This is a genomic window from Corynebacterium sp. SA-MJD20WY100 (assembly GCF_039822565.1).
GTDB lineage: Bacteria > Actinomycetota > Actinomycetes > Mycobacteriales > Mycobacteriaceae > Corynebacterium > Corynebacterium phoceense_A.
Genome location: NZ_JBCJKS010000016.1, coordinates 1 through 56,413, shown reverse-complemented (window position 1 = coordinate 56,413; position 56,413 = coordinate 1). Strand labels below are relative to the sequence as shown.

50 protein-coding genes and 1 pseudogene (1 of these 51 cut by a window edge) are annotated in these 56,413 nt (G+C 65.7%); 22 read left to right on the top strand and 29 right to left on the bottom strand.

All coding sequences use genetic code 11. The features are described from left to right. Positions 1-3,362, bottom strand: the 5' portion of a protein-coding gene (locus ABJ196_RS09480) for a DNA-directed RNA polymerase subunit beta (RefSeq protein ID WP_347306533.1). It extends 136 nt beyond the left edge of the window; 3,362 of the gene's 3,498 nt are visible here — the first part of the coding sequence; it begins with the start codon at positions 3,360-3,362; its stop codon lies beyond the left edge, outside the window. A 419-nt stretch (positions 3,363-3,781) separates the two neighbouring features. Between ABJ196_RS09480 and ABJ196_RS09475 the strand changes: the two genes are divergently transcribed. Continuing rightward, positions 3,782-4,756, top strand: a complete 975-nt coding sequence (locus ABJ196_RS09475; RefSeq protein ID WP_347306531.1) for a DUF3068 domain-containing protein — start codon at positions 3,782-3,784, stop codon at positions 4,754-4,756. A 76-nt stretch (positions 4,757-4,832) separates the two neighbouring features. On the opposite strand, the gene ABJ196_RS09470 is transcribed toward ABJ196_RS09475, so the two are convergent. From ABJ196_RS09470 to dacB, 12 genes are all read right to left on the bottom strand, one after another. Further along, complete coding sequence (locus ABJ196_RS09470; protein ID WP_347306529.1) at positions 4,833-5,690, bottom strand: pantoate--beta-alanine ligase; 858 nt, start codon at positions 5,688-5,690, stop codon at positions 4,833-4,835. Continuing rightward, complete coding sequence (locus ABJ196_RS09465; protein WP_347306527.1) at positions 5,687-6,355, bottom strand: hypothetical protein; 669 nt, start codon at positions 6,353-6,355, stop codon at positions 5,687-5,689. Before ABJ196_RS09465 ends, ABJ196_RS09470 begins: the two co-directional genes overlap by 4 nt. Then, positions 6,356-7,474 (bottom strand): DUF6779 domain-containing protein, encoded by a 1,119-nt coding sequence (locus tag ABJ196_RS09460; protein ID WP_347306525.1) that lies wholly within the window; start codon positions 7,472-7,474, stop codon positions 6,356-6,358. A 275-nt stretch (positions 7,475-7,749) separates the two neighbouring features. Continuing rightward, on the bottom strand, positions 7,750-8,217 hold the full coding sequence (locus ABJ196_RS09455; protein WP_347306523.1) for a DUF3180 domain-containing protein: 468 nt from the start codon (positions 8,215-8,217) through the stop codon (positions 7,750-7,752). After that, on the bottom strand, positions 8,218-8,703 hold the full coding sequence (gene folK, locus ABJ196_RS09450) for a 2-amino-4-hydroxy-6-hydroxymethyldihydropteridine diphosphokinase (RefSeq protein ID WP_347306521.1): 486 nt from the start codon (positions 8,701-8,703) through the stop codon (positions 8,218-8,220). Between the two features lie 3 nt (positions 8,704-8,706). Further along, positions 8,707-9,078: a dihydroneopterin aldolase gene (folB, locus tag ABJ196_RS09445; protein ID WP_347306519.1), complete on the bottom strand. Its 372-nt coding sequence runs from the start codon at positions 9,076-9,078 to the stop codon at positions 8,707-8,709. After that, positions 9,078-10,022: a dihydropteroate synthase gene (folP, locus tag ABJ196_RS09440; protein WP_347306517.1), complete on the bottom strand. Its 945-nt coding sequence runs from the start codon at positions 10,020-10,022 to the stop codon at positions 9,078-9,080. The genes folB and folP overlap by 1 nt, the downstream gene beginning before the upstream one ends. A 94-nt stretch (positions 10,023-10,116) precedes the next feature. Beyond that, positions 10,117-10,767 (bottom strand): GTP cyclohydrolase I FolE, encoded by a 651-nt coding sequence (gene folE, locus ABJ196_RS09435; RefSeq protein ID WP_347306515.1) that lies wholly within the window; start codon positions 10,765-10,767, stop codon positions 10,117-10,119. After that, a complete protein-coding gene (gene ftsH, locus ABJ196_RS09430; protein ID WP_347306513.1) occupies positions 10,760-13,246 on the bottom strand; it encodes an ATP-dependent zinc metalloprotease FtsH in 2,487 nt (828 codons plus the stop codon). Before ftsH ends, folE begins: the two co-directional genes overlap by 8 nt. Before the next feature lie 12 nt (positions 13,247-13,258). Further along, positions 13,259-13,843 carry a hypoxanthine phosphoribosyltransferase gene (hpt, locus tag ABJ196_RS09425; protein WP_347306511.1) on the bottom strand — a complete coding sequence of 195 codons (585 nt, stop codon included), beginning with the start codon at positions 13,841-13,843 and terminating at the stop codon, positions 13,259-13,261. Positions 13,844-13,865: 22 nt separating this feature from the next. Next, on the bottom strand, positions 13,866-14,765 hold the full coding sequence (gene tilS, locus ABJ196_RS09420; protein ID WP_347306509.1) for a tRNA lysidine(34) synthetase TilS: 900 nt from the start codon (positions 14,763-14,765) through the stop codon (positions 13,866-13,868). Next, positions 14,765-16,051, bottom strand: a complete 1,287-nt coding sequence (gene dacB / locus ABJ196_RS09415) for a D-alanyl-D-alanine carboxypeptidase/D-alanyl-D-alanine-endopeptidase (protein ID WP_347306507.1) — start codon at positions 16,049-16,051, stop codon at positions 14,765-14,767. Before dacB ends, tilS begins: the two co-directional genes overlap by 1 nt. A gap of 66 nt (positions 16,052-16,117) precedes the next feature. Between dacB and ABJ196_RS09410 the strand changes: the two genes are divergently transcribed. After that, positions 16,118-16,591 (top strand): inorganic diphosphatase, encoded by a 474-nt coding sequence (locus ABJ196_RS09410; RefSeq protein WP_066492918.1) that lies wholly within the window; start codon positions 16,118-16,120, stop codon positions 16,589-16,591. Between the two features lie 43 nt (positions 16,592-16,634). On the opposite strand, the gene ABJ196_RS09405 is transcribed toward ABJ196_RS09410, so the two are convergent. After that, entirely contained in the window at positions 16,635-17,432 is a 798-nt protein-coding gene (locus ABJ196_RS09405; RefSeq protein WP_347306505.1) for a DUF559 domain-containing protein, read from the bottom strand. On the opposite strand from ABJ196_RS09405, the gene ABJ196_RS09400 reads away from it, so the two are divergent. From ABJ196_RS09400 to ABJ196_RS09380, 5 genes are all read left to right on the top strand, one after another. Next, the gene (locus tag ABJ196_RS09400; protein ID WP_347306503.1) at positions 17,431-17,652 is read left to right on the top strand and encodes a hypothetical protein; all 222 of its coding nucleotides are present in this window, start codon (positions 17,431-17,433) and stop codon (positions 17,650-17,652) included. The two genes, ABJ196_RS09405 and ABJ196_RS09400, sit on opposite strands and share 2 nt — an antisense overlap. 486 nt (positions 17,653-18,138) lie before the next feature. Beyond that, positions 18,139-18,429 carry a rhodanese-like domain-containing protein gene (locus tag ABJ196_RS09395; RefSeq protein WP_066492914.1) on the top strand — a complete coding sequence of 97 codons (291 nt, stop codon included), beginning with the start codon at positions 18,139-18,141 and terminating at the stop codon, positions 18,427-18,429. Between the two features lie 50 nt (positions 18,430-18,479). Then, positions 18,480-18,938, top strand: a complete 459-nt coding sequence (locus ABJ196_RS09390) for a MarR family winged helix-turn-helix transcriptional regulator (protein ID WP_066512420.1) — start codon at positions 18,480-18,482, stop codon at positions 18,936-18,938. After that, positions 18,939-22,853 (top strand): Pls/PosA family non-ribosomal peptide synthetase, encoded by a 3,915-nt coding sequence (locus ABJ196_RS09385; protein WP_347306500.1) that lies wholly within the window; start codon positions 18,939-18,941, stop codon positions 22,851-22,853. A gap of 76 nt (positions 22,854-22,929) precedes the next feature. Continuing rightward, positions 22,930-23,946, top strand: a complete 1,017-nt coding sequence (locus ABJ196_RS09380; protein ID WP_347306498.1) for a CaiB/BaiF CoA-transferase family protein — start codon at positions 22,930-22,932, stop codon at positions 23,944-23,946. A 64-nt stretch (positions 23,947-24,010) separates the two neighbouring features. Here ABJ196_RS09380 and ABJ196_RS09375 read toward each other — a convergent pair whose 3' ends face one another. The 5 genes from ABJ196_RS09375 to ABJ196_RS09355 form a co-directional block, all read right to left on the bottom strand. Continuing rightward, positions 24,011-24,292: a hypothetical protein gene (locus ABJ196_RS09375; RefSeq protein ID WP_347306496.1), complete on the bottom strand. Its 282-nt coding sequence runs from the start codon at positions 24,290-24,292 to the stop codon at positions 24,011-24,013. Positions 24,293-24,550: 258 nt separating this feature from the next. Further along, positions 24,551-25,450, bottom strand: coding sequence for a polyphosphate kinase 2 (ppk2, locus tag ABJ196_RS09370; protein ID WP_257035967.1), 900 nt, complete (start codon positions 25,448-25,450; stop codon positions 24,551-24,553). A 394-nt stretch (positions 25,451-25,844) separates the two neighbouring features. Next, positions 25,845-26,048 carry a PorH family porin gene (locus ABJ196_RS09365; protein ID WP_347306494.1) on the bottom strand — a complete coding sequence of 68 codons (204 nt, stop codon included), beginning with the start codon at positions 26,046-26,048 and terminating at the stop codon, positions 25,845-25,847. A 666-nt stretch (positions 26,049-26,714) separates the two neighbouring features. Next, positions 26,715-28,355 carry a chaperonin GroEL gene (gene groL, locus ABJ196_RS09360; RefSeq protein WP_347306492.1) on the bottom strand — a complete coding sequence of 547 codons (1,641 nt, stop codon included), beginning with the start codon at positions 28,353-28,355 and terminating at the stop codon, positions 26,715-26,717. Between the two features lie 280 nt (positions 28,356-28,635). Next, the gene (locus ABJ196_RS09355) at positions 28,636-30,624 is read right to left on the bottom strand and encodes an oligopeptide transporter, OPT family (RefSeq protein ID WP_347306490.1); all 1,989 of its coding nucleotides are present in this window, start codon (positions 30,622-30,624) and stop codon (positions 28,636-28,638) included. An 85-nt stretch (positions 30,625-30,709) separates the two neighbouring features. Here ABJ196_RS09355 and ABJ196_RS09350 point away from each other — a divergent pair, with 85 nt between their 5' ends. The 8 genes from ABJ196_RS09350 (at position 30,710) to ABJ196_RS09315 (ending at position 39,982) form a co-directional block, all read left to right on the top strand. Next, positions 30,710-32,080 carry a dipeptidase gene (locus tag ABJ196_RS09350; RefSeq protein WP_347306488.1) on the top strand — a complete coding sequence of 457 codons (1,371 nt, stop codon included), beginning with the start codon at positions 30,710-30,712 and terminating at the stop codon, positions 32,078-32,080. A 195-nt stretch (positions 32,081-32,275) separates the two neighbouring features. After that, positions 32,276-35,251, top strand: coding sequence for a Na+/H+ antiporter subunit A (locus ABJ196_RS09345; protein ID WP_347306486.1), 2,976 nt, complete (start codon positions 32,276-32,278; stop codon positions 35,249-35,251). After that, positions 35,248-35,790 carry a Na(+)/H(+) antiporter subunit C gene (locus tag ABJ196_RS09340; RefSeq protein ID WP_347306484.1) on the top strand — a complete coding sequence of 181 codons (543 nt, stop codon included), beginning with the start codon at positions 35,248-35,250 and terminating at the stop codon, positions 35,788-35,790. The genes ABJ196_RS09345 and ABJ196_RS09340 overlap by 4 nt, the downstream gene beginning before the upstream one ends. Then, positions 35,783-37,564 (top strand): Na+/H+ antiporter subunit D, encoded by a 1,782-nt coding sequence (locus ABJ196_RS09335; RefSeq protein WP_347306482.1) that lies wholly within the window; start codon positions 35,783-35,785, stop codon positions 37,562-37,564. Before ABJ196_RS09340 ends, ABJ196_RS09335 begins: the two co-directional genes overlap by 8 nt. Beyond that, positions 37,561-38,115, top strand: coding sequence for a Na+/H+ antiporter subunit E (locus tag ABJ196_RS09330; RefSeq protein ID WP_347306480.1), 555 nt, complete (start codon positions 37,561-37,563; stop codon positions 38,113-38,115). The genes ABJ196_RS09335 and ABJ196_RS09330 overlap by 4 nt, the downstream gene beginning before the upstream one ends. Further along, positions 38,116-38,391: a monovalent cation/H+ antiporter complex subunit F gene (locus ABJ196_RS09325; protein WP_347306478.1), complete on the top strand. Its 276-nt coding sequence runs from the start codon at positions 38,116-38,118 to the stop codon at positions 38,389-38,391. Beyond that, the gene (locus tag ABJ196_RS09320; RefSeq protein ID WP_347306476.1) at positions 38,388-38,756 is read left to right on the top strand and encodes a monovalent cation/H(+) antiporter subunit G; all 369 of its coding nucleotides are present in this window, start codon (positions 38,388-38,390) and stop codon (positions 38,754-38,756) included. The genes ABJ196_RS09325 and ABJ196_RS09320 overlap by 4 nt, the downstream gene beginning before the upstream one ends. A gap of 11 nt (positions 38,757-38,767) precedes the next feature. Then, entirely contained in the window at positions 38,768-39,982 is a 1,215-nt protein-coding gene (locus tag ABJ196_RS09315; RefSeq protein WP_347306474.1) for a glycosyltransferase 87 family protein, read from the top strand. A 6-nt stretch (positions 39,983-39,988) separates the two neighbouring features. On the opposite strand, the gene ABJ196_RS09310 is transcribed toward ABJ196_RS09315, so the two are convergent. Genes ABJ196_RS09310 through ABJ196_RS09300 form a run of 3 tightly spaced genes read right to left on the bottom strand, consistent with a single transcriptional unit; the run spans position 39,989 to position 42,083 of the window. Next, positions 39,989-41,128, bottom strand: a complete 1,140-nt coding sequence (locus tag ABJ196_RS09310; protein ID WP_347306472.1) for a glutamate--cysteine ligase — start codon at positions 41,126-41,128, stop codon at positions 39,989-39,991. Between the two features lie 15 nt (positions 41,129-41,143). Further along, on the bottom strand, positions 41,144-41,812 hold the full coding sequence (locus ABJ196_RS09305; protein ID WP_347306470.1) for a LytR C-terminal domain-containing protein: 669 nt from the start codon (positions 41,810-41,812) through the stop codon (positions 41,144-41,146). A 10-nt stretch (positions 41,813-41,822) separates the two neighbouring features. Beyond that, positions 41,823-42,083 (bottom strand): DUF3263 domain-containing protein, encoded by a 261-nt coding sequence (locus ABJ196_RS09300; protein ID WP_066492970.1) that lies wholly within the window; start codon positions 42,081-42,083, stop codon positions 41,823-41,825. A 16-nt stretch (positions 42,084-42,099) separates the two neighbouring features. Here ABJ196_RS09300 and ABJ196_RS09295 point away from each other — a divergent pair, with 16 nt between their 5' ends. Together ABJ196_RS09295 and ABJ196_RS09290 are read left to right on the top strand one after the other, a co-directional pair. After that, entirely contained in the window at positions 42,100-42,714 is a 615-nt protein-coding gene (locus tag ABJ196_RS09295) for a peptide deformylase (protein WP_066512360.1), read from the top strand. A gap of 12 nt (positions 42,715-42,726) precedes the next feature. Continuing rightward, positions 42,727-43,749 carry a GNAT family N-acetyltransferase gene (locus tag ABJ196_RS09290; RefSeq protein WP_347306468.1) on the top strand — a complete coding sequence of 341 codons (1,023 nt, stop codon included), beginning with the start codon at positions 42,727-42,729 and terminating at the stop codon, positions 43,747-43,749. Between the two features lie 139 nt (positions 43,750-43,888). Here the strand turns inward: ABJ196_RS09290 and ABJ196_RS09285 are convergent, their stop codons facing one another. The 3 genes and pseudogenes from ABJ196_RS09285 to ABJ196_RS09275 all read right to left on the bottom strand — a co-directional run bounded on the left by ABJ196_RS09285 (position 43,889) and on the right by ABJ196_RS09275 (position 45,409). Beyond that, the gene (locus ABJ196_RS09285) at positions 43,889-44,281 is read right to left on the bottom strand and encodes an HNH endonuclease signature motif containing protein (RefSeq protein ID WP_347306563.1); all 393 of its coding nucleotides are present in this window, start codon (positions 44,279-44,281) and stop codon (positions 43,889-43,891) included. A gap of 21 nt (positions 44,282-44,302) precedes the next feature. Next, positions 44,303-44,773: pseudogene (locus tag ABJ196_RS09280) on the bottom strand (DUF222 domain-containing protein); the annotation flags it as partial. A gap of 42 nt (positions 44,774-44,815) precedes the next feature. Continuing rightward, entirely contained in the window at positions 44,816-45,409 is a 594-nt protein-coding gene (locus ABJ196_RS09275; RefSeq protein ID WP_347306466.1) for a hypothetical protein, read from the bottom strand. A 144-nt stretch (positions 45,410-45,553) separates the two neighbouring features. Here ABJ196_RS09275 and ABJ196_RS09270 point away from each other — a divergent pair, with 144 nt between their 5' ends. Both ABJ196_RS09270 and ABJ196_RS09265 read left to right on the top strand, forming a co-directional pair. Continuing rightward, positions 45,554-46,345 (top strand): exodeoxyribonuclease III, encoded by a 792-nt coding sequence (locus ABJ196_RS09270; protein ID WP_347306464.1) that lies wholly within the window; start codon positions 45,554-45,556, stop codon positions 46,343-46,345. Then, on the top strand, positions 46,345-47,802 hold the full coding sequence (locus ABJ196_RS09265; RefSeq protein WP_347306462.1) for a phospholipase D-like domain-containing protein: 1,458 nt from the start codon (positions 46,345-46,347) through the stop codon (positions 47,800-47,802). Before ABJ196_RS09270 ends, ABJ196_RS09265 begins: the two co-directional genes overlap by 1 nt. A 13-nt stretch (positions 47,803-47,815) precedes the next feature. Here the strand turns inward: ABJ196_RS09265 and ABJ196_RS09260 are convergent, their stop codons facing one another. From ABJ196_RS09260 to ABJ196_RS09245, 4 genes are all read right to left on the bottom strand, one after another. Further along, positions 47,816-48,997, bottom strand: a complete 1,182-nt coding sequence (locus ABJ196_RS09260) for a multidrug effflux MFS transporter (RefSeq protein WP_347306460.1) — start codon at positions 48,995-48,997, stop codon at positions 47,816-47,818. Next, on the bottom strand, positions 48,994-49,758 hold the full coding sequence (locus tag ABJ196_RS09255; protein WP_347306458.1) for an ABC transporter permease: 765 nt from the start codon (positions 49,756-49,758) through the stop codon (positions 48,994-48,996). The genes ABJ196_RS09260 and ABJ196_RS09255 overlap by 4 nt, the downstream gene beginning before the upstream one ends. After that, a complete protein-coding gene (locus ABJ196_RS09250; RefSeq protein ID WP_347306456.1) occupies positions 49,748-50,695 on the bottom strand; it encodes an ABC transporter ATP-binding protein in 948 nt (315 codons plus the stop codon). Before ABJ196_RS09250 ends, ABJ196_RS09255 begins: the two co-directional genes overlap by 11 nt. Positions 50,696-50,756: 61 nt before the next feature. Then, complete coding sequence (locus ABJ196_RS09245; protein ID WP_347306454.1) at positions 50,757-51,236, bottom strand: NUDIX hydrolase; 480 nt, start codon at positions 51,234-51,236, stop codon at positions 50,757-50,759. Positions 51,237-51,286: 50 nt separating this feature from the next. Here ABJ196_RS09245 and ABJ196_RS09240 point away from each other — a divergent pair, with 50 nt between their 5' ends. Genes ABJ196_RS09240 through ABJ196_RS09230 form a run of 3 tightly spaced genes read left to right on the top strand, consistent with a single transcriptional unit; the run spans position 51,287 to position 56,063 of the window. Further along, the gene (locus tag ABJ196_RS09240) at positions 51,287-52,669 is read left to right on the top strand and encodes a hypothetical protein (RefSeq protein ID WP_347306452.1); all 1,383 of its coding nucleotides are present in this window, start codon (positions 51,287-51,289) and stop codon (positions 52,667-52,669) included. Beyond that, the gene (locus ABJ196_RS09235; protein WP_347306450.1) at positions 52,669-53,679 is read left to right on the top strand and encodes a glutamate ABC transporter substrate-binding protein; all 1,011 of its coding nucleotides are present in this window, start codon (positions 52,669-52,671) and stop codon (positions 53,677-53,679) included. The genes ABJ196_RS09240 and ABJ196_RS09235 overlap by 1 nt, the downstream gene beginning before the upstream one ends. Continuing rightward, positions 53,676-56,063, top strand: a complete 2,388-nt coding sequence (locus tag ABJ196_RS09230) for a tetratricopeptide repeat protein (RefSeq protein WP_347306448.1) — start codon at positions 53,676-53,678, stop codon at positions 56,061-56,063. The genes ABJ196_RS09235 and ABJ196_RS09230 overlap by 4 nt, the downstream gene beginning before the upstream one ends. Positions 56,064-56,413: the final 350 nt, after the last annotated feature.

Sequence of the window (56,413 nt, the reverse complement as noted above, 5' to 3'; positions counted from 1 at the left end):
CACAGCGACTGCAGCTCCTTGAGCAACACCTTGAAGGACTCCGGGATGCCCGGATCCGGGATGTTGTCGCCCTTGACGATGGCTTCGTAGACCTTGACACGGCCGACGACGTCATCCGACTTGATGGTAAGCAGCTCCTGCAGGGTGTAGGCAGCGCCGTAGGCCTGCATTGCCCACACCTCCATCTCGCCGAAGCGCTGGCCACCGAACTGAGCCTTACCACCCAGCGGCTGCTGAGTAATCATGGAGTACGGGCCGGTGGAACGAGCGTGAATCTTCTCGTCGACGAGGTGGTGCAGCTTGAGCATGTACATGTAGCCGACGGAAACCGGGTACTTGTACGGCTCGCCGGAGCGGCCGTCGAAGAGGCGGGCCTTGCCGTGCTCATCAACCATGACGTCGCCGTCACGGTTCGGCTTCGAGGAAGCCAGCAGGCGGGAGATCTCCTCGTTGGAGGCACCGTCGAAGACCGGGGTTGCGGTGAGCGACTCCGGCGGAACGTCGTAAAGCTCCTCCGGCAGCTTCTTCAGCAGGTCAGCGTTAGCCGGATCGTCGACGTCGACCTTCCAGCCAGCGTGTGCCAGCCAGCCGAGATGAACCTCGAGGACCTGGCCGATGTTCATACGACGCGGGACACCGTGGGTGTTGAGGATGATGTCGACCGGGGTGCCATCTTCCATGAACGGCATATCCTCCGGCGGCAGGATCTTGCCCACGACACCCTTGTTGCCGTGGCGGCCGGCGAGCTTATCGCCGTCCTGGACCTTGCGCTTCTGAGCGACGTAGACGCGAATCATCTCGTTCACGCCCGGCGCCAGCTCATCGTCATCCTCGCGGGAGAAGCGAGCAACGCCGATGACCTTGCCTACCTCACCGTGCGGAACCTTCATGGAGGTGTCGCGGACCTCGCGAGCCTTCTCACCGAAGATGGCGCGCAGCAGGCGCTCTTCCGGCGTGAGCTCGGTCTCGCCCTTCGGGGTGACCTTACCGACCAGGATGTCGCCCGGGCGGACGTCCGCACCGATGCGAATGATGCCGCGGTCGTCGAGGTCGCGCAGGACGTCCTCGGAGACGTTCGGGATTTCACGGGTGATTTCCTCGGGACCGAGCTTGGTGTCGCGGGCATCGATCTCGTGCTCCTCGATGTGGATGGAGGTCAGGATGTCCTCTTCCACGACGCGCTGGTTGAGGATGATGGCGTCCTCGTAGTTGTGGCCTTCCCACGGCATAAACGCCACGAGGAGGTTGCGGCCCAGCGACATTTCGCCGTTGTGGGTACCCGGACCATCAGCCAGCACCTGGCCTGCCTCGACGCGGTCGCCGAGGGAGACGAGCGGGGTCTGATTGTAGTTCGTGCCCTGGTTGGTGCGCTCGAACTTGCGCAGGACGTAGGTGTCACGCACACCCTCGTCATCCATGATGGTGATCATGTCTGCGGAGACGTTTTCGACCACGCCGGCCTTCGGGGTGATGATAAGGTCACCCGCGTCGTAGGCCGCGCGCAGCTCCATGCCGGTACCGACGTACGCGGACTCGGAGCGCAGCAGCGGCACAGCCTGACGCTGCATGTTCGCACCCATGAGGGCGCGGTTAGCGTCGTCGTGCTCGAGGAACGGAATCATGGCCGTTGCAACGGAGACCATCTGGCGCGGGGACACGTCCACGTAGTCGACGCCGGACGCGTCGGTCACTCCGATATCGCCGTCCTTGAGGCGGACCTCAATACGGGTTTCAGTGATCGTTCCGTCAGCATCGTGCGCGACCTCGGCCTGCGCAATGGCGTAACGGTCCTCTTCATCAGCGGTGAGGTACTCGACTTGGCCGGTGATCTTGCCGTCAACGACCTTGTTGTACGGGGTCTCGATGAAGCCGAAGGCGTTGACGCGTGCGTACGACGCGAGCGAGCCGATGAGGCCAATGTTCGGACCCTCGGGAGTCTCGATCGGGCACATGCGGCCGTAGTGCGACGGGTGAACGTCGCGGACCTCAATGCCGGCGCGCTCACGCGACAGGCCGCCCGGGCCCAGCGCGGAGAGGCGACGCTTGTGCGTCAGGCCAGACAGAGAGTTGTTGTGGTCCATGAACTGCGACAGCTGGGACGTACCGAAGAACTCGCGGATAGCCGCGGAGACCGGACGGACGTTGATGAGCGAAGTCGGGGTGATGGACTCGGCATCCTGGGTGGTCATGCGCTCGCGCACGACGCGCTCCATGCGGGACAGGCCCACGCGGACCTGGTTCTGGATGAGCTCGCCCACGGTGCGCAGACGACGGTTACCAAAGTGGTCGATGTCGTCCGTGTGGAGCGGGATCATCTCGCCGTTCGGCGCCTTCATCTCGCGCTCGCCCGCGTGTAGGCGCACGAGGTACTCGAGGGTGACAGCGATGTCTTCCTCGGTCAGGGTCATGAGACCGTCGTGGTCGCCGCCCAGGCCCAGCTTGCGGTTGACCTTGTAACGGCCGACCTTAGCGAGGTCATAACGCTTCGCACGGAAGAAGGAGTTCTCCAGCAGGGAGGTCGCAAGGTCGCGGGTGGGCTGCTCGCCCGGGCGCTGCTTGCGGTAGATCTCCAGCAAAGCCTCATCGGTGTTGGACACACCGTCGGACTCGAGGGTGGACATCATAAGCTCGGAGAAGCCGAAGCGCTCGCGGATTTGCTCTTCCGTCCACCCCAGAGCCTTGAGCAGCACCGTCACCGGCTGGCGACGCTTGCGGTCGATACGAACGCCGACGGTGTCGCGCTTGTCCACGTCAAACTCGAGCCATGCACCGCGGGACGGGATGACCTTGACGGCGTGGAGCGGACGCTCCGTGGACTTATCGATGGAGCGGTCGAAGTAGACGCCCGGGGAACGCACCAGCTGGGAGACGATGACACGCTCGGTGCCGTTGACGATGAAGGTGCCCTTCTCCGTCATCATCGGGAAATCGCCGATGAACACCGTCTGGGTCTTGATCTCCTGGGTGTCGTTGTTGATGAACTCTGCCGTCACATAAAGCGGCGCAGAGTAGTTAATGTCCTTTTCCTTGCATTCGTCGACGGTGTATTTCACCGGCTCGAAACGCGGCTCAGACAGGGACAGCGACATATTGCCGGAGTAGTCCTGGATGGGCGAAAGCTCTTCCAGGATGTCTTCCAGGCCGCTGGTCACGCGGGCGTCGGCGCCGCGCTCCTCCTGCTGCTTGGCGCGCCACTCGGGCGTGCCAATGAGCCAGGCGTAGGAATCAATTTGTACGTCGAGGAGGCCCGGAAGCGAAATGGGTTCGCTGATTTTCGCGAACGAGTAACGCTTCGGGGCTCCGGGAATATTAGCCACTGACTTGGTCTGGCGCGAGACTGCCAAGATGGGTCCTTCCAGCACCTCACGCGGAACCGGGATTCAACCACTCCGTTGCTGTGGTTGGCCCGAAACCGCTGGTAGATTTAGCAATTGGTCTGCTGTGGAATCACTGTAAGAAAAGAGCACAAAATCACCTTGTCAAATGGGTTTTTGGACAAGGTGTCGGCGCACATCTGAAAATGATTCCAGCGCAACGAACTAGCATAGTCGAATTTCCGCCTATTGTCCAGCACCACTCATGGGGGGCGACAACGCGGTACTGGACCGCGCGGGGCGGCCATCTCACTTCACGCACGGGGCACAGACTCTCGTCGCGCCGTCTCATGCGGTGTGCACTTGGGAAATATACCACCGCCCCCGGGAACCGATCCAAGACGCGCCGGTCAGGGCCCGCCGTGGCACTTTCAGCCGTGACCGCCCGGCGGCTAGGATGGAACACCATGTTGCCAACCTCCCGCGTCGTCTCCGCCCTCCTACTCGGAGTAGGTGTCGCCGGCCTTTCCGCCGGTCTCGCCGCTCCGTCCTTCATCGAGGCCGAGCCCACTCTGCCGCTCGATCTGGAGCACACGACGTGGACAATGACGGACGAGAACGCCACCACGCGCCTCCTCCAGGACGGCCGCCAGCTCCAGGTACCCGTCACCGCGCAATGGCACATCGCGCTCCAGGAGCCCGCGGATGACGAGCAGGTCACCCTCCGCGTCGGCTCGTCGTGGATGCGCTCGAGCATGCAGGAGGAAAAAGACCGCCTCATCACCGCGCAGGTCTGGTCCTACCCCATCGATCGCCTCACTGGCGACGCGCATGCCGATGCCGCCGTGTCCCACACCATGGCTTCTCCCGTCAGCACCGTTCCGGTCACCGGCCTGTGGTGGAAGTTCCCCGCCGGCGCGGAGAAGACCTCCTACGACGTCTTCGATGAGACGCTGCGCGACTCCGCCCCCGCCGTCTTCGAAGAGGAGATGGAGATGGATGGGCGCACCGTCTATCGCTACCACCAGGACATCGAGCCCACGAACGTGGCGAAGAAGTACAACAACTATCAGACCATGCTCTCCGGCGAGGACGGCACGGAGTATCTCTTCCACTCCGCCCAGCGTGACTTCTACGTAGACAAAATCTCAGGCATGATCGTAGACCTCGACGTGTCCATCAAGGACTTCTACGCCAAGGACGACGGCGTGGAGACCCAGAACGCGCTCACGTTCAACGCCTCCATCTCCGAGGAAGACACCCAAACGTTCCTCGAGCAGACCAAGAAGTTCCACCACACGAACCGCATCCACTGGATCCGCTGGGGCCTCCTCGGTGCCGGCGCGCTCATCACGCTCATCGCACTCCTGGGCATCTTCGGCGTCTTTGGCACGCGCTCACCCAAGCAGCCCAAGCCCGCCGCAGCACCCGCCGCCGAGTAGCGAGGAAACTCAGGACAACGAAGCCGTCAGGTCCGCGTGGATCTGACGGCTTCGTTGTTCTGAAATCCGGCTCTAGCTAGGCCTGGTTTTCTTCGGCGCGTGCGGCCTCGCGCTGCGCTTCCTGCTGCGCCTCGTAATCCTCGAGATTCCGGAAGCCGATGCCCAGCGGAAGCCCTACGTTGTCGATGAGCCGCACGCCGCCCACGGTCGCCGCGACAAGGAGGCGGGCGTCACCCTGCTCCGGCGCGGGCCCCAAGTCACGGCCGCGGACCTCGAGGTACTCGGGCTCCACCCCGGCCGCCCCGAGCACGGAGCGCGCCACGTCGAGGACAGCCTCCGCGCCGTGCTCCGCAGCATGGGCCCCAGCGGTAAGCGCCGCCGAGAGCGCCTCCGCCTGCTCACGAGCGTCCTCGGCCACGCCCGCGTTGCGCAGGCTCATCGCCACGCCGTCCGGCATACGGACCGTGGGCACGCCCTGCAGGCGCACGCCCAGGTGCAGATCGTGGAGCGCCGCGTTGAGCGCGAGCAACTCCTCGTAGTCTTTCTCCCCCGCCACGACGTCCGTCGCGCCCACGGCATTGATAAGTCGCAGCGCGCGCGTGAGCGACGTCGCGAGTTCTGTCGTGTCTTCCAGGCCGTGGTCGACGGGCAGGACAAGCGTGCGCGGCGCGTCCGGGGTATAGACCCACACGACGTCGACGCCTTCGCGCGCGAGCAGCTCCTGGTCGCCCTCGCCCAGCGTTTCCGCCGCAACGATGACGATGCCGCCACGAATGGCCTTGGCCGCGCGGACGAGCGCCACGTGGCCTGCGTGAATTCCGGAACCCAGGGGGACGAGGACAATGGGCTTGCCCAACTTTTTATAGGCCCGCGCAACCAGCGCGACGCGCGACTCGTCGTCGAGGACCGTCGCCGCACCCAATTCGAAGCTCATCTATTTTCCTCCTGTAGTGCCCACATCTCGATATCCTCGGCCTCTTCGACCTCGCCGAAGCGCCGCGCGACCTCCAAGTAGGAGCGCCGCAGACCCGGCTCGTGAATGTAGCCGTAGCCCTCAATGACCTCCGCAGGGTCAATGTCCGCGCCCGGCTGCGTCTCCTCGTCCATGAGGAGCTCGACCTCCCGGCGCGCATTCGCGGTGAGCCGCGCGAGCATCTTCGCATACGCGACCCGGCTGGCCAACGTCGCACGCTCCGCGTCGGTCTTCGCGATGGCGGTCGCGCCCATCTCTCCGAGCAGTAGCCCGGCGATGGTCTCCCCTAGCTCATCGAGCGTCGTCACGGCCCAGCGATTCACGCTCACGGGTGCAGCCGCCACGACCACGGCGCCGCGCGTCTCCAACGGGTCGAGGACCTGCACACCTGCGGCGAGCGCGGTGTGAATAACGATCTGCCCGTTCGCGATGTAGGTCTCCACGGCCTCGACAGCGCGCGGCAGCTGCGTCGCGTGGATAGCGAGGATGAGTGCCTCGACCTCCCCAATATCCGTGAGGGCGTCAATGCGCACGAGCGCGTGCCCAGCCGCAGCCAGCCCGGCCGCTAGCTCCTGACCCGCCGCCGAGTCACCGAAGATCCCAATCCGCATGCGCGGTGCGGGCATCTACTTCCCCTTCTTCATCTGGGCCATAAGCTCCGCCACGGAGACCGCGCCCGCGCGGCCAGCGTCGCTGCGGCGACGGCCACGGCGTCCCTCAGAGGCCGCAGCCTCAGCCTTCTTCGCGTCCTGCGCTGAGTCCAGCCCGGCATCCTGTGCAGCGTCTGCGGCCTTGGCATCCTGCGCTGTGGCCGGCTCGGCCTTCGTCGCCGCGGAATGCGCCGTATGGGAGGCCTTTGGCGTCACGTTCGTATCCACGCCGCCCTGGTCCCAGCGCACGGCCTGGAAGGAACCGGTGCTAAATGTCGATTCGGGGCTGCGCTGCGTGGAAAACGTCGGCGCGTGCGGCGTCTGCTCAGAAGCGGAGGCCTCCGCGGACGCGGCCTGCGGCTTCGACGCAGTGTCCGCCTGAGGCGCGGATGCGGATGAAGCAGCAGTCTCCGGTGCCTCATGTGCGCCGTGGCGGCGGGCCGGAGTATCGGTGCCGGCGGCCTCGCGCTCGCGGATGAGCTCGGAGAGCGGGTTGTCGTGGCGCGAGCTGGCGCTGGGCTGGGTGCCGACGCGGCCCGCGATGGCATCGGCAGACGGCGCACCCGCGGAAGACTGGGTGAAGGCGACCTTGGGTTCCTCCGTCGCGCCGACCTTGTACTCAATCTCCGCAATGCGGCGGGCCTCGGCGTAGAGAGCAGCCGGCTCGTAGGTGAAGTCGCGGCCGGAGAGCTCCTCCAGCTGCGTGCGGATCTGTTGGAGCTCGTTCTTGATATCGGCAAGCAGCTCCGAATCGCCAGGCGTGGTGCCCTCAAGCGCGGACTTCTCGGCGCGGAGTTTATCCAGCTCGGTGGTGTAGAGCTCCTCGCGCAAGGCGAGCTCCTGCTCGCGTTGCGCGGCCTCGCGGCGGTAGCGGGTAACAAGGAAGAAGCCCAGCACGGCGGCCCACAACGCGGCGACGAGCGCGAGCTTCATCGCTGCGGCGGAGCCCGAGATCAGCATCAAGATGGTCGCGACGACGGCAAGGACCACGAGCGCAATGAGCGCCCAGTTCGCGCGGGTGGTCGCGGTTTCGGACTCGGGTGCGGACTGCGCGCCGTCTTTGTCCGGGAATTCCTGCTGCTGTGTGGAAGTCATGGTCACCAACCTACCGTGTGCGTCCTTCGTGCCCGCACGCCCCACCCGCATGGATGGCGAGGCCTACGCGCATGTCCTAAGCCTTAAACCCTACCGCGTTTCCTCCCCCACAGTGCCCTTGGGCCGGGCGTGCCCCACCACGGGGATGTACCCCCATTCACGGATGCTTTGTGGTCGTGCGTCTCACCGACGCAGGTTCCAGGCACACAACCCGGTCCAGCACAAGCCCCTCGCGGTCCTCACCCGCAGCGAGCGCGACATCCTGCGTTCGGTGTCTACGCCGCCGCCCCATCCGCGGGCGGTACCTCGCAGTAGCGTTCGAGGACAACGCCAGCTACCGCCATGGCAGCGCCGCCCAGCAGGCTAGCGAGAACGCCGGGGACGTCCTCGGCCGCAGCCACGAGCTCGTGGGCATGCGGAATGACGTAGACGGCCAGGCCCGCATACGCCGCGCCCACGATGGTGCCGGTCCACGCGGAAGCCTTACCCAGCAGCATGAAGTTGGTAATCGTCATAGGATTGAGCTGCGAGGTATCCAGCCCAATGCCGTGCGTATCGTCCTTCTTTGCTTCGCGCACGCGCCACGCCAGCACCGCGCACACAATGGCCATGAGCCACAGCGTGACGGAGACGGTGAGCGGGATGGTTCCCATGTAGCCGTAGAGGCGCGGGATAACGATGGCGACGGCGGCCGCCACAAACACGGCGGTGCCACCAAGCGCGGGTAAAGACGTACGTTGCATCTAGAGCTCCTCGATGGGCCCCAAGGGACGAATGGCAGCGACCTCTTCTGGGTCAAGATCCGCGATAAGCGTGTCCAGCGGCGTGCCCGCTAGCGTGGCATCAGGATCCGCCGCCAGCCACGGCACGAGCACAAAGGCGCGCTCGCGGGCATACGGGTGTGGCACCACGAGGCGCGGGTCCGTCGACGTAAACGACGAGATGTCCACGATGTCCACGTCCAGCGTGCGCGGACCCCACTTCTGGGTGCGCGTGCGCTCCGCCGCGGCTTCGAGGCGCTGGCCACGACGCAGCAGGCCGAGCGGCGTTTCGTCCACCTCGACGATGAGCACCGCGTTTAAGAACTCGTCTTGGTTCTCCACGCCCCACGGCGGGGTGGCATAGACCGGCGAGGCCGCCACAATCTGGCCGGCGAACTCGTCAAAGACGCTGCGCAGCAGCGCCACGCGATCGTCCATGTTGGACCCGATAGACAGGACTGCACGCATGATTTACTTCCCCTTTCGGGAACGGCGCGCCACGACCGCGACATCGCCAAACGTGCGCGGGATGGGCGCGTTGGGTTTATGAATGGTGACCTCTACAGCATAAAGCTCTTCGAAGCGTCGCATGGCGGCATTGGCCACGTCCGTGGCGACCGTCTCGATGAGGTCCCGTGCAGGTCCCTCCACGACCTCCGCCGCAACCTCTGCGAGCTCCGCGTAATTGATGGTCTTTGTGAGGTCATCGTCCGCCGCCGCCTCCGAAAAGTTGAGCCAGCACGTGATATCCACGATAAACGGCTGTCCCGTGCGCTTCTCCTCTGCAAAGACACCGTGGTAGCCGAAGCACTCCAGGCCGGTGAGTTCAATACGGTCTGCCATTATTTCGCCTTTCCTAGCGCCGTCGTTGCTACTGTCCCGTGGTCCGCACCGTTCGCATAGCTTCCCGATGCCCCCTCTCCTCCCGCGTAGTCCTTCCCCCGCGTCCAGGCTGCCGCCACATCCACGGCATCGCGCGAGGCACCCACCTCGTGGACGCGCACGCCCCACGCGCCGAGATGCGCCGAAATCGCCGTCACCGCTGCCGTTGCCGGGTCTGCAAGCAGCGGATTGGACTCCGCGCCGCGGTCCGCACGCACGGCGGCGAGGAAGCGCTTGCGCGAGGCTCCCACGAGCAGCGGGAACGGTCCGTCCAGGAATTCCGGCAGCGCATGGAGCAGCGCCCAGTTATCCTGTGGGCTCTTCGCAAACCCCAAACCCGGGTCGAGCACAATCGCGTCCTCGCGCACGCCTGCCTTCACCGCGGCCGCGACGAGTTCGTCGAAGACCTGGTGCACATCGCGCACGACATCCCCGCCGTGGTGCGCGGTACCCGCCGCGGAGCCAAACGTCGAAGTCCGCCAGTGCATGAGGCACACCGTGCGGCCGGCATCCGCCATCGCGGCGAACATCTCCGGATCCGCGAGCCCGCCCGAGACGTCGTTGACCATATCCACGCCCGCCGCAGCCGCCGCGGCCGCCGTCGCCGCACGCATGGTGTCCACAGACGTGCGAATTCCCTCCGCATGCAGCGCTTCGATCACCGGCACGACGCGCTCGATCTCGTCGCGCTCCTCCACGCGCACCGCGCCCGGACGCGTGGACTCACCGCCTACGTCGATCATGTCCGCGCCCGCCGCAACGAGCTCGCGCGCGTGCGCAATCGCCGCCTCGTGGTTCAACCATCGCCCGCCATCGGAAAACGAGTCCTCCGTGACGTTGACGATTCCCATGACCAACGTCCTCCCCGGGACACTCAAATCACTCACGCGGGCTGCCGGCTGCATGTTCTTCCTTTCATTCAAAGCTGTTAAAGCATTCACGTCGCACTGCATGTACTTAAAAAAGCGACCGCACGCTCACGCGTCCGGCCGCCTGGGATTAGCTGCGGATAAGGCTCATCACTTCCGCACGTGAGGCGGCGTTCTTCTTAAAGCCGCCGCGCACCGCCGAGGTCGTCGTGGTCGAGCCCGGCTTACGGATGCCGCGCGCCGCCATGCACAAGTGCTCGCACTCGATGACCACGATGGCCGACTGCGCGCCGAGCTTGTCCATGAGCGCGTTCGCAATCTGGCTCGTGAGCCTCTCCTGCACCTGCGGGCGCTTGGCATACATATCCGCCAAACGCGCCAGCTTCGACAGGCCGGTCACGTGGCCGTCCTTGCCCGGGATGTACCCGATGTGCGCCTTGCCGTAGAACGGCAGCAAGTGATGCTCGCACGTCGAATAAATCGGGATATCACGCACGAGCACGAGCTCCTGGTGGCCCTCCGCGAACGTCTTCGCAAGCACCGCCGTCGGGTCCTCATGCAGGCCCGCGAACGTCTCGCGGTACGCCCGCGCCACTCGCGCCGGCGTTTCCTGCAGACCCTCGCGGTCCGGGTCTTCGCCCACCGCAATGAGCAGCTCACGCACCGCGGCCTCCGCGCGCTCCTGGTCGAACGCACGCACCGCCGGGATGTCCGGGGTCGCGCCGCCCTCCGCTGCGTCGGTCAGGGCGTCGTGCCCAGCGGCAGTCTCCGGATTAGTCATTCTTCTCTCCCTTGCTATCCGCGGAGCCATCGGCGTACGGATTCTGCGGCGCGTCCTGGCTGCCCCACGGGCGCGCCCAGTCGCGCGGAATCTCCTTGGTCTCTTCCGGCTGCGCGTCCTCAGCGCTCGGCTTGTGGTGGCGACCCCGCGGCGCGGCGTCGCGCACGACCGGAATCTCCGTCGTCTTATCGGTGCTCGGGCTCGGCTTCACCGGCTCCGGTTCCTGTTCCTGCTCCGGCCCGGCCTCAGTCTCGGCCTCATGCACAGACGCAGTCTGAGACTCAGGCTCCGCCGGCTCATCAGCCTCGGGCGCGGGAGCCTCCGGCGCCGGCGCGGCGGGGGCATCGGCAAGCTCGGCCGGCTCTTCGGTGGACTCGGGCTCGGTGCCCTCGGTGTAATCGTCGACGATATCGCCGGCGTCGCGGCCGAAGTTAAAGCCGTATTCCTCGTCGTCGCCGACGCGCAGAACCTTGCCGGCCAGGCGGCGCTCGCGTGCGGCGCGGGTGGCGTCGAGCAGGGTGCGGCGCTTGGGCAGCTCCTCGCCGCGTTCTTCGGCGAGCTCGACCGGAGTCTTAATGGGCTCGCGGCCGGCCTGCTGCGGGAAGCGCTCGTCTTCGCCCTCGAAGACGTCGAAGGACTCACGCGGCACGATGCCGTCGAAGACGCCCTCGAGGTCCGGGCGGCGCAGCGTCTCCTTTTCAAGGAGCAGCTCCACCAGCTTATCCAGGTAGTCGCGGTGCTCCGCAAGGATGGCGTAGGCTTGTTCGTGCGCACGGTCGAGCAGGTAGTGCATCTGCTCGTCGATGCGCTTGGCGACGTCGTCCGAGTACTCGATGGAGCCGCCGGCCCCACCGTAGGCAAACGGGTCTCCCTGTTCCTGGCCGTACTTCACGGTGCCGAGATCCGGGCTGAAGCCGTACTCGGTGAGCATGGCACGCGCGATCTTCGTAGCGTTCTCGATATCCGAGGACGCACCCGTGGTAGGCGCGCCAAAGACGAGCTCCTCCGCGGCACGGCCGCCCAGGGCGAAGACGAGGCGCGCGAAGAGTTCGTCGCGCGTGTACATGCCCTTGTCGTCTTCCTGGGACGTCATGGCGTGGCCGCCGGTACGACCGCGCGCGAGGATGGTCACCTTATACACGCGCTCGATGTCCTTCATCGCCCACGCGGCGAGCGTGTGGCCGCCCTCGTGGTACGCGGTGACCTTCTTTTCGTGCTCGGAGATGATCTTGGACTGGCGGCGCGGGCCACCCACCACGCGGTCCGTGGCCTCTTCCAGCGCGTCCGCCGTAATGACATTGCCGCCGATGCGCGCCGTGAGCAGCGCCGCCTCGTTGAGGACGTTCGCCAGGTCCGCGCCGGACATACCGGCGGTACGCTTGGCCAGCTGCTTGACGTCGACATCTTTCGCCAAAGGTTTACCTTTGGCGTGGACCTCGAGGATCTTCTCGCGGCCGGCAAGATCCGGGTTGGTCACCGGGATCTGGCGGTCGAAGCGGCCCGGGCGCAGCAGCGCCTGGTCGAGGACGTCCGGGCGGTTGGTCGCCGCGATGAGGATGACGCCCTCGCGGTCGCCGAAGCCGTCCATCTCCACGAGGAGCTGGTTCAAAGTCTGCTCGCGCTCATCGTGGCCGCCGCCGGTACTAGCGCCACCGCGGGAACGACCCACGGCGTCGATCTCGTCAATGAAGACGATGCACGGCGACTGCGCCTTGGCCTGCTTGAACAGGTCGCGCACGCGGGAGGCACCGACACCGACGAACATCTCCACGAAGTCAGAGCCCGAGATGGAGAAGAACGGCACGCCCGCCTCGCCTGCGACGGCGCGCGCGAGCAGTGTCTTACCGGTGCCCGGAGGGCCGTAGAGAAGGACGCCGCGCGGAATCTTCGCGCCGAGCGCGTGGTAGCGTTCCGGGTCCTCGAGGAAGTCCTTGATCTCCATGAGCTCTTCCACGGCCTCGTCCGCACCGGCCACGTCCTCAAACGTGTTGGTGGGCATGTCCTTGGTGAGCTCCTTGGCCTTGGAGCTACCAATGCCGAACAGGCCGCCGGCGCCGCCCTGCATGCGCGACATGAAGAAGAAGAGCAGACCGAAGACGATGAGCATGGGCAGGATGAAGGAAATCATCGAGCCGATGAACGACTCCTGCGTCACCTTGGTCTGGTACTTGTCCGCGCCGGAATCCTTCACGGCGTTGAAGACCTGCTCGGTGGCGCGGGCCGGGTACTTGGCGATAACCTCTTCGACGCCTTCGCGCTCCTCGACCGTGACGGGTTCGCGCAGCTTTAGGCGGACCTGCTGCTCGCGGTCATCGATCTGGGCCTCCGCGACATTCTTGTCCTGCAGTTGGGCCAACGCCACGGAGGTGTCGACCTGCATGTAGGAACGCGAGTCATTAGTAAAGAACGTAAACGCGTACAGCGCGATGAGCACGAGGCCCGCGATCGCGCCGTAGCGGACGATGCTGGAATTTTTCATTAGGAAGAAAGTCTAGTCCGAATATACTTCCGGCTTCAGCGTGCCCACGAACGGCAGGTCGCGGTAGTGCTCCGCGTAGTCGAGGCCGTAGCCCACGACAAACTCGTTGGGGATGTCGAAGCCGACGTCAAACATGTCGATCTCCACCTTGACTACCTCGGGCTTGCGCAGCAGCGTCACCACGTCAAGGTTGCGCGGGCGGCGGCCCTGCAGATTGCGAATGAGCCAGCTGAGCGTGAGGCCAGAGTCGATGATGTCCTCGACGATGAGGACGTCCTTGCCCTCAATATCGCGGTCGAGGTCCTTCAAGATACGCACGACGCCCGAGCTCGACGTCGCGTTGCCGTAGGAGGACACCGCCATGAATTCCTGCTGGGACGGAATGCTGAGCGCACGCGCGAAGTCGGAGAGGAAGAACACCGCGCCCTTGAGCACGCACACGAGGATGAGGTCTTCCTCGTTATCCGCGTACTTCGCGGAGACCTTGTCCGCCATCTCCTGCACGCGGGCTTTGATGGTCGCTTCGTCGAGAAGGACGGCTTCGAGGTCGTCGCCGTACGGGTTGGCCGGGACCTGAAAGTCCTTGGTGTCATGCATGAGGGGGCTGGCTCCTTGGTTTTTACTGCTGATGCAATAGTGCCAGTTTGCCACCAACACGCCTGACTTCCAACCTTGCGCCCACCGCAATGCCACCCTGGCCATGCCAATCCGTACACAGCTTTCCGATGCCCTCAATCCCCCACCCCGTCACCGGCGCTCCCGACGCCTGGAGCCAGGCGGCAATCGCGCGGCGTCGACGCGCCGCGGGCAGGGCTGCGAGCTCGGCGCAATCCTCGGTCGGCGCCGTATCTAACGCCCTGTCGTCGTCCACAGTCTGCGCTGCCGCGCGCGCCAGCGGGGCGACGGCGTCGCCGCCCACGATGTCGCCGAGCAACGGCAGGACCTCGCGGCGAATGCGCACCCGCCGGAAGTCCGCGCGCTCGTTGTGCGGGTCGCGCCACGGCTCGACGCCGAGTTCTCTGCATGCGCCCTCCGTGTCAGCCCGGCGCGCCTCGAGCAGCGGGCGCAGCACCACACAGCCTTCAATCTCGGCGCGCGGTGCCATCCCGCCGGTCTGCCCCCGCAGGGCGGACAGCAGCAGGGTCTCGGCCTGGTCCTCGGCGGTATGCGCGACGCAGACCGGCACGCCCTCGGCCGCGAGCGCTCGGTACCGCGCGACCCGCGCCTCCGCTTCGCCGCGCCCGGCGTCGACGGCGACGACCTGCGCGGCGAGTCCCCACGCGCGTGCCTGGCGCGCCGCCTCCTCCGAGACCGCGCGCGAGCCCTCCTGCAGTTGATGGTCGATGCACACGGCAACGATCTCCCCACGCTTTTCCGCGGCGAGCGCCGCCGCCAGCGCCAGCGAATCCGGCCCGCCCGAAAGTCCCACGGCGAGCCGCGCATGCTCACGCGCGACGGGCCGCACGGCCGCGCGCAGCCGCGCGAAATGCGGCGACTTCCGCGGCCAGAACGGATCCACTAGAACTCCCGCAAAGCCGACGCCAGCTCATCCTGTGCCGCGCGCGCGGCCAGGACGTCGCTGTCGTTGACGAGGAACGCGAACGCAAAGACATGGCCCGACTGCCCCGGCACGATACCCGTTAGCGCCGAGGTCCCCGTGAGCGTGCCCGTCTTTGCGCGCACGTAGCCGCGTCCCGCGAGATCCGTATACCGCGTGTACAGCGTGCCGTCGCCGCCAGCCACCGGCAGGTAGCCGAGCAGCGGGCGCAGCGCGTCCTCCGTCGCCGCTTGGTTCATGATTCCCGCGAGCACGCCCGCCGGAATGCGGTTGACATCGCTCAAGCCCGAGTTGTCCGCGAGAAAGACCTGCGAAGTATCGACGCCGTGCTCGCCAAGCACCTCGAGCGTCGCCTCCGCAGCACCCGCAAACGACGCCTCCTTGCCGCGCGCGACGGCGAGCTCGCGACCGATGGCCTCGGCCATGACGTTATCCGAGTCCTTCCCGGCCTCCTCGGCGCGCACGGACAGCGGCTCGGACTCGATGGTCGCGACGGGTGCGGCGGCATCGGGAGCCTTGCTCATGCCCACCGTCGTCACGCCCAAGCGCTTGGCCAGCAGGTTCGCCACGTCGAGCGCCGGGGTGTGGCTGCGCGGCACGTCGCCCGTCGCCGCGCCCAGACGTCCGCCGAAAACCATGGCCGGCTGCATCGGCGCGACGAAGCCGCCATCAACATTCTCCGGATCCCACCCCTTCGCCTGATCGTCGCCGACCCACGCGCGTGTGTCGATGAACACCCCGCTCACCTCGGGCATGGCTTCCTTAATCTGCGCCGCCGCGGCGTCGAGTTGCGCAAGCGTGAGCCACACGTCGCCGGCGGCCTTGATGATGACCGCGTTATTGTCTCCGCGCACGATCTCCGTCGTAATCCGGTCATCCTCGCCCAGCTCCCACGTCGCCGCCGCGAGCGTGAGCACCTTCGTGCTCGACGCCGGGAGCAGCGCCTTAGCCCCGTCCTGGTCCCACACGACCTCCCCCGTCGCCGTGTCGATGACCTGGCCGCCGAAGTTACCCAAAGCCTCGTTATCGCGCGCAAGCTCGGTGAGGCGGCCTGCGACGTCGCCCAAGGGGGCATCGGCAGGCTGGGCGGGCTGGAGCGGATCCACCGGCGCCGGAGCCTCATAGGCCTGGCCGTGATCCAGGTCCCCGTAGGTGCGCTGGACCGCCACACCGGTCGCCGCTGTCGCCGCCACGGCCACAGCCGCGACGCCGGCTGCGGACCACCACCACACACGCTTTGTACTCATTGCCTTAACCCTAGCGGGTATGATGTGAGCAGCAAACGCTAACCACTACTGACATGGAGGACAACCGTGAACGTTGAAGTCACCGTCGAGATCCCGAAGGGCTCCCGTAACAAGTACGAGGTCGACCACGAGACCGGCAAGGTTTACCTCGACCGCTACCTGTTTACCCCGATGGCCTACCCGGCTGACTACGGCTTCATCGACCAGACCCTCGGCGAAGACGGCGACCCGCTCGACGCCCTCGTCATCCTCCCGGAGCCGGTGTTCCCGGGCGTAATCGTGGAGGCTCGCATCCTCGGCGTCTTCAAGATGACGGACGAGGCTGGCGGCGACGACAAGCTCCTCTGCGTCATCGACGACCCGCGCTGGGAGCGCTACCAGGACATCAATGATGTTGAGCAATCCATCAAGGACGAGATCGAGCACTTCTTCGTCCACTACAAGGACCTGGAACCGAACAAGGAAGTTACCGGCTCCGGCTGGGGCGACAAGGCCGAGGCTGAGAAGATCCTGCAGGAAGCTATCGAGCGCCACAAGTAAATCTTCGCTCTTACCCCGCTCCTGTGAGCGGGGTTTTCGCGTTTTAAAAGTCGCGGATCGGCCCGTCGAAGCCTCGGAATACGACGTGCCACGTGCTCGCGAGCTTATGCGCCCACGCGTTCCAATTCGGTGTGCGAGCCGTGGAGACCTGCTCCACGATCTCGTCGGGGTGGTGCGCGACGCAGCTGCCTGTATACCGCAGCGTCGTCCAGCCGCGCAGGACCGCGTCATTATTCTTCCAGTGGTCACGCACCACGGCTTGGCGGTCTTTGTGGAAGTCGAAGCCGCTGATCTCGATGGCGATCCTTTCCTTGGGCAGCACGAGGTCCCAGAAGTACGGCCCAATCTGGACGTTGCTCTCCACCTCGAGCCCACGCGCTTTAAGGGCGTGCGCCACCGTGATTTCCGCGCCGGAGTCCGTAAACAACGCGGCCGTTTTAAGGAACACGCGGCACTTCTTGGGCAGCGTGCCCACGTAGCTCAGGTGCCGCTCGAGCCGGTCCCGCCCGGTGCGGCCTGCGTACACCTTCTCCAGCAGCGCGTGTGCTTCCGGCTTCTCCATGACGCGCGTGGCGAGCACCGGCGTATGGACTCTGTGGCCAAGGTAATCGTGTGCGTTGAGGACCGTCGTGCGGTGGGCGACATAGTAGTCCGACTTTGCCATCAACCGTGGTGTTGCTACATCGAGCGGAAACGTAAGCGGTTGTTGCGCATAAATCTGCGCAGCGGTTCGGCCTGTGAAAACCGCCGTCGGATATTTCTCGGCAATGGCCTGGGCGACTATAGCCGGAGTGAGTTCGTTGTCGACGTAAAATCCTTTAGCAATACGGTGGCGTTGCATGTATTCCTCCCCCGAGATTTTTCAGTTGCCACTGCACAATAACTGGATTCCGACGGCCTCGCAGCGCAAGTCTTCCAGTTCGTTGCGAAAATTCATTCTAAATGGCAAGCAAATTTCTGATTTTCGCAAGGAACCAGGACGCTCTTTTGAGTTCCTTGCGAAAATCCATTTGCCACAAGAATTTTGGGCGGCGTTTTCGCAAGGAACGGCCCGTGACTAAATGGAGCCCACCCACTCGATGAAGTTGGAGTCGTCATCGTACGGCCTTGGCCCCAGACGGTCTCGAACTCGACGTTGCGGTCCATCATGCCAAGGGCGAGTGCCAGGTTCATCTCGGTCGTCGCCGCGGTGTCGCCTTGTTTGATCCCGGTGTGGATACGCCAGTTGGGCGCTGCCTCGGAGGAGTCGTAGATAGAGGACGTGGGGGCTGCCTGGGAGGCGAGCCCGGCGTGTTCACCGGGATGACGACCTTGTAAGACCAATCCAGGGCGCCATCCTTCCACGCCGCGGCGGGAACGTAGATGCCGCGCGTCTCGATGTCCGCTGCCTGCGGCGAAGAACAGTAGTAGACGTCGTTGTTGTCGTCGCGCTGGCAAGGCAGGTCACGGACAAAAGGAACGGCGGTACATAATTTTTGCTTAAGCCCGATCGGACACTACCCGCAAGTCTGAACCGAGCATTCACAGGAAAAGGTAGGCTGGCTCGCATGAAAGAAGTAGAACCGAAGGACGTGCCGCAAGGCGCGCAGCTTATCGATGTCCGCGAAAACGACGAGTGGAACCAGGTCCATGCCGCGGGTGCCACCCACATTCCGATGGGCGAGGTGCCGCAGCGCTACGCAGAGATCGATCCAGACAAGGACATCTACGTCATTTGCGCGGCGGGCGGTCGCTCGGCGCAGGTGGCGGAGTACCTCGAACAGGCCCTCGGCTGGGACGCAATCAACGTCGCGGGCGGCACGAATGCTTGGGTTAGCCAGGGTCTGCCTACGGAGTAGCGCCGCCGAATAATTGGCTTCAACCCATCATTTGGGCTTAGTATGGTGGTATGTCTTCCACGAAAACCCACCCGATTCCTACCGCTCTGCTGGAGTCCCCGTCGTTTCAGCTCGAGCGCCTTCGCCGCCGCGTCCGCGATATGGTCGAGGCTCAGCTGAACTCGCAAGAGACGACTCTGCGCGAGTTTTGGGTACTCACCTGCCTCGTCGAGGAGTCTGCGGCGAGCCAGTCTCACCTGTCTGACACGCTGGCCATCGACGCCTCGGATATGGTGCGCCTCATCGACGCCCTCGAGCAACGTGGCTGGGCCAAGCGCGAGCGCGACCCCCGCGACCGCCGCCGCCAAATCGTCGCCTCCACGAAGAAGGGCACGAAGGCCCACGGCCAGCTCGCAGAGCTCGTCACGGCTGCCGAGGACGAGGCGCTCGACGCCTCCACGAATAAGCAGCTCAAGCACCTGCGCAAGCTCGCGACCTCCATCATCTCGGCTGGGGAGGACGATTCCTAAATGGAGCCGCGCCACGCGTTGCCCGAAGATCCCCGTGATGAGCACCAGCCCGGAGCGGGGATTATTCATGTGCCCGAGTCCTATCTCCTGCGCGAGGAGGCCGCCCCGCCCCGCACGCTCGTCGACATCGTCCGCACCACGGCTGGGCTCTACCCCGACGCCGCAGCCATTGATGACGGCGAGGTCCTCACCTACGCCGAATTGCTTGCCGATGCCACCGCCTGGGCCGCCGAACTTTCGGCCCAGGGGATTGGGCGCGGCCATCGCATCGGCGTGCGCATGACCTCGGGTAAGAAGGAACTCTACCTCGCGATTTTGGCGACGCTCTTCGCGGGCGCCGCCTACGTGCCTGTCGACGCAGACGATCCGGACGAGCGCGCCGAGATGGTCTTTGGCGAGGCAGCCATTGACGGCATCTTCACCGACGAAGGCTTCCGTCGTTTAACTCCGGACACGCACGCCGCCGGCGAGCCGCGCCCTGAGGATGACGCGTGGATCATCTTCACCTCGGGCTCGACCGGCAAGCCGAAGGGCGTGGCTGTGAGCCACCGCTCCGCCGCCGCGTTCGTGGACGCTGAGGCTTCGATTTTTCTAGCGGACCACCCCGGTGGTCCCCTAGGACCAGATGACCGCGTGCTTGCGGGCCTGTCCGTCGCCTTCGACGCGAGCTGTGAGGAAATGTGGCTCGCGTGGGGCCACGGCGGCTGCCTTGTCCCGGCGCCACGCTCGCTCGTGCGCTCCGGCATGGATCTCGGCCCCTGGCTCATCCGCCGCGACATCACGGTGGTCTCCACCGTCCCGACCCTCGCGGGTCTGTGGCCCGCGGAGGCCCTCGACCACGTGCGCCTGCTCATCGTCGGCGGCGAGGCCTGTTCGCAAGAGCTCGTCGACCGTCTGGCGACCGAGGACCGCGAGATGTGGAATACCTACGGTCCCACGGAGGCCACCGTCGTGTCCTCGGCGGCGAGGCTCCTGCCTGGCCAGCCAGTGGGCATCGGGAAGCCTTTGCGCGGCTGGGACCTGGCGGTCGTGGATACCGAGGGATTTCCGGTACAGATGGGCCAGGTGGGCGAGCTCGTCATCGCCGGTGTGGGTCTCGCGCGCTACCTCGACCCGGTCAAGGACGCCGAAAAGTACGCGCCGCTCGAGTCCATGGCGTGGGAGCGCGCCTACCGCTCGGGCGACCACGTGCGCCTCGAAGAGGACGGCTTGTACTTCGTGGGGCGCGTCGACGACCAGGTGAAGATTGGCGGCCGCCGCATCGAGCTCGGCGAGGTCGAGGCCAACGTCGCGGCCCTGCCGAATGTCTACAACTCGGCCGTCGCGGTGCAGTCCACGGCTGGCGGCGAAAAGGTCCTCGTGGGCTATGTCTCGCTCGATAACCCGGACGCCGGCTTCGATGAGAACGCTGCGCGCGAGCGCCTCGCCGAGTCCATGCCCGCCGCCCTCGTCCCGCGCCTGTGCGTCATGGACGAGCTGCCCGTGCGCACCTCCGGCAAGGTTGACAAGAAGGCGCTGCCGTGGCCGCTGCCTGGCGTGGGCGTCGAAGCCGTGGGCCTTACAGACACCGAGGCGTGGCTCGCGCAGCTCTTCGTCGAGGTCCTCGGCGTTTCCGTCGAGGACGCGAACGCGGACTTCTTCACGCTGGGCGGTACGTCGCTCGCCGCGGCCACCCTCGTGGGCCGCATTCGCGACCGCTACCCCACCACGTCCGTGCGTGACCTCTACGACCACCCGCGTCTGGGCGCGCTCGCCGAGCTTATCGATGCCGCCTCTCCGTCCGCCTCGTCCGTGACGCGCCAGCGTCACGTCGCGCGAGTGAGGTGGACGACGCGCCTCATTCAGTTCCTGGTGCAGATTCCCGTCATGACGCTCGCCGCGAGCTCGTGGCTCGCGTGGCTGCTGCTCGGTTCGAATCTGGCGGTCCTCGCCGGCATCGAGTGGGCCGTATGGTCGCCGTGGTGGCTCGTCATCGCCTTGGTGCTGGTCTTCGCCACACCGCTCGGGCGCATTCCGCTGGGCGGCTTCGGCGCGCGACTCATCACGAGCGGCATTCAGCCTGGCGAGTACCCGCGCGGCGGCTCGGTGCACCTACGCATCTGGGCGGCGGAACGCTGGGCCGACGCGTCCGGTTCGCGGTCCATCGCGGGTGCGACGTGGGTCAATAACTACGCGCGCACCCTCGGCGTGAAGATCGGCCACGGCGTCGATCTCCACTCGCTGCCGCCGGTCACGGGCCTGCTTACCATCGGCGCGCACGCGTCCATCGAGCCGGAGGTCGATCTCTCCGGCTACTGGCTCGACGGCGACATTCTGCGCGTGGGTGCCATCGAGGTGGGCAAGAACGCCCGCGTCGGCGCGCGCTCCACGCTGCTGCCTGGCACGCGCATTGGCAACGATGCCCACATCGAGGCCGGATCCACCGTGACGGGTGCGAAGAAGGTCAAGTCCGGCCAGCGCTGGTCCGGTTCGCCCGCGGCAAAGGTAGGCCGCTCCAAGCACCGCTTCCCTGATGAGCACCCGCGCCGCCGCAGCCACTGGGTAGCCATCTATGGCGTCACCTCCTTCCTGCTCGCGCTGCAGCCGCTCGTGGCGCTGGCCGTAGGTGCCGCCGCGACCGTGGGGCTCATCCAGCTCACCGGCGGCAACCCCTACGTGGGCGGACTGCTCTTCGCACCCGTCGGCGCCCTGGCCGCCTTCGCGTTCTTCATGGCGCAGACGTGGCTGGGCGTGCGCTTCCTGCAGCTGGGGCTCAAGCCCGGCGTGGTGCCGGTGCGCTCGGCGGGTGGCTGGCGCGCATGGGGCATCGAAAGGCTCATGGATGAAGCCCGCACGACGCTCTTCCCGCTCTACGCCTCCCAGCTCACACCGGGCTGGCTGCGCTCGCTCGGCGCACGCATTGGCCGCGACGCGGAGATTTCCACCGCCGTCATGATTCCGAAGCTCACCGAGGTCAAGGACGGCGCGTTCCTCGCGGATGACACGCTCGTGGGCGGTTACGAGCTCGGCGGCGGCTGGCTGCTCACCGGCGAGACCAAAGTGGGCAAGCGCTCGTTTGTGGGCAACTCCGGCATCACGGGCCCCAGCCGCAAGCTGGGCAAGAATTCGCTCGTGGCCGTGCTCTCCTCGACGCCGAAGAAGTCCAAGGCCGGTTCCAACTGGTGGGGCTCCCCACCGGAGCGCATGCGCCGCGTCGAGGCGCACGTCGACGGCGGCGAGGCCCTCACCTATAACCCGGGCCTGGGCGTCAAGATAGCGCGCGGCGCGGTGGAAACCCTCCGCCTCCTCGCGCCGATGACCTCCGCGATGCTGCTCGCCGCAGTCCTCGGCGGACTCCTGTGGGTACTCGACGCCTATGGCCTGGCAGTTGCGTGGCTTGTCTCTGGCCTGCTGCTCATGGCCGCCGGCGCGGTGGGCGTGGCCATCACCGTGGCCGTGAAGTGGATCTGCGTCGGCCGCCACGTGCCGGGCGACCACCCGCTGTGGTCCTCATTCGTGTGGCTCAACGAGCTCCAGGACGCCTTCGTCGAATCCGTCGCCGCCCCCTGGTTCTTCCAGCACGCGGGCGGCACGGGCGCGATGAATATGGCGCTGCGGGCGCTGGGCGTGCGCATCGGCCGCGGCGCGTGGATCGAGTCCTACTGGTTCCCGGAGACCGACCTCATCACGGTGGGCGACGGCGCCTCCGTGGGCCCCGGCACCGTGGTTCAAACCCACCTTTTCCAGGACCGGGTCATGAGTCTCGACACCGTCACCCTCGGCGCCGGTGCGACGCTGGCGGCGCACTCGGTGGCGTTGCCGGCGGCATCGGTAGGCCGCGGCGCGACGGTGGGCCCAGGCTCGCTCGTCATGCGTGGCGACCGCGTTCCCGCGGGCACCGTGTGGCAGGGCAACCCCATTGAACCGTGGGACTAAAGCCTTGTGACCCCCACCACATAACGGTACGATTTACTCAAAAATCGTACCGTTATTTTTGTGAAGGCAGGTCCCTATGCTCCCCCTCACCGGCATCACCGTTGTCCACCTCGGCGGGATTGGCCCCGGCCCGTTCGCCGCGATGACTCTCGCAGACATGGGCGCGCGCGTCATCCGCGTCGTGCGCCCCGGCAACCCGGCGGACATCGTCCCGCATGGCGTGCTGTACCGCGGACAAGAAACCCTTGAGGCCAACCTCAAAGACCCTGCCGATGTCGCCCGCGTTCTCGACCTCATCACCGACGCCCAGCTCCTCATCGAGGGCTTCCGCCCCGGCGTCGCAGAACGCCTCGGCCTCGGGCCTTCCGATGTCGCCTCCCGCAACCCCGCGCTCGTCTACGGTCGCATGACGGGCTGGGGCCAGGATGGCCCGCTCGCACACACAGCCGGGCACGACATCAACTACATCGCCATCTCCGGCGCACTCGGCGCTATCGCCGCGCCCGACGGACGCCCCGTGCCGCCACTGAACTTCATGGGCGACTTCGGCGGCGGTTCGATGTACCTCGTTTCCGGCCTCCTCGCCGCGCTCGTCCGGGCGCAGGCCACCGGCGAGGGCGCCGTGGTGGACGCCAACATCGTGGACGGCGCGGCCTCTTTGACGGCGATGCTCCACGCCTTTAAGAATGCCGGCCAGTGGGGCCCAACCGGCACGAACGTGCTCGACGGCGGCGCACCCTTCTACACCGTATACAAGACGTCCGACAGGAAGTGGATGTCTGTAGGTGCCATTGAGCCGCAGTTCTACGCCGAACTACTCCGCCTCCTCGGCCTCACGGAGGAACTCACTAGCACTGAGCAAAACGACCAGTCCCAGTGGCCACGCGTTGCCGAGCGCCTCACCGAGGTCTTCGCCACGAAGACCCAAGCCGAATGGATTGAGGTCTTCCGAGGCACCGATGCGTGCGTCGCCGAAGTCGTCTCCCCTGACGACGTACTCGACCATCCCCATCTGGCCGCCCGCGGCACCTACCGCCCCACGAGCGACGGGAGGGAGCCCGCGCCCGCGCCACGGATTTCTCCCTTGGCTTAAAACGCGAGAAGGCAGCGCTTTCCTTCCGGAAAGCGCCGCCGTGAAACGCCGTACTGCATACTACTTAAAGAGCCGGGAAGTACGGAAGCTTCTGGCCATTGATGGTGCCGCGGCCGACGAGGGTGTTGTACACGGTGCCCCAGAAGGCCACGGAAACAGCCAGGCCGAGGGCCGAGGAGATGACGTAGCCAGCGGTAGAGGAACCGGTATTGAGAGCAGAAGCAGAGCCGACTGCGGCAGCATCAGAAGACTCAGCGAGGGCAACCGGAGCAGCGACAGCGCCGCTGGTGGCCAGAGCAACGGAGGTAGCAGCAGCGATAACGCCGCGGGTGAGCTTAGAAGACATAATATTTCCTTGGGTTGAGGGTAGATACGGACGCTTTCGATTATAAAACATTATCGATAGGCCGCATGTGGTTTAAGCAACATTTTCTTCAAATTGCCTGTTAGATCAAAGCTAAAGGCATGAAATAAATGAAAACAAATCGCAAATTTCAAGCATCGCTACCCTCGACGCTCACCTGCATGTACACAAAGAGCCGCTTCCAAGAGGAAGAGGCTCTTCGTTGCGTTGACCGCAGGCGCGGAATCCGGCTGAACGTGATTAGTCACCGATCTGGTCGCGACCGCGCTTAACGATATTCTCGTCCGGCTCGCCGACGACAGAGTGGTCCTTGTTCGTGTACTCGAACTTGGAGAGCACGTAGCGCATGGCGTTAATACGGGCACGCTTCTTGTCATTCGACTTGATGGTGATCCACGGGGACTCGTCGGTATCCGTGTAGCGGAACTGCTCCTCCTTGGCGCGGGTGTAGTCATCCCACTTGTCCAGGGAGGCCAGGTCCATCGGCGACAGCTTCCACTGGCGCACCGGGTCAATCTGGCGAATAGCGAAGCGCGTGCGCTGCTCCTTGCGGGTCACGGAGAACCACAGCTTGGTGAGCGAAATGCCGGAGCCGAGAATCATATTCTCGAGCATCGGCACCTCACGGAGGAACTCCGCGTGCTGAGACTCGGTACAGAAGCCCATGACGCGCTCGACGCCGGAGCGGTTGTACCAGGAGCGGTCGAAGAAGACGATCTCGCCGCCGGCTGGGAAGTGCTGGATGTAGCGCTGGAAGTACCACGAGGTGGACTCACGCAGCGACGGCTTCTCGAGCGCCACCGTGCGTGCACCACGCGGGTTGAGGTGCTCGTTGAAACGCTTAATGGTGCCACCCTTGCCGGCAGCGTCGCGACCCTCAAAAATAATGATGTGGCGCTGACCAGTTTCCTTGGTCCAGTTCTGCCACTTCAGCAGCTCAATCTGCAGGGCGCGCTTCGTCACCTCGTACTCGTCACGCGTCATGCGCTCCTCGTACGGGTAGTTCTCGCGCCACGTCTCCACCGGAGAGCCATCCGGCATGATGAGCGAGGGATCATCCTCGTCAGAGGCGTCAACGACGTAGCCGTCGGTCTGTGCAAGGTCAATCTCGGGGAGCTCGTCGTCTTTGATATCAGCCATGCATGACATTTTACCCCTTTAGCCAACTTAAAGTGCCCGCATGGGAGGTGAATGCCCGGTGAAATTCACCCCTCCCCTGCCCCCACCGAGCAGGCCGGTTAAGGGACAGAAGGGTCCCTTAACCCGAGCAGGCCCGACAAAAAGAACGAAAACTGCAAGAGCCCGCGCGAAAAGCGCGGGCACCAGGTAGTCGCTCGAGGCGAAATCTACTACTGGGTCAGACCGATGAGGTCAGAGATGTTGCCAGCCATGCCAGCCAGCTGGTCCAGCAGAAGAAGCAGCTGGCCAGTCCAGGTACCTTCGGCAGAAAGGGTGAAGAACTCCATGTGATTACTCCTTTTAAAGGTTGTGAAAGTTAGGTACACGGGCGCATACTCACGCCCGCAAGGGTGAATTAGGCCTCAGACTTGGAGGACAGAGCGTCAAAGACACCCTGGGTATTGCCCGTCAGGTCGACGGCCTTGCCGTCCCCGTCAACACCGTTGATCATGGTGTTCATGTTGTGAGCGAAGTCAGAGAAACCAGTGAACAGGCCGTAGATAGCCTTGCCGAAGGTGGAGAAGTTGTCCAGCTGCTCGGTGATGAAAGAGAGATCCATGTATGTCTCCTTTAGATGTACCCAACCACAGGAGTCGGGAATGTGAATGAACGGTTTGTACGACATCCCGCAGTGGATGTCACGAGGGATATTGTGGCACATTTTGCTGACACATCAAACGGAAATTCCGATGCAATTCCCCCGTCCATACGTCGTCTACATCACACTGTACACTTTCTCACTTACCACACAGATATCACTAAGAAAAGCCCTCACCTGCACGAATATACAATTTCGGCAATGTAGTCATTCTTTTTTGACAGCTCCACGTAACGCCTGCCGCGCAGTGTCCGATTTGATCGGACCGCAACCTTAAATTCGGTTCACCTAGTGTTAACCTTCAGCGAGCAAACGGGGGTGTCCAATGGGGGTAAATTTCGCCGCGGCGGAGGCTTCGGGGGCGGGCAGAGTCGGCGTTCCCGCATGCTTTCGACAGCAATTAGGACACGACTGTGCAACACGGCGTGTCGTTCCAAATGTTACGGATGTTACTCAAGTAAAGCCGACGCGTGCCGTGAGAAGCCGAAGGCGCTGTGCACGCTGCAGCCGCCTGAAGGGCCAAGCACGCGTACAGAACCAGCGCGGCCCAAGACACGCACAAGCGCCCGCCGCGCTCTCTTGTATATAAAGGAGTGCGGCGGGCGCCTGTAGACGCGGGGACGGGGCTTAGAAGCCCATGCCGCCCATCTCGTCAGCGCCAGGAGCGGCCGGTGCGGCCGGCTCCGGCTTGTCGGCAACGACAGCCTCGGTGGTGAGGAAGAGCGCGGCGATGGACGCAGCGTTCTGCAGCGCGGAACGGGTGACCTTGACCGGGTCGTTGATACCCGCAGCCATGAGGTCGACGTACTCGCCGGTGGCGGCGTTGAGGCCCTCGCCAGCCGGGAGGTTGGCAACCTTGTCAGCCACGACGCCCGGCTCGAAGCCAGCGTTCAACGCAATCTGCTTCAGCGGTGCGGACAGTGCCTCGCGGACGATCTTCACGCCGGTGGCCTCGTCGCCCTTGAGATCGGACAGGGAGTCCAGAGCCTTGGCAGCCTGCAACAGGGCGACGCCGCCGCCGGCGACAATGCCCTCTTCGACGGCAGCCTTCGCGTTGCGGACGGCGTCCTCAATGCGGTGCTTGCGCTCGGTGAGCTCGACCTCGGTAGCAGCGCCGACCTTGAGGACGGCCACGCCGCCGGAGAGCTTAGCCAGGCGCTCCTGGAGCTTCTCACGGTCGTAGTCAGAGTCAGAGTTCTCAATCTCGGCGCGAATCTGCTTGATGCGGCCGTCGATCTGCTCCTGGGAGCCGGCGCCCTGAACGATGGTGGTGTCGTCCTTGGTGACGACGACCTTGCGGGCCTGGCCGAGGAACTCGAGCTCGGCGGTCTCGAGGGAGAGGCCGACCTCCTCGGAGATGACCTGGCCGCCGGTGAGGATAGCCATGTCCTGCAGGGTGGCCTTGCGGCGGTCGCCGAAGCCCGGCGCTTTCACGGCGACGGACTTGAAGGTGCCGCGGATCTTGTTGACGACGAGGGTGGACAGGGCCTCGCCCTCGACGTCCTCAGCGATGATGAGCAGCGGCTTGCCGGTCTGCATGACCTTCTCGAGGACCGGGACGAGGTCCTTGATGTTGGAGATCTTGGAGGAGACCAGAAGGATGTACGGATCCTCGAGGACGGCCTCCTGACGCTCCATGTCAGTGGCGAAGTAGCCGGAGATGTAGCCCTTGTCGAAGCGCATACCCTCGGTAACCTCAAGGTCGACGCCGAAGGTGTTGGACTCCTCGACAGTGATGACGGAGTCCTTGTTCACGGAGCCGTTGCCCACGGTGTACATAGCCTCGGCGATCTTCTCGCCAATGGCCGGGTCAGCGGCGGAGATGCCAGCGGTCGTGGCGATCTGCTCCTGGGTCTCGACCTCCGTGGCGGAAGAGAGCAAGGCGTCAACGACGGCCTTGGTGGCGGTCTCGATGCCGCGCTTGATGCCCATCGGGTTGGAGCCGGCGGCTACGTTGCGCAGACCCTCGCGGACGAGCGCCTGAGCCAGGACGGTAGCGGTGGTGGTGCCGTCGCCTGCGACGTCATCCGTCTTCTTGGCAACTTCCTTGACGAGCTCGGCGCCGATCTTCTCGTACGGATCCTCGAGCTCGATCTCGCGCGCGATGGACACGCCGTCGTTCGTAATGGTCGGGGCGCCCCAGGACTTCTCCAGGACGACGTTGCGGCCCTTGGGGCCGAGCGTGACCTTGACAGCGTCGGCCAGCGTGTTGAGGCCACGCTCGAGGCCGCGACGCGCCTCTTCGTCAAAGGCAATGATCTTTGCCATGTCTTTTTAACTCCTTGATTGGTGTCTTTTGTCTATGTGGTTGAAAGAAGACGACACTCAGGCGTCCCACCCTTCGAAGAAGCCCGCGACGGCGCGGCTGGCGAGTGTAGACCAACCTCAACTTCAAAGGGGCACGTTGTTAGCACTGACCATTCTCGAGTGCTAGCCACCATTCTGGCACTCGCCCGCACCGAGTGCAAGAAATGACGCGCATGCCCTGAGAGATCGCGAAAGGCCCGCCGGGAACCGGCGAGCCTAGGGCAAAGGGGGCATCGGAAAGCTAGGCGCGAGCCTTGCGGCGAGTCCACCAGTAGGTGAAGGCTACGGCCGCGATGAAGACGATGATGCCCAGGATATCGGCGTAGGTTCCGCCGGAGAAGAACTCGAGCGGGGACGCGCCACCGGCCGCCGCGATGAGGCCGGCATTGACGACGCCGAAGAGAGACTCACCGACAATGAGGCCGGTGGCGAGCAGCGTGCCCAGGCGCTTCTTAGCCTCGGCACCCTCCTGCTTGGCGGCCCAGTTGTCGTAGAACTTACCGAGGATGGCGCCAATCGGGATGATGATGGTGAGCGAAGCTGGCAGGTACATGCCCATGCCGACGGCGAGCGGCGAGAGGGAGTACTTTTCCGTGGTCTTGCGCAAAACCTCGTCGATTACGATGAGGACCGCGCCAATGCCCATACCGAGGAAGATGAGGTTCCAGTCCAGCGTGCTGTCGAAGATGCCCGAGGCAACCGAGGACATAAGCGCGGCCTGCGGAGCGGCGAGTGCGTCCTCGCCGGCGCCCTCCATGCCCTGGAAGCCGAATCCGGTGAGCATGACCTGAAGGATGGGCGGAATGACGACGGAGCCGAAGAGAACACCGATGATGAGGGCGACCTGCTGCTTCCAGGGCGTCGCGCCCACGAGCTGGCCGGTCTTCAAGTCCTGGAGGTTATCGTTCGAAATCGTGGCGATGCCGAAGATAATGGCCGCCGAGAAGAGCGTGTAGGCCACGAGCGAGAGCGGGTTCGCGTCCACGCCCCGCATGACGGCGGCGATGATGAGCGAGACCGCGACGACGGCGATGATGCCGATGGAGGAAATCGGCGAGTTCGACGCTCCGATGAGGCCGGCCATGTAACCGCAGACGGAGGCGATGACGAGACCGAGGACGAGCGTGAACAGCACGGAGACCGCGATGAGGACCACGGCGTGCTCATGGATATCCGTGTGCGAGAGGAACTCCCACAGCAGCAGGCCGATGGGGATCATGAGGACCAGGATGGTCGTGGCCACGTACGGGAACGGAATGTCGCGCTCCGTGACGTCCACGGCGTTGCCCGCCTTGCGGCTGCGCGAGGAAACCAGGGACTGGGAGATGCCTTTGGCGATGGGGCCAGTGATCTTGATGAGCGTCCACACGGCAGCAATCGCCATGGTGCCCACGCCGATGAAGCGGATCTCGCCGGAGAAGACCTCGTCGACGACGTCTGCCATCGCGGCGACGTCCGAGATATCGCCCGCGGTGCGCAGGGGCAGCAAAATAATAAAGGAGATGAACACGCCCACGAGCATGGCGATACCGACGGGCAGGCCGACCAAGTGGCCCACGCCGATCAGCGCCATGGACAGGCTCGTACCAAGCGTCGTCGCGCCGGCGCCGAGCTTGAAGTAGCCCGCGACGGAGGACGAGATGGCCTTCATCGCAGCGAGCAGGGACAGCGCGGCGGAGATGACGCCGCCTACGAGGATGACGCGCAGGCCTTTGGCGTTTTCCTCTCCTGCTTTGTCCGTAACGCCGCTTGCGGCGTCACCGTCGCCGACTTTAAGAACCTCGGCTGCGGCGACGCCCTCCGGGTAGGGCAGGTCCGAGCCGGTGACGAGCGCGCGGCGCAGCGGAATGGAGTACATGACGCCGAGGATGCCGCCGATGGCACACACCGCGGCCGTCTCGAAGAAGCTAAAACCCGTCCAGTAGCCGACCATGACGAGGCCGGGCAGGACGAAGATGATGGCGGACAACGTACCGGCGGCGGACGCGATGGTCTGCACGATGTTGTTTTCCTTGATGTTGTGCCCCTTGAACTTGCGGAGCACGGCCATGGAGATGACGGCGGCGGGGATCGACGTCGCGAACGTGAGGCCCACCTTGAGTCCGAGGTACACGTTGGCGGCGGTAAACACGAGGGTGATGAGCCCGCCGATGATGACGCCGCGCAGCGTCAATTCCGGCAACGATGCAGGCTTTTTCGCGGTCCCGGCGGGGGCTACTGGTGTGCCCATGCGAGGTCCTTTCTTTTCAAGATAAAATTCAACCTATCGAATGGTAGTCTCCATAGCCCGAATTGCCACATCTATAGTGGGAACCATGACTGATATTGCTAGCTCCGTCCGCGGCGATCGCGCCCGGATTTTCCAGGACCTGTCCCAACTCGTTGGCTTCGCCTCCGTCCACAATGAGCCTGGCCACGAGCAGGCCAACAAGGATGCCGCAGCGTGGGTTGCCGGCGCGCTTTCCGATGCCGCCTTTAGCGTCGAGTCCATCCCCACCACCGACGGCTCCATCGCCGTCCTGGGCAACCGCCCGGGCGACGAGGGCGCGAAGACCGTGCTGCTCTACTCGCACTACGACGTCGTCCCGGCCGGTGACCCGGCCGCGTGGGAGTCCGATCCCTTCACGTTGACCGAGCGCGCGCACGCCGATGGCACGACGCGCTGGTTCGGCCGCGGTGCAGCGGACTGCAAGGGCAACGTCGCCGCGCACCTCGCGGCGTTGCGCGCGGTCGAGGAAGCCGGTGGCACCAAGCTGAACCTGAAGTTCCTCGTCGAGGGCTCTGAGGAGCGCGGCGGCGCCGGTCTTTCCGCGCTCATCGAGGAGCGTCCGGAGCTCTTCGCCGCAGACGCCATCCTCATCGTCGACGCCGGCAACTCCGCCGTGGGCCAGCCGACGCTCACCACGTCGCTGCGCGGCGGCGGCCAGGTCCGCGTCAAGGTGACGACGGCCGAGTCCGCCGTCCACTCCGGCCAGTTCGGCGGCGCGGCCCCGGACGCCGTGAAGGCACTCATGCGCACGCTCGACTCGCTCACGGACGAGTACGGCCGCACCGTCATCGACGGCGTGGAGTGCCGCGATACCTGGGATGGCCAGGGCTACCCCGCTGACAACTTCCGTGCTGATGCGCAGCTGCTCGACGGCGTGGCCATCGCCGGCGAGGGCTCCTCCGAAGGCGCCACCGAGACCGAGATCGCCTCCATGCTGTGGTCCCGCCCGGCCGTGAGCGTCATCGGCTTTACCTCCACCCCGGTCTCCGAGGCCGTCAACGCCGTGGCCAATGTCGCCGAGGCCGCGCTCAACCTGCGCGTGCCCGCCCAGATGTCCGCCGCGGACACGGAGGCCAAGCTCATTGAGCACCTCAAGAACCACGTGCCGTGGGGCGCCCACATCGAGATCACCTCGTGGGACGCCAACCAGGGCTTTGCCACGGACCCCGAACTGCCCGCAGCCCGCGTCTTCGCCGAGGCTTTTTCTGAGGCTTATGGCACAGAGACGACCGCGCAGGGCATGGGCGGCTCTATCCCGCTCACCACCGAGCTACAGGAGAAATACCCCAACGCCGAGATCATCCTCTACGGGGTCGAGGAGCCCAAGGCCGTCATCCACTCCGCGAACGAGTCCGTGGACCCGACCGAGATTGAGGCCGTCGCCATCGCCGAGGCCCTCTTCCTCACCCGCTTCTAGCCGCCCCGCAGCGCGTTAGCCACAACGTCCGAATAAGGTCCGAATTTTTCGAAATGCGGAACCTTCGTCGGGGGTTGTGGCTATTTTCATGCGCACGCCGCGGTGCTCTGCGCAGGGTCTGCAGTCACAACAGTCACATACATAACAGTATTGCTGTACTCTAGAAAAGACTTGTAACAAAAAAGGGAGGCGCGCGTGCTCATTCTGCTGCTCGGACTTTTCTTCGCCGCAGCGATCGCACCGCTTGTCATACGCCTCTGCGGACGCGCAGGCTTCGGCTTGCTCGGGCTCGTTCCGCTCGCGGGCTTCATCTGGGTGCTCCAGCTCTTCGTCGAGAAACGCTTCGCAACGGGCGCGCTCGAGCAGCGCATCGAATGGATGCCGGCGGCCCACCTCGACATCGAGCTGCGCCTCGACCCGCTGGCCGGGCTGTTCTCTCTCATCATCTTAGGAGTGGGCGCACTCGTCCTTTTCTATTGCTGGGGCTACTTCACGCCCGCGGACGGCGCGGCACCCCGGCGGCGTCTCGAGATGTTCGCCTCCCAGATGGTCGCCTTCGCCGCCGCCATGTTCGGACTCGTCATCTCGGATAACTTCCTGCTCATGTACGTCTTCTGGGAAGTGACCTCGCTGTTGTCCTTCCTGCTCGTGAGCTACTACGGCGAGCGCGCCTCCTCGCGCCGCGCCGCGCAGCAGGCGCTCATGGTCACCACCCTCGGCGGCCTGGCCATGCTCATCGGCATCATTGGCTTCGGCCGCCAGTCGGGCGTGTGGACGTTCAGCGGCATCGCGAGCCTTCAGGCCGATATCGCGACGACCCCGTATATCGCCTGGTCCGTCTGCCTCGTCCTCGCCGGTGCCCTCAGCAAATCCGCCATCGCGCCCGCCCACTTCTGGCTGCCCGGCGCGATGGCCGCGCCCACGCCGGTCTCCGCGTATCTCCACTCCGCCGCGATGGTCAAGGCGGGCATCTACTTGGTCGCCCGCCTCTCCCCCGAGGTCCACACCGTCCCGGCCTGGCACATCGTGGTCATCCCGCTCGGTTTGTTCACCATGCTGCTAGGCGGCTGGATGGCGCTCAAGCAGCGCGACTTAAAGCTCATTCTTGCCTACGGCACGGTCTCCCAGCTGGGATTTATCACCTCCGTCGTCGCCATTGGTTCCCGCGAGGCGCTGCAGGCGGGGCTCGCGCTCACCTTTGCGCACTCGCTGTTTAAGGCCACCCTCTTTATGGTGGTCGGAGCCATCGACCATGCGTCGGGGACAAGGGACATCGGAAAGCTCAGCGGCCTGGGGCGGCGCCAACCGGTCTTGGCGCTCATCGCTGGCGTCTCCGCGCTGTCCATGGCGGGCCTGCCGCCACTGCTCGGCTTTGTCGCCAAAGAAGCGACGCTGGAGACGGTTCTCCACGAGGAGCTGCTCACGGGCATGCCGCGCAACATGATGCTCGTCGCGGTCGTGCTCGGCTCCATCCTCACCATGGCGTACGCGCTGCGCTTCCTCTGGGGCGCGTTCGCGACCAAGGGAACCGAAGGCCCGAGCACGGCCGTGAAGAAGATGCACCACGTCGGCCCCGCCCTGTGGGTCCCGCCGGCTGTGCTCACGGCGCTCACCATCTTCCAGGGCGCACAGCCGGCACCGCTATCCAATGGGCTCACGCAGCACCTCGACCCGATCTTCGGCGAGGGGTCCGCGCTCAAGCTGTGGCACGGCTGGACGCTACCACTGGGCATCTCGGCGTTTATCATTGTGGCCGGTTGCCTCATGCACTGGCAGCGGGGACTCGTCGCCGCCGCGCAGTTCGACACCCCGGCGCTGGGCAACGCGGACGACGCATACGATGCCACCCTCGCCCGGCTGCGCCGCGCGTCCTTGCGCATTACGGCGCAGACGCAGCGCGGCTCCCTGCAGTACAACCTCACCACGATTTTCGTGTGTCTCATCCTCCTCGTGATGGCAGCCCTCGTCGGCGGCGACCTCACGGATGTGCGCATGCACGTGGCGGATAACCCGTGGCAGGCCATCGCGGCCGTCCTCATGATGGCCGCGGCCATCGCGGCCACGGCCATGCACAACCGCTTGTCCGCCGTGCTGGTCGTGGGCATTTCGGGCTACGCGCTCTCCTTCATCTTTGCGCTCCACGGCGCGCCGGACCTGGCACTCACGCAGCTGCTCGTCGAGACCATCATCGTGGTGCTCTTCATGCTCGTCCTGCGCAAGATGCCGGCCAACGTCGAATGGCGCCAGGGCCCGGAGATGAACCGCCTGCGCGCGTGGCTGTCCGTCGCGGTCGGTCTCACCGTCTCGGTGGCGGGCATGTTCGCCATCAACGCGCGCACGGCCGCGCCGATTTCGGAATACATGCCGAAGCTCGCCAAGGAGATTGGCCACGGCGCGAACACGGTAAACGTGTTGCTCGTGGACATCCGCGCGTGGGATACCTTCGGCGAAGTCACCGTCCTCGTCATCGCGGCGACGGGCGTGGCCTCGCTCATCTACCGCACGCAGTCCTTCACGCGCTCCTCGCGCCGCCCCACGCTGCGTGCAGTGGGCCGCCGCTGGCTGGCCGTGGGCTCCGAGTCGGAGCAACGCCAGAACCGCTCGCTCATGATCGACGTCATCACGCGCCTGCTCTTCCCGTCCATGATGGCGCTTTCGCTCTACTTTTTCTTCGCCGGCCACAACGCGCCCGGCGGCGGTTTTGCGGGCGGCCTCGTGGCCTCGCTCGCGTTCACGCTGCGCTACCTCGCGGGCGGGCGCGAGGAGCTCGAGGAGGCTTTGCCTATCGATGCCGCCCGCCTGCTCGGCGCCGGCCTTCTTACCTCCTCGGTCTCCGTCATCGTGCCGCTGCTTTTGGGCCAGCCCCCGTTGACGACGGCGTATACGAAGCTCGAGGTGCCATTCCTCGGCGCGGTCTCGCTGCCCTCGGCACTCATCTTCGACGCGGGCGTCTACATCATCGTCGTGGGGCTCACCATGCACATCCTTACCTCGCTTGGCGGCAAGCTCGACGAGGAAGAGGAGGCACGTAAGCAGCGCGCCCGCGACCGCAAGCGCTCGCTTCAACTACAAATGCGCCACCAGGCTGGCCGCAAGCCGACGAACGCGCCGGCACAGGCCACGGCATCCACCGCAACAGCGACGACAAGCACAGGAAAGGAGACATCATGACCGCCAATCTCCTCCTCTTGCTCGCCTCGGGCGTGTCCGTCGCGGCGGGCGTCTACCTGCTACTCGACCGCGCGATGACGAAAATGCTCATGGGCATCCTGCTCATTGGCAACGGCGCGAACCTGCTCATGCTCCAGGCAGGCGGCGAGCCGGGGTCCCCGCCCATTACCGGGCGCGAATCCACGCAGTATGGCGAACAGATCGCAGACCCGCTGGCGCAGGGCATGATCCTCACGGCCATCGTCATTTCCATGGCAATGACGGGCTTCATCCTCACGCTGGCCTATCGCCAGTACCGCTACCGCACGGCGGACGTCATCGAGGACGACACGGAAGACGCAGCCATCGCGGCGAGCGTGGGCCGGTCGACCTCGACGGTCTCACCAGACGTCGACGCGTCCTCCGACCCCACGACGGGCAGGGACACGGACAAGGGCGACGCCTTCGGCCCCTCGTCCTTTGAGGAGCCGGTGAAGGGCCCGGAGAAACACCATAAGAAGAAGCCCGAAAGCACCGCGAAGGGAGACAGCGATGACTGAGCCGCTGCACGGCCTGGCCGAGGTCGTCTACCCGTTCGTGGGTTATCTTATCCCGCTGCCGATCATCATTCCGGCGGTGGCGGCGGCGCTCGCCATGCTCTTCGCCCGCGTGCCGTGGGTACAGCGCACCCTCGCCTTCTTCGCGCTGCTCGCCAGCGCGGGCGTGGCGGCACTGCTCATCGTCATCGCGGATTTCTACGGCATCCAGGCCCTCCAGGTCGGCGGATGGGACGCCCCGGTGGGTATCACGCTCGTCGCGGACCGGTTGAGCTCGATCATGCTCTTCACGTCGTCCATCGTGCTCTTCTCCGTCATGTGGTACGCCATCGCGCAGGGCATCCGGGACGGCGATCGCGACTCCCCCGTCGCGGTCTTCCTGCCCACGTACATGCTGCTGTCCATGGGCATTAACGTCTCCTTCCTCGCTGGCGACTTGTTTAACCTCTACGTCGGCTTCGAGATCTTCCTCGTGGCGTCCTACGTGCTGCTCACCCTCGGCGCGTCCCCGGCGCGCGTGCGCGCGGGCGTAGGCTACGTCATGGTGTCGATGACCTCGTCCATGGTCTTCGTCGTGGGCCTCGCGCTCGTCTACGCGGCGGTGGGCACGATGAACATGGCGCAGATCGGCGAGCGCATGAACGACATCCCGGGCGGCACGCAGGCCGCCATCTTCGGCGTGCTGCTCATCGCGTTCGGCATCAAGGCCGCCATAGTGCCGCTCGACGCGTGGCTGCCGGACTCCTACCCCACCGCGCCGGCGCTCGTCACGGCCGTCTTCGCGGGCCTTCTCACCAAGGTCGGCGTGTACGCCATCATTCGCATGCGCACCTCCGTGTTCACGGATGGCACGCTCGACACGCTGCTCATGTGGGTCGCGCTCGCCACGATGGTGGTGGGCATCCTCGGCGCCATGGCGCAGGCCGACATCAAGCGTCTGCTGTCCTTTACGCTGGTGAGCCACATCGGCTACATGATCTTTGGCGTCTCGCTCGGCTCCGCGCAGGGCCTGTCCGGCGCCATCTTCTACGCGGTCCACCACATCCTGGTGCAAACGGCGCTCTTCCTCGTTGTCGGCCTTATCGAGCGCCAGGCGGGCACGTCCTCGATGCGCCGGTTGGGCTCGCTCATGTACACCGCGCCGCTTGTCGCGGTGCTCTACTTCATCCCAGCCATCAACCTGGGCGGCATCCCGCCGTTCTCGGGCTTCCTGGGTAAAATCATCCTGCTCCAGGCCGCCGCGAACGACGGCTCACCGCTCGCGTGGGTGCTCATCGTCGGAGCCGTCGCGACCTCGCTGCTCACGCTCTACGTCATGATGGTCGTCTGGGCCAAGGCCTTCGTCCGCGACCGCGCGGACGCCCCGGATTACCATGAGCCTGCCCAGCCTGCCGATGCCCCCTCCCGCGTCCCCTTCGGCATGCTCGGCGCCACCACGCTGCTGGTCGCCGCCTCGGTGGCCATTACGGTGCTCGCTGGCCCCATCTCCGGCGTGACCTCGCGCGCGGCGGAGTCCGCGCAGGATGACAGCATCTACCGCTACGCAGTACTCGGCGAGACGTCCGAGAATCCCACGCGCCGCCTCGACCAAAAGGAGCGCTATGCGGAGGGCCACGAGAACGCCGAACGCGGCGCAGACTCTCTGGGCGAGCGCCGCGCCCCACTCGAGGACCCGGCGCCGGGCCTGTCCACGGCCCCGGCGACGACGGCCTCGCCCACGAGCGCCACGCCCGTCGACGAGGGCTCGGCGGAAATCGAAACGAAGGAGCCGCGATGAGAGCACAATTGCCGCACCTCAACGAAAAAATTGGTGGCCGGCTCAGTGGCGTGCAGCACCGGTTCCGCCCGTGGTTTATCGTGTGGATCCTCGTCATGTGGTGCTTGCTCATGGGCGAGCTCACCGTGGCCAATGTCGTGGGCGGCGTGCTCGTGGGCCTCGCGGTGACCTTCCTCCTGCCGCTGCCCGCCATGCCGGTGGGCGGCCTCGACATCTCGTGGGGCCTGCTTGTCCGCTTCATCGGCGTGTGGCTCTGGGATTTTCTGGGGGCGTCGCTCAAGGTGGCGTGGCTGGCCATCCGGCCGGCGGACCCGCCGCGCACGGCCATCCTCACCGCGCCCATGCGCGTGGACAACGAGTTCGTCCTGGCTCTCGCCGTCTTCCTCTACAACCTCCAGCCGGGTGGGACGGTGACGGATATTGATATCGCCGGGCGCATGCTCACCGTCCACATCTTGGAAGCAGACAATGAGCCTGACATCGAGCGGGCTCTGGGGAGCATCGGCAAGCTGGAGCGCGCCCTGATTGCCATCTTTGAAAGGAGCGTCTAGATGCCTGACACGCTGTATGACTGGGGCCTCGCGGTGGCCGCGGCAATGATGACGGTGTCCTTCCTCGTGGTCGCCTGGCGCATCATTACCGGCCCGAACTCGCTCGACCGGCTCGTGGGCATGGACGGCTTCGTGGCCGCCTTCCAATGCGCGCTCGCCACGTATATCTGCTGGTCACTGGATACGACCGTGGTCAACGCGATGCTCGTCATCGCGCTGCTGGGCTTCATCTCGACCGTTGCCGTCACCCGCTTCCGCAGGAGGGACAACCAATGATCACCGACATCATCTCGCTCATCCTCGTGCTCGCCGGGTCTTTCTTCGTCCTCGCGGCCGCGTTGGGCCTTATCCGCTTCCGCGACACGATGGCGCGCGTCCACGCGGTGGCCAAGCCGCAGACCATCGGCTTAGTCCTCGTGCTCCTGGGCGCGTTCATCCGCGTGGTCGGCTCGCCGGAGTTCAGCGTGGCGCAGCGCAGCGACTTAGGATTGCTGCTCCTGCTCGGGCTCTTTGCGCTTGCGACGGCGCCGGTCACGGCACAGCGCATCACGCGTGTTGCCCGCCGCGAAGGTCTCTACGATCTTGATGAAAATATGTCCCGAAACGACCGGCCTGCCGGAAAAACGATGCGTCGCCGCTAGGATGTAGCTTCGTGAAGAAAATCAATGGTCTGGCCACTCTTGCCGTGGGGCTTACTGCCCTCGTGGCTTTCGTGTTGTACCGCGTGTTCACGTACGAGGGCAACACGCCGCTCGTGTGGCGCGTGCCCATTGACCTCGACATCTACACCCTCGCGGGCAAGGATCTCCGCGACGGCGGGCTGCTCTACGACGCCGCGTACATTGGCGAGCTGCCGTTTACCTACCCGCCGTTTGCTGGCGTGCTCTTCAAGTGGCTATCGCTGCTCAGCGACAACTGGCTCATCGGCGTGTGGCAGATCGGCACGGGTGTGGCGCTCTTCGCCGTCATCCTGCTCGTGCTGAGCAACCGTTCGTATAAGCTCACGCCACTTACCGTCTACGTGGCCTTCCTGCTCACGCTGGGCACCACGGCCATCGAGCCGGTCATGGGCACGCTCTTCTTCGGCCAGATCAACGTCTTCCTCATGCTGCTGTGCGCGCTCGACCTACTGCCGCGCCGCTGGCGCCTGCCCGGCGTGGGCATCGGCCTGGCTGCGGGCATCAAGCTCACGCCGGCGTACATGGGCCTCGTTCTGCTCTTCCAGCGCCGCTGGTGGGCGGTCGTGGGCTGCCTCGCGACGTTTATCGCCACGGTCCTCGTGGGCTACTGGATCATCCCGGACGCCAACGATTTCTGGACGAACGCGGTCTTTAACTCCTCGCGCATCGGCGACCACGTGAACCCGGGCGCGATGGGCCTGCGCTCCGTCCTCGAGCGCCACTTCGGTCTCGAGGGCGGCGTGGGCTGGCTGCTCGCCGTCTTCGTTACGTTCTGCCTCACTCTCGCCGCGAACTTCGTGGCGACGCGTCGCGGCAACCAAGCGCTCGTCTTCGCATTTACCGGCATCAGCTCGTGCATGGTCTCTCCGTTCGCGTGGTTCCACCACTTCGTGTGGGTCGTCCCGCTCGCCGTCGTCATCCTGCTCGGCGCGAACCAGTGGCTAGGCGAGCGCCTGCCGGGCTGGGCGGCCGCGCTCGGCTCGATGGTCGCGATGTGCGTGTGCGTCATGCCCTGGATTTCCGCCGCGTTCTGGTTCGACGCGAGCTACCACAACCTCGATGACTGGACGAGCCCGCAGCCGCTCATGTCCCTCCTCTTCCCGTTCGCGGGCGGGGTCTACATGTTCTTCTACGCGGTGAGCGGCTTCTGGACGCTGCGCCGCGGCGGGCGACACGCGCGAGTCTAAGCAGGTTTAAACCAGGGGGTGGCCGGCGGCGAGCTCGTCGCAGGCGAGGTCCACGGCCGGGTTCCACGAGTGCGTCTCCTCGAAGAGGCGGCGCTGGCGCTCGTAGCCGGCGCCGTGCTCACTGATCTCGAGGACGCGGGCGAGTTCCGTGGCGCAGCCGAGCTCGCGGGCGAGCGGCGTGAGCTCCTCGACGAGGTCCGCAAGTTCGTCCTTAACCCAGCGCTCGTCCGTCTCGCGCGACGTGATGACGAGGGCGTCCATGCCGTAGCGGGCGCCGCGCCACTTATTCTCGGCGACGTGCCAGGGCTGCAGGGTGGGCAGCGGCTCGCCGGCTTCCCACAGACGGTCGTAGTGAACCACGAGGCAGTGCGTGAGCGCGACGATGGCGGAGAGTTCGCGGAGATTGGAGGCGGCATCGGAAATGCGGACCTCGACAGTGCCCCACTTGGAGGCCGGGCGGATGTCGAAGTGCATGGAGCCGGTGTGGTTGATGACGCCGGAAATCGACTGGTCGCGCATGTAGGACTGCCACTCGGCCCAGCTACCGAATTGATAAGGCATGCCCGCGGTGGGCAGCTGTTGGTAGAGCATCGTGCGGTTGGAGGCGTAGCCCGTGTCGAGCCCGTCCCAGCCCGGCGAGCACGCGGAGATGGCGAGCAGGTGCGGGTACTTGGTCATGAGCGCAGTGATGATCGGCCACACCTTGTCCTCGTGGCTCACACCGACGTGGACGTGGGTGCCCCACAGCAGCATCTGCTGGCCCCAGTAGCGCGTGCGGTTGATTATCTCCTTGTAGGAGTCCTTGTCCCCCAGCGGGTTCTTCCGGAAATCCGAAAACGGGTGGCCGCCGGAGGCCCACAGGCGCAGGCCGCGGTCCTCGGCGGCCGCGCGGACGAAGGACAGGTCGCGGGCGAGCTCCTCCATCGCCTGCGGCACCGTATCGCAGATGCCGGTGACGAGCTCGATGGTATTTTGGAGGAACTCCTTCTCCAGGTGCACCTCGGGGTGGGCGGCATTGACGGCCGCGATCACCTCCGGCCCGCGCGCGACGAGGTCGCGGGTCTGGGGATCGACAAGCGCGACCTCCCACTCGACGCCAAGCGTCGGTTTGGGGGATCGCGCAAAAATTTCAGCCGGGGTATTCACCCTCAAAATTTAACCCTATTGGTTGACCAACACGATAGTCACCGCGCCCTCAGCCATGGCTTTCTCGGGCAAGGCCTGGATATTCTCCTTCGCGATACCACTGAATTTATCTGCGAGGGTGCGCGCCTGCGCCTCGGCAACCGCGTCGCCGGCCGGGAAGAATACGGTGGTCTCGGTGAGGATTTCATCCGCGAAGTTGCCCACCTCGCCAAGCTCGTAGCCGGCGTCAGTCACCTGCTTGGACACGTCGGCAGCCAGGCCCTGCACCGTCGAGTTGTTGAGGATGCTCACCTTGCGCTGGCTTGCCGATGCCCCCTCTCCCGCACCGTCTGCCGACGCCGCCGCGTCACCTTCGCCGGTTGGGGCCGCGGCGTCAGGCGTGGCCGCGCCGTCTGCGCCGTCCGCGCCGGTCTCGCCCTGGGCCTCGGCGGGGGCGGCGGGCTGGCCGTTGGCGGGGGCATCGGAAGGCTGGGCCTGGCCGGGCTGGGGCTGCTGGGCCTGGGGCGACTGGGCGGCCACGGGGGCATCGGCAGCCGTGGGCTCCGGGTTGCCGCCGCGGGTAAAGCTGTAGAGTGCCCAGAGGCCGAGCGCGACGGCGACGGCGATGAGCACCATCGCGAGGCCGCGCAGGGGCAGGCCTGCTGCCGGGGTCTTCTCGTTCGTCTCAGGATTCACATTAGTCACATGCGTCACTTTAGCCGTCGGGCTGCTCCGTGGGGCGCGCGGCGCGCCGAAGATCCTCCCTCCGATCCCGCACGCGGCGCAGACGGCCCACGAGCTGCGGCGAATAGGCGAGCGCGTCGGCCGAGTCGAGCAGCCGGTTGAGCCGCTGGTGATAGCGGACGGGCGACATGTCGAAGCGCTCACGGATGGCCGCCTCCTTCGCGCCGACGGCGCGCGGGGCCTGCGCCTCGAAGTCTAAGAGGGCGGCGTCTAGGTCTGACAGCGAGCTCATGCCTAAACTGTAGGCCATGACTATTCGCCCCATCGTAATCCACGGCGATCCCGTGTTGCACCACCCCACCGAGCCGGTGACCGAGCCCATCTCCTCGCCTGAGCTCCAAGAACTCATTGCCGACATGTACGAGACCATGGAGGTCGCCCACGGCGTGGGCCTCGCCGCCAACCAGGTAGGCGTCAACAAGCGTCTCTTTGTCTACCACTGCCCGGACACGGATGGCCCGAACGGCACCGAGCTCGAGGGCGGCGGCATGCGCAAGGGTTGTGTCATCAACCCGGTGCTCGAAACCTCCGAGATCCCCAAGACCATGCCCGCCGACGACGGCTCCGAGGACGAAGGCTGCCTCTCCGTGCCAGGCGAAGGCTTCCCCACCGGCCGCGCCGACTGGGCCCGCGTCACCGGCAAGGACGAGCACGGCAACGACATCTCGATTGAGGGCTACGGCTTCTTCGCCCGAATGCTCCAGCACGAGACCGGCCACCTCGACGGCTTCGTCTACACCGACGTCCTCACCGGCCGCTACAAGCGCCAGGCGAAGAAGATCATTAAGTCCAACGGCTGGACCGAACCGGGACTCACCTGGCTGCCCGGCGAAGGCCCGGATCCCTTCGGCCACGACGACTAAGCTCGCCTTTCCATGAGCTACATTTTCCGCTCCGATGCCCCGCGCGTGGGCGAGCGCGTGGTCGTGCGCCGCAACATGGGCGGCGGCGTGCATTCCGATGTCATCGGGCACGTCGTCTCCCTCGACCCCCTCGTCGTCCGACCGCAGGAGGTGGGCGGCTACCCGTCCGCGCTCGAGGCCATCACCATTCCGGATGAGCAGATTCAGATCGTGAAGAAGCTCTCGCCGCGCATGGTCCGCAACTCCGACATCCGTGCCGTCGAGGTCGCCACCGCCGCAGCCTTCCCTGGCAAGGAACACACGTGGACCGCGGACGGCCAATGGCTCATGCGCGCCGGCGACGGCGTGACGGAACGCTCCAACTCCGCGACCCCGCTCGGCCCCTCCGCTGGCTTCACCCAGGTGCCGCTCGCCGAAATCGAGGCCTTCTACACCCGCCACGATCTGCCGCTTATCCTCGAGCTGCCAGAGCGCATCGGCAAACCTGCCGAGAAGCTCGTTGCAGGCAACCCCGCATGGACACTCGGTCCCGAAATCGCCGTCATGGTCCGCTCGCTCGAGGACCTCAACGACCTACCCGACCGTCCCGACGAGTGGGAGTTCCACATCGACGACCAACCCGACGCTGACTGGCTGGCTCTCTATCACTTCCGCGGCCAGGCTCTGCCGCCGGAAGCGCTCGAATACCTACGCACACGCATCGAGGGCCACATGGGCTTCGGCCGCCTCGTTACCCGCGAGGGCGAGACCGTCGCCATCACGCGCGGTACACTCACCGATTCCGGCGACGGCACGCGCTGGCTCGGCTACTCCGCCGTCGAGGTTGCCCCAGCCTGGCGCCGCCGCGGCCTCGCGACACAGCTAGGCATGGACATGCTCCGCTGGGGCCGTGAGCACGGCGCCGAGCGCGCCTACCTCCAAGTCCTCGGGACCAACGAGGCCGGTGTGGGCCTCTACACCAAGCTCGGCTTCATCGAGCAGCACCGCCACCGCTACGCTCACTTCACGGGCGAGTCCGGCACCGCCGCCCGCTAGAGCCCCTACCGTCCCTTGCCAACCATGTGCGGAGAGGCGAACGAAGCGCCACAACCCCGCTCCGGGCGCACGCGAAAGGCGCCGCACGGAGCGGGGTGGGCAGGATTGGAAAGGGCAGGGCAGGGCGCGGGGCCATCGGCTAAGCAATTCCCAGGTCGAACAGGCCGCCATCTTCCGGCGGCGGGTCCGGCACCTCCGGAGAGCCAGGCGGGGCAGGCGAAGAAGTCGACTCCGGCGGGGCCTTAGGGCGGGCCCGGAGGCGTTCGCCCGGCGCACGGCTGCGCTTATGAGACTCATTAAACTGCAGGTCACCGCCGTCCGGCGGGCGCCAGCCCACGGTTCCGGTGCGCAGGTCGCGCTCGAAGTGACCGAGTCCGCCCGAGCCGTCCCACTTGTCGTTATTCGTCACGTGGCAGGGGCGGCACGCGATAGTAAGGTTCTCGATATCAGTGCGACCGCCGTTGGCGAAGGCCACGATGTGGTGGATATCGCTCATGACCAACGGGGTATCGCAGCCGCGGCCGGAGCACACGAGCTCCGAAGCCGCGAGCGCGAGACGCTGCTCGAGCGTCGCCGTGCGGGTCGAGCGACCCATGTTGAGCGGCACCGGCGTAAGCCCGTCCATGAGAACCGCGAAGTCGGAACCGGCGCCGCCGGCGAGGAGAACCTCGAGCGCGTTGAGCGTGTAGCCCGTGTTCGTCTCGAAGCGGGTGTCCGCGTCAACGTGGCGCAGATCCTCGAGCGTCGTCGCGATGACGAGCGAGCCAATGCCACGAGCCTGGCGCTCCGGTGCCGAAAGATGCCCGCGGATAATGGCAAAGAACTGGTCCGCCATCCGCTGGCGCATGGTGCGCTTATCTTCTTCCGGGGCGACGACGGTGTTGGAGCCGCCGACGCGGCCCGGCGCGAGCGCTGCGCGCAGGGCGGCTGCCATCTCCGCGGTGAGGTAGCCACCGAAGGGCACGCCGCCGTCCGCGTCCTGTTGGCCCAACCAGATCGTGCGGTTCTTCCGCGCCGTGAGGTGGTCGCGACGATCCTCCGGGGTACGGCCGCGACGGTTGGCGTCCTAGACCTTGGCGCGCAGCCACTGGCGCAGATCCTTCTCAGAGCGCTTCTCTGCCTCCTTGAGCGCGAGCGCGTGGAGCTCGGCCTTAGACGGATCGCACGTATCCGAAAGACGCTCGAGCTCCTGGTCGATGATGCGCTGCTTGGACTCGCGCACACGGCGGGCACGTTCACGAGCCTCGGCGCGGGCGGCGGCCTCCCGCTCCGCCTGCTCGCGGCGCCGGCGCTCCTCTTCCTCGCGGCGCGCTGCCTCTGCGGGATCCGGCGCGGGCTCCGCAGGTTCGGACCCGGGGTCAGGAGAGGGGGCGTCGAAAAGCAAACGACCCGCATTGAGGCGGGCCGTGGCGGTGGCGTGATCGATATCGAGGGTGTGGGTGAGGTAGTCGACGGTGCGGGTGGAACCGACCAGGCGGCCAGCGTCCGCGCGGTGGGCGAGCCAGGCAAAGCGTGCGTCGGCGAAGGCCTTCTTGGCCATGGCGCGCTCGAGTTCTTCCATGGGCTGGGCGAGCTCGGCGAATGCCGAAACCTCAACGACTGCTTGCAGCCGCTCCAGCAACGCGTCGATCTGATTGACCAGTTCCTGCGGATTATCCATCTCTACCTCCTCCCGCTTACACATTCGATAATAGTCACACACCAAGGAAAGTCAAGCCTTTTTTAGAACAAATTTGCTAACCTTAAAGCCGACAGTGAGACATGTTCGATAGCGACCTGGGGAAAGCAAGGTAATCTTTAGGCCATGCGCATCGCCACGTGGAATATCAACTCGGTTCGAGCCCGGACCGAGCGCGCCGTCGACCTCCTTCGCAAGCACGACCTCGACGTGCTCTGCTTGCAAGAGACCAAGGTGGCGGACGACAAATTCCCGCGCGCGCCGTTTGAGGACGCTGGGTACCACGTGAGCGCCCATGGGCTGAACCAGTGGAACGGCGTGGCCATCGTGTCCAAGGACGCGCCGGAGGACGTACACACAAGCTTCCCGCACCAGCCCGGGTTCGCGAAGGACCAGACCAAGCCGCAGAACCTCGAGGCGCGCGCGATAGGGGCGACGATCAGGGGCGTGGAAATCTGGAGCCTCTACGTGCCCAACGGCCGCGAGCTCACGGACCCACACTACGGCTACAAGCTGGCGTTCTACTACGCCCTGGCGCGCTATGCGGAGGACAAAGCGAAGGGCAAGCTGCTGCTCACTGGCGACTTCAACGTCGCGCCCCGCGACGAAGACGTGTGGGATATCGACTTCTTCAAGGGAAAGACCCACGTGTCCGAGCCGGAGCGGGCGGCGTTCGAGATGCTCCTTGAGGCCGGAGTGCGAGAGCTCAAGCCGAAAGAACGCTACACCTACTTCGATTACAAGTCCGCGCGCTTTGAGCGCAATCAGGGCATGAAGATCGATTTCTTGCTTGCAACGGAGACGCTGCACGAAAAGCGCACGTGGGTGGATCTGGAAGAACGCGCCGGCGAGAAGACCTCGGACCACTGCCCGCTCATCACGGAGCTGGACCTGCCGGACTTCAACGCGGTGCGCTGATGAGCCTCAACGTCGACCTGTCGACGTGGCAGTTTGTTCTGCTCATCGTTGATTACGCCATCAAGATTCTGGCCGTCGGCTTCGTGCCGGAGGGCCGGCGCCCGTCGAGCTCGACGGCGTGGCTGCTCGCCATTTTGCTGCTGCCCTACATCGGGCTGCCGCTGTTCCTGCTCATGGGCTCGCCGTATATCAACCGGCGCCGGCACCGCATCCAAAAAGAAGCCAATGAGATGATCGAGGATGTCCACGCGGGCATGCCGGACCACCCGCACGATGAACTGCCTACGGAAATCGAGTCGCTGCTCAAACTTAACCGCAAGCTCACCGGGTTCCCCGCCGTGCACGGCCATAACGCGGGCATCCACGCGGACTACGAGGAAGCCATCGCCGCGATGGCCCGCGCCGTCGACCGCGCCGAAAAGTACGTCTACGTCGAGATTTACATCCAATCCTGGGACACCGTCACCGCGCCCTTCTACGAGGCCCTGGAGCGCGCCGCGACACGAGGCGTCGAGGTCAAGCTGCTTCTCGACCAGATTGGTTCCTGCAAGTACAAGGGCTACCGGAAGCTCGGAAAGAAGCTCACGAACGCGGGCATCGACTGGCATCTCACGCTGCCCATCTCGCTCACCCGCGGCCGCTTCCGCCGTCCCGACCTGCGCAATCACCGTAAAATCATGGTCGTCGACGGCGAGGTGGGCTTCCTCGGATCGCTCAATATGATCCAGCGCCAGTATCGCACGAAGGACCGCGCGTGGGTCGACTACATGACGGAGCTCACCGGGCCCATCGTCGCCTCGCTGAGCGCCATCTTCGCCGTGGATTGGTACCTCGAATCAGACGAAATCATCGAGCCTAAGCTCCCGCCCCACCGCGACACCCCAGCCGAGGACACGAACTACCTGCAGCTCATCCCCTCCGGGCCCGGCTACACCACGGAGCCGAACCTCCGCATGTTCAACTCCGTCATTCACCACGCCAAGCACCGCCTGGTCATGGTGAGCCCCTATTTTGTGCCGGACGAGTCCATGATGGACGCCATCACCACCGCCTGTTACCGCGACGTCGACGTCGAGCTCTACGTCTCCGCCGTCGCCGACCAGTTCATGGTCAACCACGCGCAATCCTCGTACTACCAGGCGCTTCTCGAGGCCGGCGTGCGCATTTTCCAGTTCCCCTACCCCTTCGTCCTGCACTCCAAGTTCCTCGTCGCGGACGCGGGCCACCCCAACCCGCTGTGCATGTTTGGCAGCTCCAATATGGACATGCGTTCCTTCGGCCTCAATTATGAGACCACGTTGCTCGTCGCGCAGGGCAATCTCATCGACCAGTTCAGCCAGCTCGGCGCCAACTACCGCGCCGTCTGCCACGAGCTCACCCTCGACGAGTGGAACGAGCGCGGCTTCGGCCGCCGCTACGTCGACAACGTCATGCGGCTTACCTCGGCGCTGCAATAGCTTTCCGATGCCCCTAGCCCGCTTCGCGTGCTAGGCGAGAGGTAGCCCAGAAGCCCGCAGCCGCCGCAATAATCCCGCAGGTCAGGATACCAAAAGCCATCGTATGCGTAGGCTGGGATCCTAAGCCCATAAGCGGCGAGACGATGCCGCCCAACAGCGACTGGACAAAGCCCATGACCGCGGAGATGGAGCCAGCAAGCTCGCGGCGAATGCCCGTGGCCAACGCCGTCGCGTTGCCCATGATAAACCCCACCGGGGACGTGGCGAGCAGGATGCAGGCAACGATGAGGTACCAGGGGGCATCGGCAAGCGCGGCGACGGTGAGGATGAGGCCTCCGCCAACGCACAGCAGCAGGCCGGCGCGGAGCATGGTCACGGCGCCGAAGCGCGTGACGAGGCGCGAGTTGATGGTGGTCGCGACGAGCATGCCCAACGCGTTGATGGCGAAGAGCAGCGAGTAGTGGGCGGGGCTGAAGCCGTAGACCGTCTGGAGGACGAAGGAGGACGCCGAGATATAGCTAAACAGCGCGCCGAAGCCGAAGGCCATAGCGAGGAGGAAGCCCCACACGAGCGGCATGCGCACGACGGTGAGGTAATTGCACGCGACCGTGCGCACGAGGCCGCCGGTGCGCTCGGCCTTGCCGCCGGTCTCCGGGACGAGGAGGAACGCGAGGAGGAGCTGGACGGCGTGGAGACCGGTGAGCGTCCAGAAGATGCCGCGCCAGCCCACGGGCTCCGCGAGCAGGCCGCCGATGACCGGCGCGATGGCCGGCGCGATGCCGCCGATGGCCATGAGCACCGAGAACGTCTTCGCCGCCGCGGAGCCGCTGAGCAGGTCTGGCACGACGGAGCGCGCGAGCACGTTGCACGCGCCGCCGCCCAGGCCTTGGAGGATGCGGGCGAGGATGAGCACGCCGATGCCCGGCGCGAGCGCCGCGAGCACGGACGCCACGAGCGCCAGGCCTGCGGACCACAGCAGCAGCCGGCGGCGGCCCACGACGTCCGAGACCGGACCGATGAGCAGCTGGCCGAAAGCCATGCCCACGAAGAAGCCGGTGAGCGTGAACTGCGCGACGGCCTGCTCGACGCCGAACTCGCCAGCGATGTGCGGCAGGACGGGCAGATACATGTCAGTCGCAAAAGGCGCTGTTGCGGACAACAGCGCCAAGGTGAGCATGAGGGGGACGGGAATCATACGTCTCGTTTTACCAGGGCGGCCACGCCGCCCAGCCACAAGATGGCGGCCCAGAGCACGAAGACGACGAGGTACCAGTGCGAATTATCCGCAAAGACGGACCACGAGCCCGCCGTGTCCATGAGCCACGAGCGCAACGCGTTAAACGGCGAGAAGTGCATGAGCTTCTCGCCCACCTTCGGCACGAACTGAATGAGGTTGTCCACGCCCCAGAAAAGGATGAGTCCCACGGCAATCGTGCCCGCGGACTGGCGCAGCAGCAGCGCCAGGCCCTGGGCGAAGACGACCATGAGCGCCGTGCCCGCTGGGTACGCCCACAGCGCGCGCTGCGCGACCGGGTCTGCAAAAATATTGTCGAAGCCGACGACCTCGTCCGCCATGAGCTGCGCGAGCCCCAGGCACGCGACGATGCCGATGAACATGAGTATCGCCGCGATGACGGCGTAGAGCACGAGCTTCGCCACGGCGACCTGCGCGCGGTGCGGGTTCGCCAGGTACAGCGGCGTGGGCAGGTTGTAGCGGTACTCCGTCGTGATGACCATGATCGCCTGAATCATGAGCACGGACAGGTTGAGCCACAGCAGGCCCGAGACCACGATGGACGCGCTCGCCACCGCGGGCGCCCCGTCGAAAAGCGAGGTCAGCCGCGTGGTAAAGAACGCCCACAGCAACGAGAAGACGAAGAACAGACCGGTCGTCCACCGGAACGACGCCGTCGTGGTGAGCTTCGTGAACTCCGCACGAATCGTATTAACGAGCATGGTGGCCTCCTTGGCTGTCCGCCGGGCGGGACTGATATTGCACGTCATCGCGCGTGAGCTCCATAAACGCGTCCTCGAGCGAGGCGCGGCGCAGCGAAAGCTCGTCGAGCGCCACGCCCACGCTAAACGCGAGGCGTCCGATGTTCTCCGTCGTCTGGTCCGGCACGATAAGCGTCGGGCGGCCTTCTTCGTCCGCGCCGCGCTCGTAGCCGATGCCTTCCGAGCTCAGCGTGTCCGCGAACGCGTCGAGGTGTTCGGCGCGCACGATGACGGACGAGCCCGAGTACTGCTTGACGAAGTCGTACGTCGGCATATCCGCGATGAGACGGCCGCGGCCGATGACCACGAGCTGGTCCGCCGTGAGCGCCATCTCCGAGAGCAGGTGCGAGGAAATGAGCACCGAGCGGCCCTCCGCCGCGAGCGCCTTGACGAGCGAGCGCACCCAGCGGATACCCTCCGGATCGAGACCGTTGACAGGCTCGTCGAGTAGCAGCACCTCCGGGTCGCCGAGCAGCGCCGCCGCCAGGCCCAGACGCTGGCCCATGCCCAGCGAAAAGCCGCCGGCCTTCTTGCCCGCCACGCCGTCGAGGCCCACGATTCCCAGGACCTCGTCCACGCGCGACAGCGGCAGCCCGTTCGACTGCGCCATCCACTTGAGGTGGTTGCGCGCGCTGCGGTTGGGGTGCACGGCCTTCGCGTCGAGCAGCGCGCCCACCTTCGTAAGCGGGTTGCGCAGCTCGCCGTATGGCACGCCGTCAATGAGCGCACGCCCGGCCGTCGGCAGGTCGAGCCCCAGAATCATCCGCATGGTCGTTGACTTGCCCGCGCCGTTCGGGCCCAAAAAGCCCGTGACGACGCCCGGTTTGACGTTGAACGTCACGTCATCGACCGCGCGGACCGAACCATAGTGCTTGGTCAGTCCTTGAACTTCAATCATGCGGACAACACTACAGGTCCCTGCGGCATCTCACCGCCCAACCACGGCGCACGGCCGGAGACTACAGCCCCAACTCCGCCACCGCGTCCCGCAGGCCCGGCAACGCCGCCCGGAACGCTGGCAACAAATCCAACCGCTCCACTGCGTCCCCCGCCAACGGCACCCAGCGCAGCTCCTGGGATTCTTCATTCGCCACCACCGGCAGCCGACGCGAAGCACCCGCGAGCACCGTCGTATACGTCCACCCGTCGCCCTCAAACGGCCCAGCCGTCACGAGCGAGCGGCGCACCGTGACGGACGCGGCGGGGACGCCGCACTCTTCGAAGGTCTCGCGGAGGGCGGCATCGGCAGCAGATTCGCCCCGCTCGCGCGCGCCGCCGGGCACGCCCCACGTGTCGCCCTGGTTAGTCCACGCCGCGCGATGCTGGAGCAGGACGTGGCCCTCGGCGACGAGGAAGAGCCCCGCCGCGCCATAAAGACCCCACAGCTTCATGCCACCGGGGCCCGCAGCCCAGCCGTCACCTGAAAATTTTCCGCTCATGTCCGCCATACTAACCGCGCCGCCCCACCCCGGCCCGTTATCCTTAAGGAATGACCACGCCCAACGCCGAGCTCGCCGATCAGTGGTTGGATGACGTCACCGAGCCCTCCCAGCCGGTCTTCGACCGTCCCACCCACCGGCTCTACGCGTGGTTTATCGGCCCGGCGCGCCTGGCGCGGAGCCTCCTTAGCTTCCTCGGCACCACGCCCGGCAAGCTCGTGGCGGTCACGCTAGCGCTCACCATCGCCATCGCTGCGGCGGGCATGTCGCTCGCGGCCAGCTCCACGGACCGGCACGCGAACCTCGATACGCTGCTTAGCTCCACCGAGCCCATGAATAACTCGGCACACAACCTCTACACCTCGCTCTCGCTCGCGGACACGATTGCGACCGCCGGCTTCGTCCAGCTGGGCGAGGGCTCCACGGACGACCGCGCGGCCTATAACGCGGCCATCGACACCGCGACGGTCGCCGCGACAGAATCCGCGCTCGGCTCCGCAACGGATGACACGCGCATTCGCGAACTCATCCTCAACATCCAGCGCCAGCTGCCGGTGTACACGGGCATGGTGGAAACCGCGCGCGCCAACCACCGCGATGGCAACGCCGTCGCCGTGAACTACATGTCCAACGCCTCGACGCTCATGCGCGAGGACATCCTGCCGGACGCCCGCGAGCTCTTTCGCCTCACCAGCGCCAAGGTGACGCAGGAACAAAAGGCGCTCACCCGCCCGCAATGGGTGCCGCTCTCCGGCTTCGTCGCCGCCGTATTCTTCCTCCTCGCCGCGCAGTGGTGGCTGTGGCGGCTCACACGCCGCCGCTTCAACCGCGGCTTCCTCGCCGCGACGGTGCTGCTCTCCGTCGCGCTGGCCTGGGTGAGTATCGCCACCATCATGACCTGGGCCGCGGGCTCGCAGCGCTTCGAGGCCGTCGCCGCGCCGTGGGAGCAGCTCACCGCCTCCCAGATTGAGGCCCAGCAGGCGCGCACGACGGAAACGCTCATGCTCGTCTCCCGCCAGGCCACCGTGGACGCGACCGTCGACTTCGACGCCACGGTCCTCGACGTCCACCAGGCGCTGGACTCCTACGGCGCGGCCGAAGACCTCGGCGCCGGCGATGCCCAGTCCGTCGCCGCTGCCCGCGGCGCCCTCAACCAATGGGCCAGCGCGCACAAGGACCTCGTGGCTGATCTCAACGCGGGCCGTTACGACTCCGCCATCACGCTGTCCACCGAGGACGGCGCCGGCAGCTTCAACGACCTCAACGACGCACTCACCCGCCTTATCGCGGACACGCGCGGCGTCCTGCGCTCCTACATCGAATCCGGCCACCAGGCCACGACGGCGCTCGGCGGCTCGGTGGGCTTCCTCACACTCCTCGGCATCATCTGCGTCTGGCTCGGCATCCGCCCCCGACTACAGGAGTACCTCTAATGCGCCGCCTCGCCGCCGTCCTCCTCGCCGTCCCGTTGGCCGCCTGTGCGCCCCCGCCTTCCGATGCCCCCTCCCCCGCGCCATCCGCTCCCTCCCGCATCGGCCAGCCGCTGCCGGCCGGCGCCTCGCTCGAGCCCGCGGGCTCACAGCCCGCTCGCACGGACGCGGACGCGAGCACAGATCTGCTGCGCGGCGCGGAAGGCAGCCTTCGCCCGGATGATAAGAAGCCGAAGGAGCGCGTCCCGTCCATCGTGGAGCGCGGCCGGCTCATCGTGGGCGTAGACCAGTCGAATAACCTGCTCAGCTACCGCGACGCGCAGTCGGGCGAGCTGCGCGGCTTCGAGGTATCGCTTGCGCACGAGCTCGCGCGCGATATTTTCGACGACCCGAACCGTGTGGAGTTCCGCTACGTCACCTCCGCCGAACGCGCCGCGGCCCTCGAGGACGGCACCGTAGACGTCGTCATCCGTTCCATGACGATTTCGGCGCAGCGCCAGCAGCAGGTCGAGTTCTCCACGCCCTACCTCACGACCCGCACACGCCTGCTCGTGCCGGCCTCAAGCGCCATCCGCGAGCTTTCCGATGTCGCCGGCCACACCGTCTGCGCCGCCGCCGGCTCCACCTCCATCGACATCATCCGGGCGCAGGCGCCGGAAGCGGACATCCTGGCCACGCGCTCGTGGGGCGACTGCCTCATGGCGCTCCAGCTCGGCCAGACCGACGCCATCATCACCGACGACGCCCTGCTCTCCGGCATGGCGGCGCAGGATTCCTCGACCATCATCGTGGGCGAGGCGCTCTCCCAGGAGGCCTACGGCGTCGCCGTCGCCCGCGACGCCGCGAAGACCGCGGGGCTTGTGCGCCAAGTCAATTCCACGCTCGAGCGCCTCCGTTCCGACGGCACGTGGTCGAGCCTCTACCAGGAGTGGTTCGGCGACTACCTGCCCGCGCAGTCGCTGCCCGCGCCCGTCTACCGTCCCGAACCCGCGCAGGAGGATCGTGCCCAATGACCGACCGCGACCACCCATCCCACGACGAGCCCCAACCCACCGAGGCCGTCCCCTACGATCCCTTCGCCGACGAGGACACTGGCACGACCGCCGTCGCCTTCGACCCGTTTGCCGACGACGAAGACGACGCCGGATCCACCGAAGAGGACGCGGCGATTGCTGCGCTCATCGAGTCGATGACCAACCTGCGCCCGGGCGGGGCGGCGGCGAAGGGGGCATCGGCAAGCTCACTCACCCCGAGCGAACGCGACAAGGCACTCATGACCTTCCGCGAGCGGCGCGCCGCGGCGCGCACCGAGCGCGAGGTCGCGGACGGCATGGTGCGCCTGCCCTTCGTCGTGCCCACGGACCCGCACGACGCGCTGCGCGAGCCCGAGGACAACGGGAAGACCCCGCCGCCGCAGCTCGGCCCCGGCGACATGATTGCGGGCCAATACGAAATCCTGGGCGTCATCGCGCACGGCGGCATGGGCTGGATTTACCTGGCGAAAGACCACGTCGTCTCGGAACGCATCGTCGTGTTGAAGGGCATGCAATCCCATAAGAACGCGGACGAGACGGACGCTGCCCGCGCCGAGCGCGAATTCCTCGCGGACATCACGCACCCGGGAATCGTGAAGATTTTTAACTTCGTCGACGACGCACGCGTGCCCGGCGGATTCATCGTCATGGAATACGTGGGCGGCCCTTCCCTGCGCGCCCGCCGCAACCTCCAGGACGGCGGCCTGCTGCCCATCGATATCGCGATCGCGTACATCCTCGAGGTCCTCCCCGCGCTCGACTACCTCCACGCGCGCGGCGTGGTCTACAACGACCTCAAACCCGACAACATCATTGTCACCGAGGACCAGGTCAAGCTCATCGACCTGGGCGCGGTCTCCGGCATCGGCTCCTACGGTTTTATCTACGGCACGAAGGGCTTCCAAGCCCCCGAGGTCGCCACCGCCGGCCCCACCGTCGCCAGCGATATCTACACGGTCGGCCGCACGCTCGCCGCACTCACGCTGCGCCTGCCGCGCGACGAAAACAACATCTATAGGCCCGGCGTCCCCAGCCCCACCGACGAGCCGGTTCTGCGCCACTACCTGTCCTATTACCGCCTGCTCCTGCGCGCGACGCACCCGGACCCCGCGCAGCGTTTTACCGACATCGCGGAGCTACGCACTCAGCTCTACGGCGTGCTGCGCGAAGTCATCGCCGTCCGCGACGGCATCCAGCACCCGGCGCAGCACTCGCTCTTCTCGCCGCAGCGTACAACCTTCGGCACAAAACACCTCGTCTTCCGCACGGACCAGCTCATCGACGGCATCGACCGCACCGTGCGCATTACCTCCCCCGAGGTCGCCTCCGCGCTACCCACCCCGCTGCTCGACCGCTCCGATATCGGTGCCCCGCTCCTCCAAGGCTATTCCTACACCGAGCCGCAGGAAGCCCTCGAAACCCTGCGCCAGGCCATGCAAATACCCGAGTATGAGACCTCCGTGGAAATCCCCTTCGGCGTCGTGCGCTCGATGATCGACCTCGGCTTCATCGGCCAGGCCCGCGCGTGGCTCGACTCCATCCACGCCACCCACGGCGATAACTGGCGTTTCCACTGGTTCTCCGGCGTCACCGAGCTCCTCCTCGACCGCTACGTCCAGGCGCAAAAGCACTTCTCGCAAGTGCTCACCATCCTGCCCGGCGAGCCCGCGCCGAAGCTCGCAATCGCCGCCGTCAACGAGCTCATCCTGCAACAGCTCGGCTACCACGAGACCGCCTTGCTCCCCGCCGAGATCGCCCGCGCCGTCTCCGGCCTCCATACCTCGCTCGCGGAGCTGCCCAACGAAACATTCGAGGAGCATCCCGGAATCTGGGAACACATCACCGAAGATCCCACGATGCTCCGCTTCAACTCCTTGCGTCTCTACGCCGTGGTCTGGGCGACGAACCCCACCACCGTCTCCTCCGCCTTCGGCCTCGCGCGCCAACTGCGCACGGAGCACCAAGTCGAGCTCGCCGTCGCCACCCTCGACGCCGTGCCGAACGCCTCGCGCCACCACCGCATGGCGCGCCTCACCACGATCCTGCAGCTCATCATGCAGGGGCTTACCGAGTCCCGCGTGCGCCGCGCCGCCCGCCGCCTCGAGGAAATCCCCACCAACGAGCCGCGCTTCTTGCAAATCAAGGTCGCCGTCATCTCCGCCGGGCTCAACTTCCTGCGTGAAAAACACCTCGAGCGAGCCGCCTCCCCCAACGACCTCTTCGAGTACGCGTTTACGCAGCGCGGCCTCCAGTACGGCCTCGCCGATACGCTGCGCACCCTCGCGCGCCAGGCACCGTACAGCCGGCACCGCTACGCGCTCGTGGACCTCGCCAACCAGGTCCGGCCCATCACGATGTTCTAGCGCCACCAGCGCGTCCGCCGCGCCGCTTGCCGATGCCCTCCTCCCCCAAGTTCGCATCAAAAGTCACCACCGTCTGCCCGAAGGCGCCGGTCTCACCGACGGTGGGTTGCACGGCGGCATCGGTGTGCAGGGTGCCGCGTGGACCGCCGTGAGATGGGCGGTCACAAAAAGGGCAGCCGAAAGCGCCGCACCGCCGTCGATATGCCTGGCGTGCACAGCCCAAAGACAGGATGAGCGCAGGGAGTTTAGGCGTTTCGGAATTCCTCCTCGAGCAGTTGCTTTTCTTCTTCCACCCACGCCGGCAGCGGGCCTTCCAGCTCCGGCGCGACCGGCGTGCCCGGCGGGTGATA

Excerpts from the sequence above, each read along its gene's own strand:
- hpt (WP_347306511.1), bottom strand. The coding sequence starts at position 13,843 with ATGCATGACACCAAGGACTTTCAGGTCCCGGCCAACCCGTACGGCGAC.
- groL (WP_347306492.1), bottom strand. The coding sequence starts at position 28,355 with ATGGCAAAGATCATTGCCTTTGACGAAGAGGCGCGTCGCGGCCTCGAG.
- folE (WP_347306515.1), bottom strand. The coding sequence starts at position 10,767 with ATGACTAATCCGGAGACTGCCGCTGGGCACGACGCCCTGACCGACGCA.
- ftsH (WP_347306513.1), bottom strand. The coding sequence starts at position 13,246 with ATGAAAAATTCCAGCATCGTCCGCTACGGCGCGATCGCGGGCCTCGTG.
- ABJ196_RS09380 (WP_347306498.1), top strand. The coding sequence starts at position 22,930 with ATGCTCCCCCTCACCGGCATCACCGTTGTCCACCTCGGCGGGATTGGC.
- ABJ196_RS09340 (WP_347306484.1), top strand. The coding sequence starts at position 35,248 with ATGACCGCCAATCTCCTCCTCTTGCTCGCCTCGGGCGTGTCCGTCGCG.
- ABJ196_RS09240 (WP_347306452.1), top strand. The coding sequence starts at position 51,287 with ATGACCACGCCCAACGCCGAGCTCGCCGATCAGTGGTTGGATGACGTC.
- ABJ196_RS09325 (WP_347306478.1), top strand. The coding sequence starts at position 38,116 with ATGCCTGACACGCTGTATGACTGGGGCCTCGCGGTGGCCGCGGCAATG.
- ABJ196_RS09270 (WP_347306464.1), top strand. The coding sequence starts at position 45,554 with ATGCGCATCGCCACGTGGAATATCAACTCGGTTCGAGCCCGGACCGAG.
- ABJ196_RS09290 (WP_347306468.1), top strand. The coding sequence starts at position 42,727 with ATGAGCTACATTTTCCGCTCCGATGCCCCGCGCGTGGGCGAGCGCGTG.
- ABJ196_RS09300 (WP_066492970.1), bottom strand. The coding sequence starts at position 42,083 with ATGAGCTCGCTGTCAGACCTAGACGCCGCCCTCTTAGACTTCGAGGCG.
- ABJ196_RS09390 (WP_066512420.1), top strand. The coding sequence starts at position 18,480 with ATGTCTTCCACGAAAACCCACCCGATTCCTACCGCTCTGCTGGAGTCC.
- ABJ196_RS09250 (WP_347306456.1), bottom strand. The coding sequence starts at position 50,695 with ATGATTGAAGTTCAAGGACTGACCAAGCACTATGGTTCGGTCCGCGCG.
- ABJ196_RS09470 (WP_347306529.1), bottom strand. The coding sequence starts at position 5,690 with ATGAGCTTCGAATTGGGTGCGGCGACGGTCCTCGACGACGAGTCGCGC.
- ABJ196_RS09475 (WP_347306531.1), top strand. The coding sequence starts at position 3,782 with ATGTTGCCAACCTCCCGCGTCGTCTCCGCCCTCCTACTCGGAGTAGGT.
- ABJ196_RS09335 (WP_347306482.1), top strand. The coding sequence starts at position 35,783 with ATGACTGAGCCGCTGCACGGCCTGGCCGAGGTCGTCTACCCGTTCGTG.
- ABJ196_RS09330 (WP_347306480.1), top strand. The coding sequence starts at position 37,561 with ATGAGAGCACAATTGCCGCACCTCAACGAAAAAATTGGTGGCCGGCTC.
- ABJ196_RS09400 (WP_347306503.1), top strand. The coding sequence starts at position 17,431 with ATGTATTCCTCCCCCGAGATTTTTCAGTTGCCACTGCACAATAACTGG.
- ABJ196_RS09405 (WP_347306505.1), bottom strand. The coding sequence starts at position 17,432 with ATGCAACGCCACCGTATTGCTAAAGGATTTTACGTCGACAACGAACTC.
- ABJ196_RS09385 (WP_347306500.1), top strand. The coding sequence starts at position 18,939 with ATGGAGCCGCGCCACGCGTTGCCCGAAGATCCCCGTGATGAGCACCAG.
- ABJ196_RS09245 (WP_347306454.1), bottom strand. The coding sequence starts at position 51,236 with ATGAGCGGAAAATTTTCAGGTGACGGCTGGGCTGCGGGCCCCGGTGGC.
- folB (WP_347306519.1), bottom strand. The coding sequence starts at position 9,078 with ATGGCAGACCGTATTGAACTCACCGGCCTGGAGTGCTTCGGCTACCAC.
- ABJ196_RS09375 (WP_347306496.1), bottom strand. The coding sequence starts at position 24,292 with ATGTCTTCTAAGCTCACCCGCGGCGTTATCGCTGCTGCTACCTCCGTT.
- ABJ196_RS09460 (WP_347306525.1), bottom strand. The coding sequence starts at position 7,474 with ATGACTTCCACACAGCAGCAGGAATTCCCGGACAAAGACGGCGCGCAG.
- ABJ196_RS09355 (WP_347306490.1), bottom strand. The coding sequence starts at position 30,624 with ATGGGCACACCAGTAGCCCCCGCCGGGACCGCGAAAAAGCCTGCATCG.
- dacB (WP_347306507.1), bottom strand. The coding sequence starts at position 16,051 with ATGAGTACAAAGCGTGTGTGGTGGTGGTCCGCAGCCGGCGTCGCGGCT.
- folP (WP_347306517.1), bottom strand. The coding sequence starts at position 10,022 with ATGCAGCCGGCAGCCCGCGTGAGTGATTTGAGTGTCCCGGGGAGGACG.
- ABJ196_RS09255 (WP_347306458.1), bottom strand. The coding sequence starts at position 49,758 with ATGCTCGTTAATACGATTCGTGCGGAGTTCACGAAGCTCACCACGACG.
- ABJ196_RS09230 (WP_347306448.1), top strand. The coding sequence starts at position 53,676 with ATGACCGACCGCGACCACCCATCCCACGACGAGCCCCAACCCACCGAG.
- ppk2 (WP_257035967.1), bottom strand. The coding sequence starts at position 25,450 with ATGGCTGATATCAAAGACGACGAGCTCCCCGAGATTGACCTTGCACAG.
- folK (WP_347306521.1), bottom strand. The coding sequence starts at position 8,703 with ATGCGTGCAGTCCTGTCTATCGGGTCCAACATGGACGATCGCGTGGCG.
- ABJ196_RS09295 (WP_066512360.1), top strand. The coding sequence starts at position 42,100 with ATGACTATTCGCCCCATCGTAATCCACGGCGATCCCGTGTTGCACCAC.
- ABJ196_RS09465 (WP_347306527.1), bottom strand. The coding sequence starts at position 6,355 with ATGCCCGCACCGCGCATGCGGATTGGGATCTTCGGTGACTCGGCGGCG.
- ABJ196_RS09350 (WP_347306488.1), top strand. The coding sequence starts at position 30,710 with ATGACTGATATTGCTAGCTCCGTCCGCGGCGATCGCGCCCGGATTTTC.
- ABJ196_RS09365 (WP_347306494.1), bottom strand. The coding sequence starts at position 26,048 with ATGGATCTCTCTTTCATCACCGAGCAGCTGGACAACTTCTCCACCTTC.
- ABJ196_RS09320 (WP_347306476.1), top strand. The coding sequence starts at position 38,388 with ATGATCACCGACATCATCTCGCTCATCCTCGTGCTCGCCGGGTCTTTC.
- ABJ196_RS09395 (WP_066492914.1), top strand. The coding sequence starts at position 18,139 with ATGAAAGAAGTAGAACCGAAGGACGTGCCGCAAGGCGCGCAGCTTATC.
- ABJ196_RS09455 (WP_347306523.1), bottom strand. The coding sequence starts at position 8,217 with ATGCAACGTACGTCTTTACCCGCGCTTGGTGGCACCGCCGTGTTTGTG.
- ABJ196_RS09235 (WP_347306450.1), top strand. The coding sequence starts at position 52,669 with ATGCGCCGCCTCGCCGCCGTCCTCCTCGCCGTCCCGTTGGCCGCCTGT.
- ABJ196_RS09265 (WP_347306462.1), top strand. The coding sequence starts at position 46,345 with ATGAGCCTCAACGTCGACCTGTCGACGTGGCAGTTTGTTCTGCTCATC.
- ABJ196_RS09260 (WP_347306460.1), bottom strand. The coding sequence starts at position 48,997 with ATGATTCCCGTCCCCCTCATGCTCACCTTGGCGCTGTTGTCCGCAACA.
- ABJ196_RS09275 (WP_347306466.1), bottom strand. The coding sequence starts at position 45,409 with ATGGATAATCCGCAGGAACTGGTCAATCAGATCGACGCGTTGCTGGAG.